Consider the following 43372-nt stretch of genomic DNA (forward strand, 5'->3'; position numbering starts at 1 on the left):
GAAGCTCGGCGCCTCGGACCGCGCCCACGCCGTCGCACTCGGCTTCCGCTGGGGCCTGGTCCGCTGACGTCGCAGGTCACCCGCCGTATCCCCGTCCCCGTCCGCGTCCTTCGCGGGGTGGACGGGGTGGGCTTGTGTCACTTCCCCGCCGGATGACGCATCCTTGAGATGTGGAGTTCCTCGGGGACGAGTCGATCGAGCGGGAGGGGAGGGCGCGGGGGATGGGTTCCGGCGCACCTGCTCATAACGCTTCGGTGCACAACTACGGACGCGGTGCCACGGACGCGGAAGCGCCGGGGCACCATGGAGCGATGCGCGACGACGAGACCGCGGGGTCCCCCATGCCTGCCGGGCAGGGGGAGATCGGCGCGCTCGTCCACCGCGCGGTCGACGGCGACGCGCAGGCCACCCACGACCTCCTCGCCCGCGTGCACCCGCTCGCCCTGCGGTACTGCCGCACCCGTCTCAACCGGCTCCCCGGCGACGCCCGCCACTTCGTCGAGGACCTCGCCCAGGAGGTCTGCGTCGCCGTCCTGATGGCGCTGCCGCGCTACAAGGACACGGGCAGGCCCTTCGAGGCCTTCGTCTTCGCCATCGCCGGACACAAGGTCGCCGACCTCCAGCGGGCCGCCATGCGGCACCCCGGGTCCACGGCCGTGCCCTCCGACGAGATGCCCGAGCGGCCCGACGACTCCCTCGGCCCCGAGGAGCGGGCACTGCTCAGCGACGACGCCGAGTGGGCCAAGAAGCTGCTCGCCAACCTCCCGGAGAACCAGCGCGAACTGCTCGTGCTCCGGGTCGCCGTCGGGCTCACCGCCGAGGAGACCGGGCAGATGCTCGGCATGTCCCCCGGCGCCGTCCGGGTCGCACAGCACCGCGCCCTCAGCCGGCTGCGCGCGCTGGCGGAGCAGTAACACCCGCGCCGCGGTCCCGACGCGTCCGGCGGTTCCGGCCGGGCGGTAAGTCCCGACGGCTCCCGTCATCCCTTTCGTCCACGTGCGAACGTCCAAAGCTGCCCGCTGATCTTGCTCGTGGAATGAGACACCGCTCCGGCCCGTTAGCATGGACATCCCGCACCGATCAAGGCCATTTGGGAAGGTGTCATGACTGCCAACGTCGACGGAGTGCCCGACAAATTCGCGACACTCGGGCTGACCTACGACGACGTGCTGCTGCTGCCGGGAGCCTCCGAGGTCCTCCCCAACGCGGTCGACACCTCGTCCCGCATCTCGCGCAACGTCCGCGTCAACATCCCGCTGCTCTCGGCGGCGATGGACAAGGTGACCGAGTCCCGCATGGCCATCGCGATGGCCCGCCTGGGCGGCGTCGGCGTGCTCCACCGCAACCTGTCCGTCGAGGACCAGGTCAACCAGGTCGACCTGGTCAAGCGCTCCGAGTCCGGCATGGTCACCGACCCGATCACCGTGCACCCGGAGGCGACCCTCGCCGAGGCGGACGCGCTCTGCGCCAAGTTCCGCATCAGCGGCGTCCCCGTCACCACCCCCGACGGCAAGCTCCTCGGCATCGTCACCAACCGCGACATGGCCTTCGAGACCGACCGCGACCGCCAGGTCCGCGAGGTCATGACGCCGATGCCGCTGGTCACCGGCAAGGTCGGCATCTCCGGCGTCGACGCCATGGAGCTGCTGCGCCGCCACAAGATCGAGAAGCTGCCGCTGGTCGACGACCAGGGCGTCCTCAAGGGCCTCATCACCGTCAAGGACTTCGTCAAGGCGGAGAAGTACCCGAACGCCGCCAAGGACGCCGAGGGCCGGCTGCTCGTCGGCGCCGCCGTGGGCGCCAGCCCCGAGGCCCTGGAGCGCGCCCAGGCGCTCGCCGCCGCCGGCGTCGACTTCCTGGTCGTGGACACCTCGCACGGCCACAACAGCAACGCCCTGAGCTGGATGGCGAAGATCAAGTCGAGCGTGGACGTCGACGTGATCGGCGGCAACGTCGCCACCCGCGACGGCGCGCAGGCCCTGATCGACGCCGGCGTCGACGGCATCAAGGTCGGCGTGGGCCCCGGCTCCATCTGCACCACCCGCGTGGTCGCCGGCATCGGCGTCCCGCAGGTCACCGCCATCTACGAGGCCTCCCTCGCGGCCCGCGCCGCCGGCGTCCCGCTGATCGGCGACGGCGGCCTGCAGTACTCCGGCGACATCGGCAAGGCGCTCGCCGCCGGCGCCGACACCGTGATGCTCGGCAGTCTCCTCGCCGGCTGCGAGGAGTCGCCCGGCGAGCTGCTCTTCATCAACGGCAAGCAGTTCAAGTCGTACCGCGGCATGGGCTCGCTCGGCGCCATGCAGTCCCGCGGCCAGGGCCGGTCCTACTCCAAGGACCGCTACTTCCAGGCCGAGGTCTCCTCCGACGACAAGCTCGTCCCCGAGGGCGTCGAGGGCCAGGTGCCCTACCGGGGCCCGCTCTCCAACGTCCTGCACCAGCTCGTCGGCGGCCTCCGCCAGACCATGGGCTACGTGGGCGCGGCCACCGTCGCGGAGATGGAGTCCAAGGGCCGCTTCGTCCGGATCACCGCGGCGGGCCTCAAGGAGAGCCACCCGCACGACATCCAGATGACGGTCGAGGCGCCGAACTACAGCAGGAAGTAACGCGCACGCGGGTGAGGGGCGGTTCCGGGATGTGGCCGGAACCGCCCCTCCCACGTGTGTCGGGGATACTGGTAGGCGCAGACGTAGAGGGAAAGGCCACACATCGTGACTGAGATCGAGATCGGGCGCGGCAAGCGCGGCCGCAGGGCGTACGCGTTCGACGACATCGCCGTCGTGCCCAGCCGGCGCACCCGGGACCCGAAGGAGGTCTCGATCGCCTGGCAGATCGACGCCTACCGGTTCGAGCTGCCGTTCCTGGCCGCTCCGATGGACTCGGTCGTCTCGCCGCAGACCGCCATCCGGATCGGCGAGCTGGGCGGCCTGGGCGTCCTGAACCTCGAAGGCCTGTGGACCCGGTACGAGGACCCGCAGCCGCTCCTGGACGAGATCGCGGAGCTGGACGAGGCCACCGCGACCCGCCGTCTGCAGGAGATCTACTCCGCCCCCATCCAGGAGGAGCTGATCGGCAGGCGCATCAAGGAGGTGCGCGACGCCGGCGTCGTCACCGCCGCCGCGCTCTCCCCGCAGCGCACCGCCCAGTTCTCCAAGGCCGTCGTCGACGCCGGGGTGGACCTCTTCGTCATCCGCGGCACCACGGTCTCCGCCGAGCACGTCTCGGGCGCGGCCGAGCCGCTGAACCTGAAGCAGTTCATCTACGAGCTGGACGTCCCGGTCATCGTCGGCGGCTGCGCCACGTACACCGCGGCCCTGCACCTGATGCGCACCGGCGCGGCGGGCGTCCTGGTCGGCTTCGGCGGCGGCGCCGCGCACACCACCCGCAACGTCCTGGGCATCCAGGTCCCGATGGCGACCGCCGTCGCGGACGTGGCCGCGGCGCGCCGCGACTACATGGACGAGTCCGGCGGCCGGTACGTGCACGTGATCGCGGACGGCGGCGTGGGCTGGTCCGGCGACCTGCCGAAGGCGATCGCCTGCGGCGCCGACGCGGTCATGATCGGCTCCCCGCTGGCCCGTGCCACGGACGCGCCCGGCAAGGGCCACCACTGGGGCATGGAGGCCGTCCACGAGGACGTGCCGCGCGGCAAGCTGGTCGACCTGGGCATCGTCGGCACCACCGAGGAGATCCTCGCGGGCCCGTCGCACACCCCGGACGGTTCGATGAACTTCTTCGGCGCCCTGCGCCGCGCGATGGCCACCACGGGCTACAGCGAGCTCAAGGAGTTCCAGCGCGTCGAGGTCACGGTCGCGGACGCGCAGCACAAGCGCTGACCTTCCGTACGTACGCGAGAGGGGCCCCGCACCGGGTGGTGCGGGGCCCCTCCCGTACGTCCGCTCAGAGGCGGTGGGCCGCGCCCGCCGGGGTGGCGCCGCGGGTGTCGAGGAGGAGCTGCGCCTTCACCGACAGGCCCTGGAGGTCGTAGGTGCGGTGGTGCTGGAGGAGGACCGTCAGGTCGGCGTGGGCGGCGGCCTCGTAGAGGGAGTCCGCGCGGGGGACGGGGAGTTCGCGGACGCGCCAGTCGGGGACGTGCGGGTCGTGGTAGCTGACGGCCGCGCCCAGGTCCATCAGGCGGCGGGCGATCTCGTCGGCGGGGGAGCCCTGCCGGTCGGGCAGGTCGGGCTTGTACGTGATGCCGAGCAGCAGGATCCTGGCCCCGCGCGCCGACTTCCCGTGCTCGTTGAGGAGGGCGGCGGCGCGCCGCACCACGTACGCGGGCATGCGCTCGTTGACCTGGCCCGCGAGTTCGACCAGGCGGAGCGGGCGGTGGGCGCCGACGGTGTCGACGGGGGCGCCGTGGCCGCCGACGCCGGGGCCGGGGCGGAAGGCCTGGAAGCCGAAGGGCTTGGTCTCGGCGCAGCGGATGACGTCCCACAGGTCGACGCCGAGTTCGTGGCAGAGGACCGCCATTTCGTTGACGAGGGCGATGTTGACGTGCCGGAAGTTGGTCTCCAGGAGCTTGACCGTCTCCGCCTCGCGGGGTCCACGCGCGCGTACCACCTTGTCGGTGAGGCGTCCGTAGAAGGTGGCGGCGGACTCGGTGCAGGCGGGGGTGAGGCCGCCGATGACCTTGGGGGTGCCGGCGTAGCCGTGGGTGCGGCTGCCGGGGTCGAGCCGGCCGGGGGAGTACGCGAGGTGGAAGTCGCGGCCCGCGCGCAGTCCCGAGCCGGTTTCGAGGACGTCGCGGAGCAGGCCTTCGGTGGTGCCCGGCGGGACGGGGGACTCCAGGACGACGGTGGTGTGGGGGCGCAGCCTGACGGCGAGGGCGCGGGCGGCGTCGGTGACGGCGGTGAGGTCGAGGGCCCGGTCGGGGCCGAGGGGGGTCGGGGGGCAGAGGACGGCGGTGCGGACCCGGCCGAGTTCGGCGGGGTCGTGGGTGGGGCGGAAGCCGCCCGCGAGCATCCGGCGGACCTCGGGGACGGTGAGCGGACCGTCGGCCGGGGAGCGCCCGGCGGCGAGTTCGGCGGCGGGCAGCGGATCGGTGTCGTAGCCGACGGTGCCGATGCCCGCGGCGGTGGCGGCCTGGGCGAGGGGGAGTCCGTGGTGGCCGAGGCCGATGACGGCGAGATCAGCGGGCATGGGGGGTGGGCCGTCCTTCCCAGTAGCCGGAGGGGGCGCGAGGTGCAAGCCCGGTGGGCGGAACGGGTCGCACGCAATGTCAGACTAGGCGTAAATATGACCGATGTGTCGCATTGAGGGCCGCAGGTCGCCGAGTGTTGTCCACAGGGCGTTGTCCACAGGGCGGGTGCGAGGCGGTGGCTGAAGTCGCCGAGGCGGGACAGAATCGAGCTGTGAGCCGGACCACACGGTCCCGGCTCGCTCGCGGGAAGGCCGTGTGCGGGAGCCAGGTGCGGGAAGGCCGTGTACGGGGGCCGGAGGCGGGAAGCCGCGGACGGGAGAGCCCGTGCGCGGGAAGGACGGGGGACGACGGGAGGCGGCAGACGTGAGGACAGCGACACTGGGACCGGCCGAGCGCGCCGAGGCGCTCGTCGCCATGGCCGGGCGCGAGCTGGACGTGCTGGTCGTCGGTGCCGGGGTGGTCGGCGCCGGGACGGCCCTCGACGCCGTCACGAGAGGACTCTCCACCGGCATCGTCGAGGCCCGCGACTGGGCCTCGGGCACCTCCAGCCGTTCCAGCAAGCTCATCCACGGCGGCCTGCGCTACCTGGAGATGCTGGACTTCGCCCTGGTCCGGGAGGCGCTCAAGGAGCGCGGTCTCCTCCTGGAGCGGCTCGCCCCCCACCTGGTGAAGCCGGTCCCCTTCCTCTATCCCCTCCAGCACAAGGGCTGGGAGCGGTTCTACGCCGGTTCCGGCGTCGCGCTGTACGACGCGATGTCGCTATCCTCCGGGCACGGCCGGGGCCTCCCCGTCCACCGGCACCTCTCCCGGCAGGGCGCCCTGCGCGTCGCCCCCTGCCTGCGGAAGGACGCCCTCGTCGGCGCCCTCCAGTACTACGACGCCCAGATGGACGACGCCCGCTTCGTCACCACCCTCGTGCGGACGGCCGCCTCCTACGGCGCGCTCGCCGCGAGCCGGGCCCGGGTCGTCGGCTTCCTGCGCGAGGGCGAGCGGGTCGTCGGCGCGCGCGTCCAGGACGTCGAGGCCGGCGCCGAGTACGAGATCCGGGCCAAGCAGGTCGTCAACGCCACCGGGGTGTGGACCGACGACACCCAGGCCCTCATCGGGGAGCGCGGCCAGTTCCACGTCCGCGCCTCCAAGGGCATCCACCTCGTCGTGCCCAAGGACCGCATCCACTCCACCACCGGCCTGATCCTGCGCACCGAGAAGTCCGTCCTCTTCGTGATCCCCTGGGGACGCCACTGGATCGTCGGCACCACCGACACCGACTGGGACCTCGACAAGGCCCACCCCGCCGCCTCCAGCGCCGACATCGACTATCTCCTGGAGCACGTGAACACGGTGCTCGCCACCCCGCTCACCCGTGACGACGTCGAGGGCGTCTACGCCGGTCTGCGCCCCCTGCTCGCCGGCGAGTCCGACGCCACCAGCAAGCTCTCGCGCGAGCACACCGTCGCCCACCCGGTCCCCGGCCTGGTCGTGGTGGCCGGCGGCAAGTACACGACGTACCGCGTGATGGCGAAGGACGCCGTGGACGAGGCGGTCCACGGCCTCGACCAGCGCGTCGCCCCCTGCGTCACCGAGGACACCCCGCTCCTCGGCGCCGAGGGCTACCGGGCCCTGTGGAACGCGCGGGCCGGGATCGCCGCCCGGCACGGGCTGCACGTCGTGCGGGTCGAGCACCTCCTCAACCGGTACGGCTCCCTGACGCAGCAGCTCCTCGACCTGATCGCCGAGGACCCCCGGCTCGGCGCGCCCCTCCCGGCGGCCGACGACTACCTGCGCGCCGAGATCGTCTACGCCGCCTCGCACGAGGGCGCGCGCCACCTGGACGACGTCCTCACCCGGCGGACCCGGATCTCCATCGAGACCTTCGACCGGGGCACGCGCAGCGCCCGCGAGTGCGCGGAGCTGATGGCCCCGGTCCTCGGCTGGGACGCCCACCAGATCGACAAGGAGGTCGAGCACTACGAGAAGCGGGTGGAGGCCGAGCGCGAGTCGCAGCGCCAGCCCGACGACCTGACGGCGGACGCCGCGCGGCTGGGGGCGCCGGACATCGTGCCCCTCTGACCGGGCCCGGACCTTCGGTCCGCGCCCCCGTGGGAGCCTCCGCTCCTGCACCTGTGGACAACTGACGGAACGTCCGTTCCGGCGGGGCGCCCGGGTCGTCCGCATACCGGTGGGAACCTGGGAGGCGCGCTGCGGCGTCGTCATCCCGGAGTACGGACCCGGGGGCGCCGCCGGTCCCGAGGTGAGGGACAATGGGCTCTCTTCCAGGGCGGGTTAACGCATCACGCGGGAAGCGGCAGACGCGGCGAAGATCAGGGATCGCAGAGGGGACGCATGTCGGAGGCGGAGCAGTCGCGGGACACGGCGAAGGACCCCGGGCGGGACGCTGCGGGGGCCGCGACCGACAGCGACCGAGGAACGGTCCCGGCCGCGCGTGAGCCGGAGCGGGACGCGAAGGACGCGCAGGTCGAGCGGGGTGCGCTGACCCCGGAGGACGGTGCGGAGCGGGAGCCGGGCGGCGGGCCCGCCGGAACGGCGGAGGAAGCCGGGGCCGCTTCCGGGGCCGTTGCGGAGGCCGAGTCCGTTCCGGGCGATGCGGGCGGGAAGTCCGCTTCGGGCGCCTCGGGCGCTTCGGGCGCCTCGGGTGCCCCGGGCGTCTCGGTCGTGAAGGGCGCCGGAGATCCGCGGTCTGACGGCGTGACGGCTTCCGGAGCCGACGACGCGGCGGCCGGATCCGGATCCGGTGCCGGTGCGGCCGCCGGGCGGCTGCGGGGGACCGAGCCGTCCACCGGACGGGCCGGGTTCGGCGCCGGGGACGGCGACGGCGGGAGCGGCCGCGGGACGCCCGCGACCGGCACGGCGCGCGGTGGCGACAGGCTCCGCAAGGCCCCCGCCGGTGAAGGACGCCTGCTCGCCGGGCGCTACCGGCTCGGCGCGGTCCTCGGACGCGGCGGCATGGGCACCGTGTGGCGCGCCGTCGACGAGACCCTCGGCCGTACCGTCGCCGTCAAGGAACTCCGCTTCCCCAGCAGCATCGACGAGGACGAGAAGCGCCGCCTCATCACCCGGACCCTGCGCGAGGCGAAGGCCATCGCCCGGATCCGCAACAACGGCGCCGTCACCGTCTACGACGTCGTGGACGAGGACGACCGCCCGTGGATCGTCATGGAGCTCATCGAGGGCAAGTCCCTCGCGGACGCCGTGCGCGAGGACGGCACGCTCACGCCCCGGCGCGCCGCCGAGGTCGGCCTCGCCATCCTCGACGTGCTGCGCTCGGCCCACCGCGAGGGCATCCTGCACCGCGACGTGAAGCCGTCCAACGTGCTGATCGCCGAGGACGGCCGGGTCGTCCTCACCGACTTCGGCATCGCCCAGGTGGAGGGCGACCCCTCGATCACCTCCACCGGCATGCTCGTCGGCGCCCCCTCGTACATCTCGCCGGAGCGCGCCCGCGGCCACAAGCCCGGCCCGGCCGCCGACATGTGGTCGCTCGGCGGCCTCATCTACGCGGCGGTCGAGGGCAGTCCGCCGTACGACAAGGGTTCCGCCATCGCCACCCTCACGGCGGTGATGACCGAGCCCGTCGACCCGCCGAAGAACGCGGGCCCCGACCTGGAGAAGGTCATCTACGGCCTCCTCGCCAAGGACCCGGCGCAGCGGCTGGACGACGCCGGCGCCCGGGTCCTGCTGCGGGCCGTGCTCGACGCCCCGGAGGCGGCGCCCCCGACCTCGCCCGAGGTCACCAGGGTCGTACCGCTGCCGCCGGTTCCCGGACGGGCGCCGACGGCCCCGGCGGCCGACCGGGGCGGGGCCTCCGACGCGGCCGCCGACCGGGTGCGGGGCGCCCTGAAGTCCGTGCGCAACGCGGCGGCCTCCGCGAAGGCCGAGCCGAGGACGAGGACCGCGCCGACGCCGGGCACCGCGCCGGTCCGGGGCGGTGGCAGGCAGGCTCCGGCCCGCGCGCCGCTGACCGACGTCGTACCGCGCCGCACCCTCGTCATCATCGCCGCGGTCGTGGTCGTCGCCCTGCTCGGCACGATCCTGGCGGTCTCCCTCGGCGGCGGAGGGAACGAGGGCAACCAGGGCAAGGAGGGCACCACGGCCTCGGCCGGCGCCTCCACGGGCGGTGACGGCGGGTCGGGCGGGTCCGGCGGCGGCAAGAACCAGACCCCGGCCGACCCCGGCCAGCAGGGCGGCGTCCAGCCCGGCGGTGAAGGCGCCGACGGTTCGGCGGGCACCGACGGCACGACGGGATCGACGGGCACGACGGGGACGACCGAGGGCGGGAACGGCGCCACGCCGTCCGGCAAGCCCGACGGCGGCACCGGCGGCCGACTGCCCGCCGGGTACGCCCTCGTCACCAGCGACCGGTTCCACTTCTCCATGGCGATGCCCGCGAACTTCAGGATGAGCACCATCCCGGGGTACTCCCTCGGCGGGATCTTCAGCGAGGACGGCGGCTTCCCGCGCGTCCAGGTCGACTACAACAACAGCCCGAAGGACAACGCCGCGAGCGCCTGGGAGCTGGCCAAGGTCGGCGTGATCGCCACCAGCAAGGACTACCGGCACTTCGGCATACGGCCCGTCTCCTACAAGGGCTACCCGACCGTCGCCGACTGGGAGTTCGAGCGCACGCAGAAGGGCGTGCGCGTCCACGTGCTCAACCGCGGGTTCAAGGTGGACTCCAAGTGGGGCTACTCCATCATGGTCAGCTGCGAGGCGGACGAGTGGAACGGCGAGGAGTGCCGGACCCTGCGGGAGACGGCGTTCGCCACGTTCAGCCCCAAGAACTGACCGGTGCCCCGTATCGTGGGGACCCGGGAGTCGTACGGAATCGAACAGAGCCGTTGGCCGCACGGCCCCTGAACGGACCGACGGGACCGACGGGACTGACGGGACCTCCGGGACTGACGGGGCCTACGGGACCGATCGGACCGACCGGAACCGGCGGACTCGCGTGATTCCGCACGATCCGGGGAATCCGAGGAGTCCCGGGAAACAGGGAACCCGAGGAATCCCGGGGGTTCGGGGAATCCGCGGGTCCACGGGGGACAGCGCGGGCGTGGGGAGGCGTCGTGGACGACTACGCGGGAAGGGTGCTCGCGGACCGCTACCGCCTGCCGCTGCCGCCGGCGGACGAGGCCGGGGACGCGCACGACCCGACGGAGACGCGCGCCTTCGACACGTACAGCGGGCAGGAGGTCCTGGTCCGCCAGGTCCCGCTGCCGGAGTTCGTGGACGCCGAGGTGCTCGACGGCGCCGGCCCCGGAGGCTCCGCAGGCCTCCACGGCGGCGCGGGGCGGGCCACCCGCAGGCCCGCCGAGCCCGTCGTGCGCCGGGCGATCGAGGCGGCCCAGGCCGCCGCCCAGATCCCCGACCACCCCTTACTGGACCAGGTCTTCGACGTCTTCGCGGAGGCCGGTTCGCTGTGGATAGTCAGCGAACGCGTGGTGGAGGCCCGGCCGCTGGCCGCGCTCCTCGCCGAGCGGCCCCTGAACCCGTACCGGGCGGCCGAGATCGGCGCCGACGTCCTCACCGCCCTGCGCGCGCTCCACGCCCACGGCTGGGTGCACCGGAACATCACCTCCCGGACCGTCCTCGTCTGCGACGACGGCCGGGTGGTCCTCTCGGGCCTCGCGGTCGGCGCGGCCGAGGAGGCCCTCTGCGGCTACGCGCCGGTGCCGGAACGGGACCGGATCGACGAGTTCGCGTACCCGCCCCCGCCGCACGAGGCGGAAGAGCCCGCTCCGGACGCGTACGAACCCGGGGTGTACGAGGCCGAGACGTACGAACCGGAGGCGGACGAACCCGGGGCGGACGGATCCGGGGCGCGCGGGTCCGGTGCGTACGCCCTTGAGACGTACGCCTCGGGTGCGTACGAGCCGGAGGTGTACGCGCCCGAGCCGTACGAGCCCGAAATGCCCGCGCCCGTCGAGGCGTACGGCGAGGAGTACGGCGAGGAGTACGGCTCCGGCCGGTACGGGTCCGGAGAGTACGGATCAGGGGTGTACGGCTCCGAGACCTACGGTTCCGAGGAGCACCGCCCCGAGGAGCACCGCCCCGAGGAGCACCGGGCCGAGACGTACCGCCCCGAGCCGTACGCGCTGGAGGCCCCGGCGGAGACCGGGCGGGACGGCGACGGGACGGACGGCGGACCGGACGGCGGGCCCGGTGCGAGTCCCGGTCCCGGTCCTGATGCCTACGGTGCCGACCCCTATGGGAAGTCCACGGCGGCCCCCGCCGGCCCGAGGCCCGCGGCCACCCCGCCGGCCGCCGACGTGCGGGCCGCGCGGGCCGGGGCCATCGCCGCCTACCGGGCCGGTGCGCGGGCCGCCGCCCGGCTCGGCGAGACGGGGGCCCTGCCCGTGCAGCGCCCCGCCCCCCCGGAGCCGGCGGGCCCGCCCCCGCCCCCGCCGACGGCCCCGGCGGCCGGTTCGCCCGAGCCGCAGTGGTGGACGCGGGTGGCGGACGACGAGGACGACGAGGACGACGGCGACGAGCCGTACGGCGGCGGCCCCCGGAACGGCCCGCCGCCGCGCGCGATGCTGACCGGAAGCTGGAGCGACGGCCCGCACGCCGCACGGGACGGCTCCGGGCCGATACCGGCCGGGGGCGGCTCGGTGCTGCCCGGTTCGGGGCGCCCGGCGCTGCCCGCCGGATACCGGGCGGCGCACCCGGACCCCGAGCGCCTCCCGGTCCACGCGGGCGTTCCGGAGCCCCGGCGGGAGGAGCCGGCGGAGGTTCCGGCCGAGTCGTACCGGGGCCCGACCACGCGCCTCGCGGCCGAGCGGGCCCGTCAGACCCGGATCGCGGTCGTCGGCGCCGTCACCGAGCGCTGGGCGCCCGAACAGGCCGGTCCCGTCCACGAGAACTGGCGCCTCGCGGCGCCCATCGGTCCCGCCACCGACCTCTGGGCGCTCGGCGCGCTCCTCTACCGGGCCGTCCAGGGCCACGCCCCCTACCCGGAGGACAGCGCGGCCGAACTCGTCCAGCTGGTCTGTGCCGAGCCGCCCGCCTTCGCCGAGGAGAGCGGGCCCCTGCGCCCGGTCGTGGAGTCGCTGCTGCGTCAGGACCCGACCGAGCGGCCCGACTTCGAGGAGCTGCGCGGCTGGCTGCGCTCCCTCGTCCGCTCGGCGCCCGAGCCGGACGCCGGTGTCGGCGTCGTACCGCTGCCGTCCTTCGACGAGGCGCGGCTGCCGATCGTGCGCCGGCGCGGCGAGCTGGTGCGCCGCCGGCGCAAGGGGGAGGGCGCGGGCCGCCGCCGGCACAAGCGCGGCAAGGACCCGCGCGCCGCCGTCCGGCACGAGCCCGAGCGCGCGCGGGGGTCCGAGTACGGGCACGTCCGCGAGCACGCGCGCGTACGGGACGATTTCCGCGAGGAGGCCGACGGCGGGTACCACGAGGAGCTGCCGCAGCGCGCCCCGCGTGCGCCCCGGGCCCCGCGCGCCTCTTCCGGTTCCTCGGGCTCCCCGCGCGCCCTGGGCCTCAAGCTCCTGCTCCTGGTCCTCCTCCTGCTGGTGGCGGCCGTCGCGTACGCCGTCCTCTTCCTGCCCCGCGAGGGGGAGGTGCCCGTTGGGCGGGGCACGCCCACGGCCGGTCCGAATCCGGGCACCACCGCGCCCGGCACGACCGGCGGCACCCCGGAACCGACCACGGGCGGCCCTTCCGCGGACAGCCCTTCCGGGAGCCGTCCTCCCGCGACCACCGGACCGGCCACGACCCGGCCCCCGGCCGACCCGTCGGCCCCCGCGCTCGCCGCCGGGTACGCCCCGCGCCAGGACCCGGAGGGGTTCCGGATCGGGGTGCCGGACGGCTGGCGGCGCACCCCGATCAACGACTCGGGGCAAGTGCGCTACACGGGCGGCGACTTCACGATGATCGTGGTCCCCGGCCGGGACAGCGTGAAGGACAATGGCTCCGACCCGCTGGTGTACCAGAACGCCAGGGAGCGCGAGCTGGAGCCGTGGCGGGTGTCCAGCTGGTCGGGCGCGGAACGGACGCTCCGGGTCGACATCGGCAGCACGGTGACGGCCACGGGGAGTTACTGGTGGCTGGACGGCACGGGACGCGAGGTGTTCGTCCGCAACCTCGCCCTGATCGACGGCGGCCGGTACCACGTCGTCCAGGTCATCGGCCCGTACACCGAACGGGACAAGGTCTCCGAGATCTACGAGGAGGCCACGAAGGCGTTCCGCCCGGGCCGCTGAACACAGGCTGCCGCGCCCGCGCCCGCACCCGTGCCCTGCCCGCGCCCGCACCCGTGCCCTGCCCGCACCCGTGCCCGTGCCCGCACCCGTGCCCGTGCCGTCCACCGTCCCCCGGTCACAGTGCTGTTCCTATGACCGCCCCGAGGTTTCGCGGTCCGTGCCCCCCTCCGTAACCTGGCGTCAGAAGGAACGGGCGGGGGCAAGTGGAACATTCACAGGACACAGGAGCGGGGTTGCTGCTCGCCGGGCGCTACCGGCTGGGCGAGACCATCGGGCGCGGCGGCATGGGCAAGGTCTGGCGCGCCCACGACGAGGTGCTGCACCGCGTGGTGGCGGTGAAGGAGCTGACGGCGGGCCGGTTCGTGGCCGAGGCCGACCGGCTCGTGCTGCACGCCCGTACGCAGAAGGAGGCGCGGGCGGCCGCGCGGATCACGCACCCGGGCGTGGTGACCGTCCACGACGTCCTGGAGCACGACGCCCGCCCGTGGATCGTCATGCAGTACGTCGACGGGCCCTCGCTCGCCGACGCCGCGAAGGAGTCGGGCACCGTCGAGCCGCGCGAGGCGGCCAGGATCGGGCTGCACGTCCTCGGCGCGCTGCGCGCCGCGCACGCGGCCGGGGTGCTGCACCGGGACGTCAAGCCGGGCAACATCCTGCTCGCGCGCGACGGGCGCGTCCTGATCACCGACTTCGGGATCGCGGCGATCGAGGGCGACTCGACGATCACCCGGACCGGTGAGATCGTCGGCTCCATCGACTACCTGGCGCCCGAGCGGGTGAAGGGCGGCGACCCCGGTCCCGCCTCCGACCTCTGGTCGCTCGGGGCCACGCTCTACACGGCGGTGGAGGGCACCTCGCCGTTCCGCCGCACCTCCCCGATCAGCACCATGCAGGCCGTGGTGACCGAGGAGCCGCCGCACCCGGAGAAGGCGGGGGCGCTGGGCCCCGTCATCGTGGCCCTGCTGCGCAAGGACCCGGTGCAGCGGCCGCGCGCGGACGAGGTCGGGCGGATGCTCCTGGAGGCGATGGAGGGGCGCGCGTCGGCGTCGGCGCAGGCGTACGTGCCGACCCAGCGGGTGGCCAAGGAGGAGCTGGACCCGGCGGAGGGCACGGACGACCGGAACGCGCCGGCGGGCGCGGTCGGCACGGCGAACACGGCGAACACGGCGAACACGGCGAGCACGGCGAGCACGGCGAACACCGCGGACCGGGAGCGGCAGGCGGACGGATCGGACCGGGCCCACCGTTCGGATCCGGAAGCGGCAGGGGCCGCGGGGGCCACAGGGACCGCAGGGGCAGTCCCGCGAGGCTCCACCGCCCAGTGGCCCCAGCCTCCCCGAACCCCCCAACAGCCCCAACAGCCCCAGCAGGCCTACCCATCCCAACAGCACCACCCCTCCCCCGCCCCCACCCCGGTACCGGGCCCCGCCCACCCCCCGTCCGGCCGGGGCGGCCGTCGCCGCACCGTCGTCCTCGCGGCCCTGCTCGCCGGAATCGTCGCGGGCGGTGCCGTCTTCGCCGCCATGCACTACGCGGGCGGCGACCGCGACGTCGACGGCACCGGGGGAACGACCACCGCCACGGCCCCGCCCGCGACCCCCTCCGCCGGGAGCGGCGGGAAGAACGGGATCCCGGACGGCTGGCACCGCGTCGAGGACCCGGAGGGCTTCAGCCTCCTCGTCCCGGACGGCTGGAAGCGCCAGACGGAGGGCGACCAGATCGACTACACCCCGGACAACGGCAACCACCGCATCCGGATCAGCATCGACCGCAGCCCCGACTTCGAGAACCCGTACATGCACGCGCTCGACCTGGAGCGCGTCCTGGCGAAGCGGATGGACTACAACCGGATCAAGCTCCTTCCGACCACCTACCGGGACCAGACCCTCTCCTGCCTGTGGGAGTTCACCTGGACGGAGAGGAAGACCTTCCCCGGGCCCCGGCGCGCGATCGACCAGATGTACTACGGCGACGACGGCACCGAGTACGCCCTCTACATGTCCTCGCCCGCGTCGAGCTGGGAGACCACCCGGGAGCAGTTCGACATCGTCCTCCGGCACTGGCGGGAATCGGGGGAGCAGGGAGGGGAGCAGACGGGCGGGTAAAGCCCGGAAAAAACTCCGCGACCGGCCCTCGGCGGCCGTGAGCCGCTGATCAGGGCTTATGTGCCAGTGATCGCTGGCGCGATGTGCGCCCCCGGTGAAAACGCGTTACCGACGGGTACCCAAAGGGCGGACGGCGGCTTACGCTCGCCCTCATGACGGACTCGCAGGCCCCCGCCGCCCCTTCGGCTCCCGACGCCACCGCCACCGCCGCCACCTCCGCGGTGCAGACCGGGACCGCCCCCGCGGGGGCGACCAACCCGGTCGCGCCCGTACCCGCCGGCGTCCGGACCGCCGCCGACGTCGTGACGCCCGACCTGGTCGCCCGGCTCTCCCGGGGCGTGGTCGGCTCCGGCCGGACCGCCAACCACACCCCCTTCACCGGGGAGAAGCTGGCGGACCTGCCCGAGTCCGCCCCCGAGGACGTCGCCGAGGCCTTCGACCGCGCCCGCGCCGCCCAGCCGGTCTGGGCCGCGACGCCGGTGCGGACCCGCGCCGCCGTGCTCCTCCGCTTCCACGACCTGGTCCTCGAACGGCAGGCGGAGGTCCTCGACCTCATCCAGCTGGAGACGGGCAAGGCGCGCCTGCACGCCCACGAGGAGGTCATGGCGGTGGCCGTCGCCGCCCGCCACTACGGCCGCAAGGCCTCCTCGTACCTGCGTCCCCGCCGCCACACCGGCGTCGTGCCGACCCTCACCAAGGTCACCGAACTGCGCCAGCCGCGCGGGGTCGTCGGCCAGATCGCCCCCTGGAACTACCCGCTCGAACTCTCCGTCGGCGACGCCCTGCCCGCCTTCGTCTCGGGCAACGCCGTCGTCATGAAGCCCGACACCGAGACCGCGCTCACCGCGCTGTGGGCCCGTGACCTGCTCATCGAGGCCGGTCTGCCGGCCGAGGTCTTCCAGGTCGTCCTCGGCGAGGGCCCGGTCGTCGGCCCCGAGGTCGTCCGGCACGCCGACTACGTCTCCTTCACCGGCTCCACCCGCACCGGCCGCGAGGTCGCGCAGGGCGCCGCCGCCCGCCTCGTCGGCGTCTCCCTCGAACTCGGCGGCAAGAACGCCATGCTCGTCCTGGAGGACGCCGACGTGGAGAAGGCCGCCGCCGGCGCCGTCCGCGCCTGCTTCTCCTCCGCCGGACAGCTCTGCATCTCCATCGAGCGCCTGTACGTGCACGAGTCCGTCGCCGACGACTTCGTCGCCCGGTTCGCCGCCCGTACGAAGGCGATGCGGCTCGGCACCTCCCTCGCGTACGGGGCGGACATGGGCTCCCTCGTCGGCGAGCGGCAGCTGGAGACCGTCAAGCGGCACGTCGAGGAGGCCGTCGCCAAGGGCGCCAGGCTGGTCGCGGGTGGCGTCGCCCGCCCCGACGTCGGCCCCCTCTTCTACGAGCCGACCATCCTCGACGGCGTCGAGGCCCCGATGACCGTCTGCAACGAGGAGACCTTCGGCCCCGTCGTCTCGATCTACCGCTTCACGGACGAGGACGAGGTGATCGAGCTCGCCAACGCCACCCCGTACGGCCTCAACTCCTCCGTCTGGACGAAGGACTCGCGCCGCGGCCACGCCGTCGCGGCCCGGCTGCGGACCGGCACCGTCAACATCAACGAGGGGTACGCGCCCGCGTACGGCAGCGTGCAGTCCCCGATGGGCGGCATGAAGGACTCCGGGCTCGGCCGCCGCCACGGCTCCGAGGGCATCCTCAAGTACACCGAGGCCCAGACCGTCGCCCAGCAGCGGCTGGTCCCGCTCGCGCCCTCCTTCGGGATGGACGACGAGAAGTACGCCGCGTTCATGAGCCTGTCCCTGAAGGCGATGAAGGCCCTGCGCCTGCGCTGAGACCTCCCGGGCCCCGTCGACGGCGGGGCCCGGGCGCTCCCTCTTTTCCACCCCTTTTTCCGTACTCCGTACGAGGAGAGCCATGACCGCGGTACCCCCTACCCAAAATCAGGAGCAGGTGGAGGACGGCGCGTACGACTACGACGTCCTCGTCGTCGGCTCCGGCTTCGGCGGTTCGGTCACGGCCCTCCGCCTCACCGAGAAGGGCTACCGGGTCGGCGTCCTGGAGGCCGGGCGCCGCTTCACCCGCGAGACCCTGCCGAAGAACTCCTGGGACCTGAAGAACTTCCTGTGGGCCCCCGCCCTCGGCCTCTACGGCCTCCAGCGCATCCACCTGCTCGGCAACGTCATGGTGCTCGCGGGCGCCGGTGTGGGCGGCGGCTCCCTCAACTACGCCAACACCCTCTACGTACCGCTCAAGGCGTTCTTCGACGACCCGCAGTGGAAGGACATCACGGACTGGGAGGACGAGCTGCGGCCGTACTACGACCAGGCCAAGCGGATGCTCGGCGTACGGCTCAACCCGACGATGACCCCCTCCGACGTGCACCTGAAGTCGGCCGCCGAGGCGATGGGCATCGGCGACACCTTCCACATGGCGCCGGTCGGCGTCTTCTTCGGCGACGGCGAGGACGCCGACGGGAAGGCCAGGGCGAAGCCCGGCGGCGAGGTCCCCGACCCGTACTTCGGCGGCGCGGGCCCCTCCCGGCGCGCCTGCGCCGAGTGCGGCGAGTGCATGACCGGCTGCCGCCACGGCGCCAAGAACACCCTCAACGAGAACTACCTGTACCTCGCGGAGAAGGCGGGCGCGACCGTCCACCCCATGACGACCGTCGTCACCGTCACCGAGGACTCGCGCGGCGGCTTCGCGGTGAAGACCCTGCCCACCGACAACCGCAAGAAGGGGAGGGGCCGCACGTTCACCGCCCGCCGGGTCGTCATCGCGGCCGGCACGTACGGCACGCAGACCCTGCTGCACCGGATGAAGGACACCGGCCTGCTGCCCCGGATCTCGGACCGGCTCGGGGAGCTGACCCGCACCAACTCCGAGGGCCTGGTCGGCGCGCAGACCACCGACCGCCGCTACCGGAGGAAGCACGGCAAGGAGAAGGCCGACTTCACCCGGGGCGTCGCCATCACCTCCTCCGTCCACCCCGACGAGAACACCCACATCGAGCCGGTGCGGTACGGCAGGGGCTCCAACTCGATGGGCAGCCTCACCGTCCTCCAGGTGCCCTACGGCGCCCACCGGGTGCGCAACTGGTTCCTCAACCTGCTCCGGCACCCGGCGCTCGCCGCCCGCTCGCTCTCCAACCGGAAGTGGTCGGAGCGGACCATCATCGGCCTGGTCATGCAGTCCCTCGACAACTCCCTGACCACCTACCGCAAGCCCGGCGGCATCGGAAAGGGCCTGCTCACGGCCCGCCAGGGGCACGGCGCGCCGAACCCGGTCCAGATCCCGGAGGCCACCCGGGCCGCCTCCCTCCTCGCCGAGGAGATCAACGGCTTCGCCGGCTCCAACGTCGGCGAGCTGATGGGCACCCCGCTCACCGCCCACTTCCTGGGCGGCTGCCCGATCGGCGCCGACGCCGCGTCCGGCGTCATCGACCCGTACCACCGGCTCTACGGCCACCCGGGGATCTCCGTCGTGGACGGGGCGGCCGTCTCCGCCAACCTCGGCGTGAACCCGTCCCTGACGATCACCGCCCAGGCGGAGCGGGCCATGTCCTTCTGGCCGAACAAGGGCGAGGAGGACCCGCGCCCGGCGCAGGGCGAGGGGTACGCGCGGCTCGCGGCGATCGAGCCGAAGTCGCCCGCGGTCCCGGCCGAGGCCTTCGGCGCGCTGCGCCTGCCGTTCCTGGGGATGCCGAAGGTCCGGCCGGAGGCCCCGCCGGACGCTCAGCGGGCCGTTTCGTCGGAGATCCCCCCGGAGGTTCCACTGGAGATCCCGTCGGAGGCCCCGGCAGGGATCCCGGCGGAGGTTCCGGCAGAGGTTCCGTCGAAGCGGGAGTGACCGGGGCCGGAACGGCGGACACGGAAAGGGCGCTGCATCCCCCTCCGAATGCAGCGCCCTTCCGGCTTCTGGTGTTGCTGCATGGTTGACCCGCGACCCCGGCGATTGGTTGTAGCGGTTGCACGGGATCGTCGTGTGACGCGCGTCACGTCGTACGGGGAGGGGGTGCGGGCGAGGGCCCCGCGCCGCGATTCCGGTCGCGGCACGGGGCCCTCGGGGCCGGCACCGGCGTCAGGGCAGCTGCGGTGCCGAGCGGGGCGGCGCCGGGGGGCTGCGCCGCTGGGGAGGGGAACGGGGTGGGGGGACGAGGGGACGGGGTCTTCGCAACGGTGCTGGGGCCGCGGGGTGCGGCCGGGGGAGCCGGTTGCGGTCGGCCCCGGGCGTCCCCGGGGCCGACCGCCCTTTCTGGGTGACCGGGCCGCTGTCCCCTGCTGCCCGGTCACACGCGCTGGTGCGAGGTCCCACGGCGCACCGGAGAGGTACGCCACACGCCCCAGCGAAGCCACGCGTGGTTTTTCTTCGGGCCCGCCCCTGGCTGGCACGGACAACCGGACCAACGAAGCCGGTACGGAGCCGGTCACGCGCCGTACGGGTGAGAGCGGGCCCGAACTCGGGTGCGGGCGCCCACTCGGATGCGCCCCGGCGCGGCTCTCGGACGCCTCCTCGGCGCAGCTCTCAGATGCGCCCCCGGCACAGCTCCAGCATCGTCATCGCGAGCGCCGTGCCCGGCTTGCCGAGCGCGTCCCTGTAGTGGCCGAGGACCTCCATCTCGCGGTTCAGGTTCACCCGGCGGCCGCCGGAGGAGATCCGGGCCTCCTGGATGACGGCCGAGACGGCCATCCGTTCCTGGATGAGACCGATGATCCGGTCGTCCAGCGCGTCGATGCGTCCACGGGCGTCGCCGATCAGCGCCGCCGCCTCGTCGGTGCGGGCGCCGGTCTTCTCGGTGGTGGCGGTGTGCGTCGTCATGGCAGGGCTCCTGTGAGGTCGGACGCCCTGGAGCCGCATGGCCCGGAGGCAAGCAGAACGCCCCGGGCCGTGTGGCCCGGGGCGCCTGGGAAGTCGCTTGTCAGTTGCTCAAGCAGCACGACCATGGCAGCCGGTGGGCCGGATGCCATAGGTAAAGACGAAGGTCGAGTGCTCGCGCATGGCGACAGTATGGACCCCGCCCCGGAGCCGGGGCCAACCCGGGTTCGGATGGTGAGACGAATAGTCCGACCGGCGCGCCGGTAGAATCGACAAATAGCACCCCTTTCGAGGGACCCCCTCCTACCGCCGGAAGGCCGCCGTAGTGTCATCAGCGACCCCCGCTGCCGCGCCCGACGTCACCAACCCGGACGTAGTCCTCGTTGTCGACTTCGGCGCCCAGTACGCCCAGCTCATCGCCCGCCGCGTCCGTGAGGCCCGGGTCTACAGCGAGATCGTCCCGTCCACCATGCCGGTGGCCGAGATGCTGGCCAGGAACCCGAAGGCGATCATCCTCTCCGGCGGCCCGTCCTCCGTGTACGCGGAGGGCGCCCCCCGCCTCGACCGCGCGCTCTTCGAGGCGGGCGTCCCCGTCTTCGGCATGTGCTACGGCTTCCAGCTGATGGCGACGACCCTCGGCGGCACCGTCGACAACACCGGCGCCCGCGAGTACGGCCGCACCCCGCTGCACGTCTCCAAGGCCGGCTCCACCCTCTTCGAGGGCACCCCGGTCGAGCAGTCGGTGTGGATGTCGCACGGCGACGCCTGCTCCGCCGCCCCCGAGGGCTTCGCCGTCACCGCCTCCACGGACGTCGTGCCGGTCGCCGCCTTCGAGAACGACGAGAAGAAGCTGTACGGCGTCCAGTACCACCCCGAGGTGCTGCACTCCACGCACGGCCAGCAGATCCTGGAGCACTTCCTCTACCGGGGCGCCGGCATCGAGCCGAACTGGACCACCGGCAACGTGATCGAGGATCAGGTCGCGGCCATCCGCGCCCAGGTCGGCACCAAGCGCGCGATCTGCGGCCTCTCCGGCGGCGTCGACTCCGCCGTGGCCGCCGCCCTCGTGCAGAAGGCCATCGGCTCCCAGCTCACCTGCGTGTACGTCGACCACGGCCTGATGCGCAAGAACGAGACCGAGCAGGTCGAGAAGGACTTCGTGGCCGCCACCGGCGTCCAGCTGAAGGTCGTCGACGCGCAGGAGCGCTTCCTCACCGCCCTCGCCGGAGTCTCCGACCCGGAGACCAAGCGGAAGATCATCGGCCGCGAGTTCATCCGCGTCTTCGAGCAGGCCCAGGCCGAGATCATCGCCGAGGGCGCCGCCGACGGCGAGGAGGTCGCCTTCCTCGTCCAGGGCACGCTCTACCCGGACATCGTCGAGTCCGGCGGCGGCACCGGCACCGCCAACATCAAGTCCCACCACAACGTGGGCGGCCTCCCCGAGGACCTGGAGTTCGAGCTCGTCGAGCCGCTGCGCCAGCTCTTCAAGGACGAGGTCCGCATGGTCGGCCAGGAGCTCGGCCTGCCCGACGAGATCGTCCAGCGCCAGCCCTTCCCCGGCCCCGGCCTCGGCATCCGCATCGTCGGCGAGGTCACCAAGGAGCGCCTGGACCTGCTCCGCGAGGCCGACGCCATCGCCCGCGAGGAGCTGACCGCCGCCGGTCTCGACCGCGACATCTGGCAGTGCCCGGTCGTGCTCCTCGCCGACGTGCGCTCCGTGGGCGTCCAGGGCGACGGCCGCACCTACGGCCACCCGATCGTGCTGCGCCCCGTCTCCTCCGAGGACGCCATGACGGCCGACTGGTCGCGCCTGCCCTACGAAGTGCTCGCCAAGATCTCGACCCGCATCACCAACGAGGTCGCCGACGTCAACCGCGTCGTCCTCGACGTCACCAGCAAGCCGCCGGGCACCATCGAGTGGGAGTGACCCCTCCCACCCGCCCGTGAAGCCGCCGTCCCGGACGACCGGGGCGGCGGCTTCGCCGTTCCCCGCACCCTTCCGTACGCCAATCCTTCCGTACGCCAATCCTTCCGTACGTCAATCAGGCGACTCGACAATCACTCCTGAGCGGGGTGCGCACGGCACCCCGGTGAGCCTCCAGTACGGCACAATTCCGTGGAACCAACGGCACGTTGGCCCTCCACGGCACACCGGAACGCACCAGAACGCACCGGCCCGAGCTGTCGTGGAGCGAGCTCGGGAAGTGAGCACCGTGGCGGTTCAAGAGGCGAGACGGTACGGCGAGCACGCGACCGGCTGCGCCGGCTGCGCCCACTGCGGGCGGGCCGGCCACCGGCGCGCGGTCGCCGCCTTCCTCGCCCGCCGCGACGAACTCGCCGCCGGACACGGCGTCCCCGCCGCCGTCGCCCACTCCCCGGTCGCCGCCCGCCAGTGGGTCTCCGACGAGCTCGCCCAGTCCGCCCGCGCGGTCACCGCGCACGGCCGGGAGGCCGGGCCCGCCCGGCTCGACCTGGTCCGGCGCGGCACCCTCCGCACCGTCTGGGGCGCCGTCCTCGCCCTCCTCCTCGCCCAGGCCCTCACCGCCGTCGAGGCCGGCTGGACCGGCGCCCGCACGGCCGGCCTCTGCACCGCCCTGGCCCTCGCCGCCCTCCTCAGCGCCGCCGCCCACGCCCACCGGGCCCGCGGCGGCCTCCTCGCGCCCCTGACCGGCGAGGACAACCGGCTCTCCACCACCCGCGCCGTCGCCGCCGCCTGGCTCCTGCTCCCCTCCTTCTCCCTCGTCCTCCTGGCCGCCCGTTTCCCGGCCCCCGGGCCACCGGCCCCGGCCGCGACCGCCTTCGACCCGGCCCGGGACGCCGGCCTGCTCACCGCCCTGGCCCTGGTCGCGGCCGTCACCGTCACCGCCCGCCTCGTCGTCACCGCCGGCATCACGGCGGGCCGCCTCCAGAAGGTGCGGGCCGACCGCCCGCGCGCCGCCGACCTCCTCTGCGACGACAGCGGCCGGGCCTGCCTCGCCGACGTCCAGTACCTCCTCGTCTCCGGAGCCGTCCTCGTCCTCACGGCCGCCGGACTCGCCCACGACCCCGACCGGCTCCCCGGGGTCCCCTGGTCCCTGGTGCTCCTCCTCGGCGTCTCGGCCGCCTGGCACCTCGCCGCGAAGTGCGCCGAGGGCGTCCGCCCCACGATCCACTCCGTGGTCCGGTCCCGGGAGGCGGGCGACCTCGACGCCCCGATCCGCACGGGCGACGACATCGAGATCCGCGGCCGCGGCTTCGTCCCGCCGGGCGCGGACGCCCCCGACCCGCTGACCCGCCTCGTCGTCCGCATCGGCGCCGTCCACGCCCACGTCCCCCTGGTCCCGGTCCCGGGCGGCTTCGCCAACCCCACCGACACCGCCCTGACCGTCCCCCTCCCGGCGGACGTGGAACCGGGCCGGGTGGAGGTCTCGGTCGTGACGGCGGCGGGCACGGAGACCAACCGGGTCACGATCGACGTCGTGGACTGACCGTCCGGCCCCTTCCCCGCGCCCCCGGGGCGCCGCTCGGAGGAGAATCGTTCCGCGAGCAGCCGTACGGGGCGTGAGAGGTGACCGACGATGACGGGACAGACGGACCGGACGGGCCGGGGGGACGACGGGACCCCGGACCGGCACGACGACACCGGCGGTGGTGACGGCGGTCCCGGTGAGGGTGACGGGACCGGTGCCTGGAAGGCCCTCGCCTCCCGCCACGCCCTCCTTCCCCTGCGGATCTTCCTCGGGATCACGTTCGTCTACGCCGGGCTCGACAAGCTCACGGACTCCTCCTTCCTCGCCGGCACCGGCAGCGGATCCATCGGCGAGACGATGCGCGGCGTCCGGGACGTCTCCGCGATCCCCGCGCTCGTCGACCTCGCCCTCAAGAGCCCCGCCGGCTTCGGGTACGCCCTCGCCTTCGGAGAGCTCGCCGTCGGGCTCGGAACCCTCTTCGGCCTCTTCGCCCGCGTGGCGGCGCTCGGGGGCGCGCTGATCTCGCTGAGCCTCTGGCTGACCGTGAGCTGGCAGGTGTCGCCGTACTACCTCGGCAACGACCTCGTCTATCTGATGGCCTGGCTGCCGCTGCTGCTCGCCGGGGCCCCGGTGCTCTCGCTGGACCGGCTCCTCGCCGAACGGCGCCGTACTCGATAGGCGACCCAGGTCGCGAGGGCGGCCGTGCCCAGGCCGCCGCAGAGCACCGGCACCACCGCGTACCAGGGGGTCGTCCAGGCCCCGGCGAGGTCGCCCGCGTACAGGGCGGCCAGGGCGAGGGCGGTGAGGCCGGCGAGGAGCCGGCCGGGACGGAACTCATGAAGCAGCACGGATGACCTCCACCTGTCCGAGCGCGACCTCCAGGGAGAGGTCCAGGATGCCCGCCGGGGCGGTCCCGGCCGGCGGCGCGAGCGTGCGGGCCTCCTCGCGGTCCGGCGCGACGTCGACGTCGTTCGGCGGCTGCCCCGGCAGGCGCAGGTCGCCCAGCGACACCTTGGCGCGCAGCTTCACGACCGCGTCCTTCGGGACGATCACTTCGAGCCGGCCGGCCCCCACCTCGGCACCGGTGGTGACCGTCGTGCCCGCGGGGAGCGGGAGCCGTGCCAGATCGAGCGTGCCGACCCCCGTGCCCAGCTCGTAGCGCGGCTGCACGGCGGCGGCCGACGCGGGCGCCCACGTCTCGCGGACCCAGTCCGTGGTGATCCGGTCGGGCAGCGTCGTGGCCAGGGCGAGCAGGCCCGCCGTCACCACGGTCAGGAAGACCGTGCCGAACCCGGTCCGCCCGAGGAAGCTGCTGACGACGAGCCCCAGGCCGAACACCCCGAGGGCGGCGACCAGACCGGTCTGCAGGCTGGTGCCGAGCGGCTCGGTCTCCCAGGTCAGGCCCGTGCCGAGACCGGCCGCCACCATCGCGAGCAGGAGGACGAGGCCGCTGATGGAGAGCGGGCTCTTCCGGACGGAGGGCGTCGGACGCCCGGGCGCCGGGTCCGGGGCGCCCCACCGGCCGCCGGGCTTCGGCACCTCGCCGTTCACCCTGCCGTCCCCGTCCACCACGCCGTGCGGACCCCACAGGTAGCCGACGGCCACCTTGCCCGTCGAGCCGTCCTTGACGATCGGGTCCTTCCACCAGGAGGTGTGCTCGATCAGAGGCGGGGCCTTCGTCTCGGGCGGGGCCTCGGCGACCGCGAGTGCCGCCGCCGTGTCCGTCCTGCCCTCGGTCTCCACCGCGCCGGTCTGCCTCCGCCGCGACCAGACCGCCGCCCCGCACGCCGTGAACGCCACCAGCAGCGAGGAACCCAGCATCGATCCGCTGCGCAGCATCGACAGGAGGACCCCGCAGCCGATCAGCGCCATCAGCAGGGCCGCGAGGGAGGAACCGGAGACGCGGCCGGTCAGCAGCCTGCGCCCCTCGTTCTCCTCCTCGCCCGCGAGCGGGATCAGCAGCCACGCGAAGCCGTAGAAGAGCAGCCCGAAGCCACCCGTCACCGCCAGGACGCCGATCACGACGCGGAAGACCACCGGGTCGAGGTCGAAGTACCGGCCGAGACCGCCGCAGACACCGCCCACGACCTTGCTCCCGCGCGAGCGCCGCAGCGGCGCGGCGGAAGCGGCCTCCGCCGGCGGCGGGGCCTCGTGCTGCGAAGACACCGAACTCCTCATGCCACCATGGTGACGGCCCGTGACGCCGTGCGGCACCGGGGACGACCCTGGCCCGACCCTGATATTCGGAGGGCCCCCGTCCCCGAGGCCGTACCGGGGGAGATCTCAGGGCCGACCCTGATGTCCCGGGCGGGTCGGACGTGTGACGATCGGTGCATGTCCGCATCCGCTCGCGTCGCCGACACCGACGAACCGTCCCTGCGCAGGCTCTACCGGAGCGCCGACGGACGGTGGCTCGGCGGCGTCGCACGCGGTCTCGCGGGACACCTCGGACTGCCGGTCGTCTGGGTGCGCACGGCGTTCGCGGTCCTCGCCATGGCCGACGGCCTCGGCGCCGTGCTCTACGCCGTCTTCTGGATCGTCGTCCCGCTCGGCGTCGGCGGACGGACCGCCCCGCGCCCCGTCTTCGAGACCGCTCCGGACGGGCGCCGCAAGCTGCGCAAGCCCGACCGCGGCCAGGTCTTCGCCCTGGCCGCGCTCGCCGTGAGCCTCGCGGTCGTCGCCGGGAACGCCAGCTTCGACGGCGAGACGGGACGGTACGTCTGGCCCGTCCTCCTCACCGGCATCGGGCTCGCCGTCTTCTGGCGCCAGGCGGACAACGCCCGCCGTGCCAGCTGGACCGAGCCCGGCCGGCACAGACGCGCGTTCCAGCTCGCCCGCGGGCTCGTCGGCGTCGCCCTGGTCGGCACGGGCCTCGCGGTCTTCGTGGTGGTCCGCGGCTCCGTGGCCCAGCTCGGCACGGCCCTCACCGCGGCCGTCGCCGTCCTCACCGGCATGGTCCTGCTCGCCGGCCCCTGGCTGGTGCGCATGTCGCAGGACCTCACGGAGGAGCGGACCATGCGCATCCGCGCCCAGGAGCGGGCCGAGGTCGCGGCCCACGTCCACGACTCGGTGCTGCACACCCTCACCCTGATCCAGCGCAACGCCGACGACCCGGGCGAGGTGCGCCGGCTCGCCCGCGCCCAGGAGCGGGAGCTGCGGAACTGGCTCTACAGACCGGAGGGCACCGGCCGGGACGAGGAGCCGGAGACCCTCGCGGAGGCGGTGAAGAGGGCCGCGGCCGAGGTCGAGGACAAGCACGGCGTCCCGCTGGAGGTGGTCGTCGTCGGGGACTGCCCCCTCGACGAGGGGCTGGTCGCGCAGATGCAGGCCGCGCGCGAGGCGATGGTCAACGCCGCCAAGTACGGTGGCGAGGGAGGGGCGGTGCAGGTGTTCGCGGAGGTGGACGGCCGCACGGTCTTCGTCTCGGTGCGGGACCGGGGGCCGGGCTTCGACCTGGACGACGTGCCCGAGGACCGGATGGGCGTACGAGAATCGATCATCGGCCGGATGCGGCGCAACGGCGGTACGGCCCGGCTGCGGTCACCGCAGGGCGGCGGCACCGAAGTGGAGCTCGAGATGGAGAGGGCGGACGGATGAGCGACGGGACCGGGGCAGCGACCGGGAGCGGGGCGGACGCGAACGCGGACACGGGGACCGACGCGGGCGCGGCGCCGGGTGTGGGCAGGCGGGTGCGGGTGGTGCTCGTCGACGACCACCGGATGTTCCGCACCGGGGTGCAGGCCGAGATCGGCCGGACCGAGGTCACCGGCGTCGAGGTGGTCGGCGAGGCGGCCGACGTCGACCAGGCGGTCACGGTCATCACCGCGACCCGGCCCGAGGTCGTCCTGCTCGACGTGCACCTGCCGGGCGGCGGCGGGGTCGAGGTGCTGAGGCGCTGCGCGAGCCTGCTCGGCGCGCCCGAGGACCCGGTCCGCTTCCTGGCGCTCTCGGTGTCGGACGCGGCCGAGGACGTGATCGGGGTGATCCGGGGCGGCGCCCGCGGCTACGTCACCAAGACGATCACCGGTACCGACCTGGTCGACTCGATCTTCCGGGTCCAGGAGGGCGACGCCGTCTTCTCCCCCCGGCTCGCCGGCTTCGTCCTGGACGCCTTCGCCTCGACGGACGCGCCCCCGGTGGACGAGGACCTGGACCGGCTCACCCAGCGGGAGCGGGAGGTGCTGCGGCTGATCGCCCGCGGCTACGCGTACAAGGAGATCGCCAAGCAGCTCTACATCTCGGTGAAGACGGTCGAGTCGCACGTCTCGGCGGTGCTGCGGAAGCTCCAGCTCTCCAACCGCCACGAGCTGACCCGCTGGGCCACCGCCCGCCGTCTGGTCTGAACCCGCGGCCCGCACCTGGGGCGCGGTGGGTCCGGGGCCCGGGACCGTGCCCTGCCGGGGTGGTGGACGGGCGTGCGGCGGGCCGGGCCCGGGCGTCAGCCCACGCGGGTCGCTCCGGCGAAGGGCATCTCGTCGATCGGGGCGACCCGGATCGGGGCGCCGGGCCGGGGGGCGTGGATCATCTGGCCGCCGCCGACGTAGAGCCCGACGTGGCTGATCCCGGAGTAGAAGAAGACCAGGTCACCGGGGGCGAGCTGGGAGCGGGAGACCCGCTTGCCGGCGTTGATCTGGGTGTACGTCGTGCGGGGCAGGGAGACGCCGGCCGCGCGCCAGGCCGCCTGGGTGAGGCCCGAACAGTCGTACCCGGAAGGGCCCGTCGCCCCCCACACGTACGGCTTGCCGAGCTGGGCGCGGGCGAAGGTGATGGCCTGGGCGGCGCGGGAGTCCGGGGCGCTCACCGGTCCGCGCGCGCCACCGGAGGAGCGGTCGGCCCGCGCGGGGGCCGAGGTGTCGGCCGGGTTCGTCCCGGCCGTCCGGTCCGAGGGGCCGGAGACGTTCCGGGCGGCGGTGGCGGCCTCGTACCGGGCCCGTTCCTCCGCGGTGAGCCGGGCGAGCAGGGTCCTGGCCGACCCCAGCCTGCCGAGGACGGCCGCCTTCTGCCGTCGCAGCTCGGCCTCGTGTCCGCGCAGGGCGGTCAGCCGTTCCGCCGACTCGCCGCGCAGCTGCCCGATCGCGCCGAGCTCGCGCCGTACGGCCCGGATCGCGGCCGCCTGCCGGTCGCCGGCCTTCTCGGCGAGCGCGGCCCGCGCCAGGTACTGGTCCGGGTCGGAGGTGAGGACGAGCCGCACCGTCGGGTCGAGCCCCCCGGAGCGGTACTGGGCGGCGGCCACGGCCCCGAGGGCGTCCCGCGCGTCGTTGAGGCGCCGGGTCCTGCGGGCGGCCTCGTCGCGCAGCCGGTCGAAGGCGGCGCGCGCCTCGTCCGCCTTCTCCTTCGCCCCGTTGTACCGCTCGGTCGCGGCCCCGGCCTCCTCGTAGAGCCGGTCGACCTGCGCCCTGACCTGGGCGGCGGTGGGCCGGGGGTCCGCGTGGCCGGACCCTTCGAAGAGCGTCGCCGTCGCAGCCGAGGCGAGGGCGAGGGTGGCGGCGGTGCGGACCGCCCGGCCACCGAGGAGGGACTGTGCGGACTTTCGGTGTGCTGCCACGAGGGCGGGTCACATCCTCTTCCCTGGGGGACGGGGTGCGCCGGGCCGGCGGCGGTCCGCACAGGGGGACGGGCCGCCGCCGGTTTTCTCGGCGGGGGTGACCGACGACCGCCGACCTGCCGGCGGGGTGGGGAGCCGGTCACCTGGTGGAGGACGCTAGGCGCGGGGTCACGCCCGGATGACGGATTGACCGCTATTGGCGACAGTTGACGTGTGGGGACCGAACTCTTTCGCCGGGTGACGGGACAGGGCCCTTCCGGCGGACGTACGGGCATGTGGTCGGGTAGCGGAACGGGGAGAGGCCTGGGGGTCGGCCCGGGTGCCGGAGAGCGGTGGACCCACCCGGAAGGGGGTCCGGAGGCCCGGTTAGGCTCCGCCCCATGGACGTACTCATCAATGTCTTCGTCGCCCTGCACGTCATCGGCATCGCCTCCCTCCTCGGCGGCTTCCTGACCCAGATGAAGGCGATGGGCGCCGGTACGGCCCGTTTCAGCCCCGCGATGCTGCACGGCGCGCTGACCATGCTGGTCACGGGCGTCGCGCTCGTCGGCCTGAACCAGGCCGACGACCAGACCGTGAACAACCTCAAGATCGGCATCAAGCTCGCGATCCTCGTCGTGATCCTCGGCCTGGTCTACGTGAAGCGGGACGACGAGAAGGTCGACAAGAGCCTCTTCGCGGCCGTCGGCGGCCTGACCACGGCGAACATCTTCATCGCGACCCTCTGGACCTGAGCCGCACCCGCGACCCGCGCCCCCGGTGTGACCCGTTCCGCACCCCGGCCGCACGGACCGCCCCCCGAAGCGGACCCGGATGTCGGCCCGGCGTCCTAGACTCGTGAGGCGATGAGCAGCCTCTTTGACGACAGCTTCCTGGCCGGTCTCCAGAACTCCTCGGAGGAGCCCCCGCCCCACCCCGAGGACGACGAGCAGGGCTCCCCGGCCCCGGAGGAGGTCCCGCACGACCTCTTCGGGGAGCACTTCGACGCGCCCCCGCCCCGGGACGCGTACTACCGCGACGGCGCCCCGCGCCCCGTCGTGGACCCCGCCGCGCTCCTGGAGGGGCTGAACGAACAGCAGCGCGCCGCCGTCGTGCACACCGGCACCCCGCTGCTCATCGTCGCGGGCGCCGGCTCCGGCAAGACCCGGGTGCTCACCCACCGCATCGCCCACCTCCTGGGCACGCGGCACGTCCACCCCGGCCAGATACTGGCGATCACCTTCACCAACAAGGCCGCCGGCGAGATGAAGGAGCGCGTCGAGCAGCTCGTCGGCCCGCGCGCCAACGCCATGTGGGTCATGACCTTCCACAGCGCGTGCGTCCGGATCCTGCGCCGCGAGTCGAAGCGGCTCGGCTTCACCTCCTCCTTCTCGATCTACGACGCCGCCGACTCCAAGCGCCTGATGGCCCTGGTCTGCCGCGACCTGGACCTCGACCCGAAGAAGTTCCCGCCGAAGTCGTTCAGCGCCAAGATCTCGAACCTCAAGAACGAGCTGATCGACGAGGAGACCTTCGCCGACCAGGCGCAGGACGGCTTCGAGAAGACGCTCGCCGAGGCCTACCGGATGTACCAGGCGCGGCTGCGCGAGGCCAACGCCCTGGACTTCGACGACATCATCATGACGACGGTCCACCTGCTCCAGGCGTTCCCCGACGTCGCCGAGCACTACCGCCGCCGCTTCCGCCACGTCCTCGTCGACGAGTACCAGGACACCAACCACGCCCAGTACACCCTGGTGCGCGAGCTGGTCGGCACCGGCTACGACGACCTCGGCCCGGCCGAGCTGTGCGTGGTGGGCGACGCCGACCAGTCGATCTACGCCTTCCGCGGCGCCACCATCCGCAACATCCTCCAGTTCGAGGAGGACTACCCGGACGCGACCACGATCCTCCTGGAGCAGAACTACCGCTCCACGCAGACGATCCTGTCGGCCGCCAACGCCGTCATCGAGCGCAACGAGTCCCGCCGCCCCAAGAACCTGTGGACCAACGCGGGCGAGGGCGCGCGGATCACCGGCTACGTCGCGGACACCGAGCACGACGAGGCCCAGTTCGTCGCCGACGAGATCGACCGGCTCACGGACGCGGGCGAGGCCAGGGCCGGGGACGTCGCCGTCTTCTACCGGACCAACGCCCAGTCCCGCGTCTTCGAGGAGATCTTCATCCGCGTCGGCCTGCCCTACAAGGTCGTCGGCGGCGTGCGCTTCTACGAGCGCAAGGAGGTCCGGGACGTCCTCGCGTACCTGCGCGTCCTCGCCAACCCCGAGGACAACGTCCCGCTGCGCCGCATCCTCAACGTCCCCAAGCGGGGCATCGGAGAGCGCGCCGAGGCGATGATCGACGCCCTCTCGCTCCGCGAGAGGATCACCTTCCCGCAGGCCCTCAAGCGGGTGGACGAGGCGTACGGCATGGCAGCGCGCTCCGCGAACGCCGTCAAGCGCTTCAACGCGCTCATGGACGAGCTGCGCACCGTCGTCGAGTCCGGCGCCGGACCCGCCGTCGTCCTGGAGGCCGTCCTGGAGCGGACCGGCTACCTGGCCGAACTCCAGGCCTCGACCGATCCGCAGGACGAGACCCGGATCGAGAACCTCCAGGAACTCGCCTCCGTCGCCCTGGAGTTCGAGCAGGAGCGGGGCGAGGAGCCCGCGACCCTCGCCGAGTTCCTGGAGCAGGTCGCCCTCGTCGCCGACTCCGACCAGATCCCCGACGAGGACGAGGAGGGCCGGGGCGTCATCACCCTCATGACGCTGCACACCGCCAAGGGCCTCGAATTCCCGGTGGTGTTCCTGACCGGCATGGAGGACGGCGTCTTCCCGCACATGCGCGCCCTCGGCCAGACGAAGGAGCTGGAGGAGGAGCGGCGCCTCGCGTACGTGGGCATCACGCGCGCGCGTGAGCGGCTGTACCTCACCCGCTCGGCGATGCGCAGCGCCTGGGGCCAGCCCTCGTACAACCCGGCCTCGCGCTTCCTGGAGGAGATCCCGCCCACGCACCTGGAGTGGAAGCGGACCGGTCCGATGGCGAAGCCCGCCGGGCCGACCTCGGGCATCACCTCCTCGTTCTCCTCCTCCCGCGCCCGCTCCGGCCCCTCCGGGTTCGCCACGCGGCGGGCCGGCGAGAAGCCGGTGATCTCGCTCCAGGTGGGCGACCGGGTCACGCACGACCAGTTCGGCCTCGGCACGGTCACCGCCGTGACCGGCACGGGCGCCGACGCCCAGGCGACGATCGACTTCGGTGACGACAAGCCGAAGCGGCTGCTGCTGCGGTACGCGCCGGTCGAGAAGCTGTAGGGCGGACGAGCGCACACGGGAAGAGGGCCCCGACTCCGGTCGGGGCCCTCTTCCCGTGAGCAGGGGTCAGCCGGTCGGATCCAGGCCGTGGCTGCGCAGCCACGCCAGCGGGTCGATCGCGTAACCGCCGCCCGGCCGGACCTCGAAGTGCAGGTGCGGGCCGGTGGAGTTGCCGGAGTCGCCGGAGTACGCGATGACCTCGCCGGCCTTCACGTAACCGGAGCGGATCTTGGCGCTGCTGAGGTGGCAGTACCAGGTCTCGGTGCCGTCCGGGGCGGTCACGATCACCATGTTGCCGTACGCGCTGTTCAGCTGGGTGCGGACGGTGCCGTCCGTCGCGGCCATCACGGGCGTGCCGCTGAACACGGGGAAGTCGATGCCGGTGTGCACGGACATCCAGTTGACGCCCGACTGGCCGAAGCGCGCGCTGAGCCGGTGGAGCTTCACCGGCAGCGCGAACTTGGGGCGCATCGCCTCCTTGCGGGCCGCCTCCTCCTCGCGCTTCTTCTTCTCGGCCGCCTGGCGGACCTTGAGGTCGATGCGCTCCTGGGTGCGGCTGACGCGGCTGCCGAAGTCGCGGGCGTCGGTGTCGAGGGCGTCGAGCTGGGTGTTGAAGGCGTTGTTGGCGACGACCGGCTTGACGGCGTCCGGGGCGGCGGCGAGCGCGGTCGTGTTGTCCTTCTTCTCGCCCCCGGTGCCGGTGCCGGGGAGCCCGCCGACGGACGCGGCGGCGATGCCGGCGACCCCCATGACGCAGGCGGAGGGGACGGCGACGGTCAGCAGCGCGGACCGCTTGGCGGGGGTACGGCGACGGCCGCGACCGCCGCCGGAGGAACGGCGTACGGGGCGGCCGGCGGGGGAGTCGGTGCGGATCTCGACGACGGGCTCGCCGTGGGGTTCCTCGTCGGCGTCGTGGGTCTCGCCGTCTTCGCGCCCTTCGAACCCTTCGAGCGCTTCGGCGTCGTCGAGGCCGTCTTCGGCACCGGTGTCGGCGAACCCGCCCGGCTCCGTACCGGAAGGGTGTTCGGAGGGGTAGTCGAAGGAGAACTCGGCGGTGTGCTCGGCGAGTTGCTCCGTCTCCGGGGTGTACTGGTGGGGGACGACCGGCTCGGGCTCCGGGGCCGGGTGGTTCCACGCGGTCGCGTCGTAGGCGCCGGTCTCCGTCGCGAAGCCGGGGGCGGCCCACTGGCCGGTGGCGTCGTAGGCCTCGTAGCCGTACGCGCCCTGGGCGGCGTACGCGCCGGCGTGGGCGGTCTCGTACGGGCCGGCGTGCCGGGCCTCGGTCCAGGCGGAGGCGTCCCACTGACCGGTGGTGTCGTACCGGCCCGTCGTGTCGTACTGGCCGGTGGTGTCGTACTGGCCGGTCGTGTCGTACTGCGCCGCGCCGGTCTCGTGGGCCTCGTACCCCTCGTGGGAACCGGTGGTCCCGTAGGCGGGGGTCCCGACGTTCCACTGACCGGTGGTGTCGTACTGCCCGGTGGTGCCGTACGGGCCGAGGTCCCACTGGCCGCTGTGGTCGGCCTGACCACCGGGATACGTGCCGAACAGCGGGTCTGCGGCGAAACTGCCAGTGGTGTGGGCGTCGTCTCCGACGTACCCGGCGTGGGGGTGCTGGTCGTTCACCAACGTCTCTCTCGCCTCGGCAGCAGGACCAGTCCGGGGCGGGCCCGACGAGGGGTGTCCCGGGGGTAAGCAGTGGCGCGACTGTACCCGGCGGTATGCGCGGCGGACAATCTTCGGCGGGATCCGCGGACGCAGGAAACGGGCAATCGGTCGTGTTTCGCCAGCTCACGGAGAGAGCTTTGGCCTTGTGTTCGAGAAGCGTTCGAACAGGGGTGTCGCACGGTCGGGCGAAGGGGTGTCGACACCGTCGATGCCCTGTGAACGGGCGGCCACGGTGTGTCCACGGAACGTCTACGCGACGTCGGCGAGGCGTTGGCGAGGCGTTGGCGAGGCGTCCGCGCGGCGGCTTCCGGTCAGGCCACGGAGGAGGCGCCCGGCTCCTCTCCCCGGCCGGTCGGGACTCCGGGGGCCTCGGCATCGAGCGCCTCGCGGACCCCGGCGGCCACCGTGGGGTGCACGGGCAGCGCGAGATGGCCGATGCCGCTCACCCGTACGTTGTGCACCACCAGGTCGGGATGGTCGAGGCGGGCGGTCTCCACCGGCACCATCACCTGGTCCAGATCGCTCCAGAAGCTCACGAACCTGGTCCGGCAGCCGCGCGCGGGGCCCGCCAGCTCCCGCAGCACCTCGGAACCGGGCCGCATCTGCCGCACCAGCGGGTGGGCGGCGGCGAGCCGGGCCATAGTCGTGCCCGCGTGCGGGGTGCCGAGCATGACCAGGGTCCGCACCCGCGCGTCACCGCCGAGGCACTGCACGTAATAGCGGGCGATCAGCCCGCCGAGGCTGTGGCCGACGATGTCGACCTCGGCGTGACCCGTACGGGCGCGGATCTCGTCCACCCGGCGGCCGAGGAGTTCGGCGGCGGCCCGCAGGTCGCAGGTGAGCGGTGAGTAGTTGAGCGACTCGATCCCGTTACGGCCGTGCCGTGCGAGGGAGCGGCGCAGCAGGACGAAGACGGAGCGGTTGTCGACGAAACCGTGCAGGAGCAGGACGGGACGCCTGCCCCGGGCGGGTCCCCCGGCCGGCGCGTCGGGCGGAGCGGGCGCGAGGCGCTCGGCCGCGATCCCGGTGGGGTAGAGGGCGAGATGGCCGGTGAGGATCGCGAGCTCGAGCGCGGTGGCCTTCATCAGGGTGGTGACCTTGGCGAACTCCATGGCCGGCCTCCGAACGGCGTGCGGGGCCGGACGGTGTGGCCGGTGCGCCGCGCCCCCGCGCCGCACGGACGGCGGCACGGAGGCGCGGCGACCACGTCGCGGCTCCTTTCGCAACCGGTCCCGCCTGCGGCTGGTGGGCCCAGGAGGAGGGCCCGGAAGCGGGATCGGCGCGGAGCGAACATGTCCCACGTGTGATTTCCCCCTCGGTGGCTGCCGCGAAACGGCCGCTTGCGGGATGCTGGGGATAACGTTCGTTCACCTCCCCGGCAAAGAGGCGCGGGGGTCGCATGTGGAGGCAGTGATGGGTGTGACCGGTCCGATCCGCGTGGTGGTGGCCAAGCCGGGTCTCGACGGCCACGATCGCGGGGCCAAGGTGATCGCGCGAGCGCTGCGGGACGCCGGCATGGAGGTCATCTACACGGGGCTCCACCAGACGCCCGAGCAGATCGTCGACACCGCGATCCAGGAGGACGCCGACGCGATCGGCCTCTCCATCCTCTCGGGCGCGCACAACACCCTCTTCGTGAAGGTCCTGGAGCTCCTCAAGGACCGTGACGCGGAGGACATCAAGGTCTTCGGCGGCGGCATCATCCCGGAGGCGGACATCGCGCCGCTGAAGGAGAAGGGCGTGGCGGAGATCTTCACCCCGGGCGCGACGACGGCGTCCATCGTCGACTGGGTGAACGCGAACGTCCGCGTGGCCGCGTAGGACGCGGTCCGCGCGTCCGGAGACCTGGTCCGCGCGTCCGGGACCCGGTTGGTTCGGGTGGTCGTGTACCCGGTCCGTTCACGCGGGTACGCGGGAGGCGGTCCGCGCCCGGACGCCTGGCGCCCGGCCGTTCGCGCGGCCGCGCAGTACCCCGGCCCGTGCGCGTCGCGCCCCCTCGCCGTCCAGGGCCCTCCCCCGCGGGAGGGCCCTTCGCCGTCTCCGTACGGACCCTCAGGCGGGCGGCGCGAGTTCGGCGCGTATCGCGGCGCGCAGGCGGAGTGTGGAGACCAGGCGCCGGAAGGCCTCCGACCAGTAGCCGCCCGCTCCCGGGACGATGTCCTCCGCCTCGTCCGGACGGGCCGCCAGGGGTTCGAGGTGCCCGGCCGCCTCCGGGGCGAGGCAGCGCTCGGCGAGGCCCATCACCCCGCTGAAGCTCCACGGGTAACCGCCCGCCTCCCGCGCGACGTCCAGGGCGTCGGTCACCGCCTCGCCGAGCGGCTCCGCCCACGGCACGGCGCAGACGCCGAGGAGCTGGAACGCCTCCGACAGGCCGTGGGCCGCGACGAACCGGGCGACCCAGCCCGCCCGTTCCTCCGGGGGCAGCATCGACAGGAGCCTGGCCCGCTCGGCGAGCGACGAGGTGCCGGGCCCGGTCGCGGGCGGGACCGCGGGCGGACCGAGCAGCGCGCGCGACCAGTCCGCGTCCCGCTGCCGCACGGCCGCCCTGCACCAGGCCGCGTGCAGCTCGTCCCGCCACCCGTCGGCGACCGGCAGGGCCACGATCTCCTCCGGGGAGCGCCCCCCGAACCTGGCCGGCCAGCAGGAGAGCGGGGCGGACTCGACGATCCTGCCCAGCCACCAGGAGCGCTCGCCCCGACCCGCCGGGGGGACCGCCACGACGCCGTCCCGCTGCATCGCCGCGTCGCACTCGTGCGGGGCCTCGACGCCGATCGTCGGCACGTCGGCCGTCCGGTCGAGGCCGACGCAGGTCAGGGCCCTGGCCGCCATCCGGCCCGCGAGGGCGGAGGCGGGAAGCGCGGAGAGGAGTTCGGCGGCGGTGGCGCGGACGTTCCGGCTGCGGTCGCCGAGGGCCTCCTCCAGGAACTCCTCGTCCGCGTCGGACAGTCCGGCCCGCAGCGAGTCGAGGAACATCAACCGGTCCTCCGCCCGCTCCGTGGCCCAGGTGGAGGCGAGGAGGGCGAGGCCGGCGGCCGGATCGTCGTTCCGTACGGCGGTGAGCAGGGCGACCCGTTCGGCGAACAGGCCCTCGTCCCACAGGGCCCGCACCCCCTCCGCGTCCCGGGGGGACGGGAGGGCACCGGCCGCCCCCGTACCGCGGAGGGCGAACCTCCACTCGGGGTTGAGCCGGGCCAGCCACAGTCCGCGCGGTCCCGCGAACCGGAGGGCCGAGGGGCGCAGATCGGTGCGGGCCCTGGCCGCGTCCAGGAGCGCGGGCAGGGCGGCGGCGGGCGCCTTGTAGCCGTGCTCCTCGGCGAGGGCCAGCCACTGGGGGAGCAGTTCGGCGAGGTCGGGCGCGGCTCCGCGCCGCCCGGCGGGCGAGGGCGCGGTCCGGCCCGCGAGCAGCTGGTCGAGGCGCCGCCGGGCCGCCTCGGGCAGCGGCACGCGCGGGTCCTCCGGTGCGGGCTCCGGCAGGGGCGCGGCGGGCCCGGGGCGCAGTCCCGCCCTGCGCCGCACGGTGTGCAGCGCGGCGGCGTCGAGCAGCGCGCCCGCCGCGTCGCCACCCGCTGCGGCACCAGCCGCCGTGCCGTGATCCGCCGCGTCACCGCCTGTCGCGCCGGGGTCCGTCGTGTCACCGTCCGTCGCGCCGGGGCCCGTCGCTTCACCGCCTGTGGCGCCGGGGTCCGTCGTGTCGGCTTCCCTCCTGTCGCCGCCCGCCGAACGCACGGGCCCGAGGGGTGTCCGCCGGTCCGTTCCGAGCAGCGCCGAGGTGACGAGTTCCTCCCAGGGGCGGTCGGGGGCGGTGGTGTCCATCGGGCTCCTCCGAGCGGTCGGTGATCGGTGATCGGCTGCGGTGGGCGGTGGGCGGTGGGTCGTGGGCGGTGGGCCGTGGGGCCACGGGCTCATGCGAGGGGCACCGTCTCCACCGGCGCCTCCGGTGACCAGGCGGCGAGCGGGGTGAACCCCCGGTGCCCGCACTCCCCGAAGACGGTCACCGGGGCGCCGCCGGACAGGGCGACGAGCCGCCAGAGGCCCGGGCGGGACTGGGCGTCGGACGTCAGGGGCAGGGCCTCGCGCCCGTCCGCGTCGGCGAGCTGCCAGCCGTACTCCGCCCGCGCCGGCACGACCCCGTCCAGCGTCACGGGCCACGCGTCCAGCCACGGGTCCTCGCGCAGCGCGCGCCCGTACGCGTCGAGGGCCGCGCCGACCGGGCCGCCCGGCGGCGGGGCGGCGGGGCCGGAGACCGGGACGAAGCGCTCGCCCGGCTCCGCCCGCAGCTGCCCGGAGCCGGTGTGCAGGGTCAGCTCGCCGTCGAGCACCGCGCCCACCGGGAGGGACAGCCGGGGCGCCCGGCCCGCCGCCCCGTACGAGAGGACGAGCGCCGTGCGCCCGCCGGCCGTCCCGTACAGCCAGACGCGCCGGGTGGTCAGCCGGGTGTCGCCCGTGTCGTACTGCGCGAGGACGAGCCAGTGGTCGCGCACCGGGGCTCCGGCAACCGGGGCGGGGAGGCCGACCCGGGTCCGCACGGTCGTCGCGAAGGGGGCGGGCAGCCGGTCGGCGGCCAGCCAGGCCCGGTCGAGGAGGTGGGTCAGCGCGCACTCCTCCAGGAGCCGCACGGGCCAGCCGGGCCCCGATCCCGGTATCGCCCCCAACTCCCGCACCCGGCCGGCCAGTCCCGGCGCCTGGGCGTCGACCATGCGGGCCGCCGTCTCCTCCCACAGGCCGTGGCCGGACTGCCCGGCCGCCGCCAGGCCGCCGCGCAGCAGATCGGTGAGCCGCTGCTCCAACTCCCGCGCCCCCGAGGTGATCCGGGCCGCCCTCCGCTCGGCCCTGCGGCGTGCCGCCTCGGGGTCGGCCACGCCCCCGCCCCCGTCCCCGTCCGACACCCGACGCACCCCCATGCCATTCATGTCCACGACGGTAGAGGCCACCACTGACAACGCCTCCGGCCTGCGGTTTCGCCGCGGAACGGGGGAGTTGACGAGGAGTCGGGAAGGGGGCGGGGAGCGGCGGGGGGCGAGTCGGGAGGATTTGACTTTACCCTTCCTTTACGATTCTCTGCGCGGGATCCAGGATCGACTCCAGACACCAGGGGGAACCCGCATGAAGCGCACCGCTCGTACCGTCCGCACCGCCGTCTCGGCCCTCGCCGTCACCGGCCTCGCCCTCGGCCTCGGCGCCTGTTCGGAGGCCGCGGAGAAGGCCGTCGACCAGGTCGACAAGTCCGTCAACGAGACCTACGAGGTCACGTACGAGGTCACCGGCAGCGCGATCGAGACCATCGAGTACCACGCCGGCGGCGGCACCGCGATGGAGCCGAAGGTCGAGTCGGAGAAGAAGCCCACCACCCCGTGGAAGAAGACGGTCACGCTGAAGGGGATCATGCCGCCGGCCGTCATGCCGGTCTCGCTCAACCCCTCCGACCTCACCTGCAAGATCACCCACAACGGCAAGGTCATCAAGGAGGCCAAGGCCGAGCAGGCGATGGCGGGCGGCTGCGTCGCCGTCTCCCCGGTCGTCGGCTGACCCGCGCCGGGACCGGAGGGCGCGTCAGCCCCTCCGACCGCCCCTGACCAGCCGTGACATCGGATTGTCAGTGGCATGGTGCACGGTGGATCGCACAGCAGGTCGAACGATCTGGAGGGGGATCCATGCCCGTGCCCGAAACCATCGCGAAGCCCGGTGACGGCGCCGAGACGGACACCGCACCGGACCGGCCGCAGACCTCCGCCGAGGTCCTGCGGCCGCACGCCGAGCACGCCTTCGCCGCCGAACTCGCGGCGCTCGCCGCGGCCGACGACCGGCCGCGGCCCGCCCGCTGGCGCCTCTCGCCCTGGGCCGTCGCCACCTACCTCCTCGGCGGCACGCTCCCCGACGGGACCGTGATCACGCCCAAGTACGTCGGTCCGCGCCGCATCGTGGAAGTCGCCGTCACCACCCTCGCCACCGACCGGGCGCTGCTCCTCCTCGGCGTCCCCGGCACCGCCAAGACCTGGGTCTCCGAGCACCTGGCCGCCGCCGTCAGCGGCGACTCCACCCTCCTCGTCCAGGGCACCGCCGGCACCCCCGAGGAGGCGATCCGGTACGGCTGGAACTACGCCCGGCTCCTCGCCCACGGCCCCGACCGGGAAGCGCTCGTGCCGAGCCCCGTCATGCGCGCCATGACCCGGGGCGCGACGGTCCGCGTCGAGGAACTCACCCGCATCCCCGCCGACGTGCAGGACACCCTCATCACGATCCTGTCCGAGAAGACCCTGCCCGTCCCCGAACTGGGGGAGGAGGTGCAGGCCGTCCCCGGCTTCAACCTCGTCGCCACGGCCAACGACCGCGACCGGGGCGTCAACGAGCTGTCCAGCGCGCTGCGCCGCCGGTTCAACACGGTCGTGCTGCCGCTGCCCGCGACCCCCGAGGACGAGGTCGCCATCGTCGCCCGGCGCGTCGAGCAGCTGGGCCGCTCCCTGGAACTGCCGGTCCCGCCGGACGGGGCGGCCGAGATCCGCCGGGTCGTCACCGTCTTCCGCGAACTGCGGGACGGGGTCACCGCCGACGGGCGCACGAAGGTCAAGTCCCCCTCGGGGACGCTCTCCACGGCCGAGGCCATCTCCGTCGTCACGGGCGGCCTCGCCCTCGCCGCCCACTTCGGCGACGGCGTCCTGCGCCCGGCCGACGTCGCCGCCGGCCTCCTCGGCGCCGTCGTCCGCGATCCGGCCGCCGACCGGATCGTCTGGCAGGAGTACCTGGAGACGGTCGTCCGGGAGAGAGACGGCTGGAAGGACCTCTACCGCGCCTGCCGCGAGGTGAGCGCATGACTCCGCCCACGGCCTTCTCCTCGTCCGCCGTCGCGCCCCCGCCCGCCACCACGGCCCCGTCCGTCCCCCGGTGCCCGCGCGTGGACCCCGGTGGGCCCCTGCTGCTCGGGGTGCGGCACCACGGGCCCGGGTCCGCGCGGGGGGTGCGGGCCGTCCTGGAGGCGGAGCGGCCCGCCGCGGTGCTGATCGAGGGGCCCGCCGAGGCCGACGCGCTGGTGGAGCTCGCGGCGGACCCGGACATGCGGCCGCCCGTCGCGCTGCTCGCCCACGCCGTGGACGACCCCGGCCGGGCCGCGTTCTGGCCGATGGCCGAGTTCTCGCCCGAATGGGTCGCGATCCGCTGGGCCCTGGACCGGGGCGCCGCCGTCCGCTTCTTCGACCTGCCCGCCGCGCACACCCTCGCCGCCGACCCCACCTGGGACGACGGCGAGGAGGGCGTCGCCGGGGACGGGGCGCGGATCGATCCCGTCGCGGAACTCGCCGGGGCCGCCGGGTACGAGGACGCCGAGCGCTGGTGGGAGGACGTCGTCGAGCTGCGCGGCGACGGCGACCCCGCCGCCCCGTTCCGGGCCCTCGCCGAGGCCATGGGCGCCCTGCGCGAGGCGTACGGGCACGGCGGCCACCCCCGCGACCTCGTCCGCGAGGCGTACATGAGGCTCCGGCTGCGCGCGGCGCGCAAGGAGTTCGGGGACTCCGTCGCCGTCGTCTGCGGCGCCTGGCACGTCCCCGCGCTCACCCTGCGCACCACCGTCGCCGCCGACCGGGCCCTCCTCAAGGGCCTGCCCAAGGTGCGGACCGGGACGACCTGGGTCCCCTGGACCCACCGCAGGCTCGCCCGCCGCTCCGGCTACGGCGCCGGCATCGACGCCCCCGGCTGGTACGCGCACCTCTTCACCGCCCCCGACCGGCCCGTCGAGCGCTGGATGACCGAGGTCGCCGGCCTCCTCAGGGCCGAGGACCACCCCGTCTCGCCCGCGCACGTCATCGAGGCCGTCCGGCTCGCCGGGACCCTCGCCGCCCTGCGCGGCCGCCCGCGCCCCGGTCTCGACGAGACGACCGACGCCGTCCGCGCCGTCCTCTGCGAGGGCTCCGACGCGCCGCTCGCCCTCGTCCGGGACCGCCTCGTCGTCGGGGACGTCCTCGGCGCGGTGCCCGAGGGCGCCCCCGCCGTCCCCCTCCAGCGCGACCTGACCCGGCGACAGCGCTCCCTGCGCCTCAGGCCCGAGGCGCAGGACCGCGAACTCGCACTCGACCTGCGCAAGGAGACGGACGCCGACCGCAGCCGCCTGCTGCACCGGCTGCGGCTCCTCGGCGTCCACTGGGGCGCCCCGGCCCCCGGCCGGGCCGGCACCGGCACCTTCCGCGAGACCTGGCGGCTGCGCTGGGAGCCCGAGCTGCACGTCCGGGTCGCCGAGGCCGGCGTCTGGGGCACCACCGTCGAGGCCGCCGCCACCGCCAGGGCCGAGGCCCGGGCGGTGGCCGCCACCACGCTCACCGACATCACCGCCCTCGCCGAGGACTGCCTCCTCGCCGGGCTCGCCGGCGCGCTCCCCGGCGTCATGCGGGCCCTCGCCGACCGGGCCGCCCTCGACACCGACGTCACCCACCTCGCCCGCGCCCTCCCGGCCCTCGCCCGCGCCCTGCGCTACGGCGACGTCCGGGGCACCGGCACCGCCGCCCTCGGCGAGGTCGCCGCCGGGCTCGCCGAGCGGATCTGCGTCGGCCTTCCGCCCGCCTGCGCCGGGCTCGACGCCGGCGCCGCCGCACCCCTGCGCGAGCGGATCGAGGAGGTCCACCAGGCCCTCGGCCTGCTGCCCGACGTCGGGGGGACGCGCGAGCGCTGGACCGGCGTCCTGCACCGGCTCGCCACCCACGACCGGGTGCCCGGCCTCCTCCGGGGCCGGGCCGCCCGGCTCCTCCTGGACGAGGGACGGATCCCCGACGACGGGGCCGCCCTCCTCATGGGCCGCGCCCTCTCGCCCGGCGCCCGGCCGCCCGACGCCGCCGCCTGGATCGAGGGCTTCGCCGGCGCCGCCTCCGGCGGCGGACTGCTCCTCGTCCACGACGAGCGCCTCCGCGGCCTCGTCGACGCCTGGCTCGCCTCCGTACCGGCCGAGGCGTTCACCGACGTCCTGCCCCTGCTGCGCCGCACCTTCGCGGCGTACGAGCCGGGGGTGCGGCGCGCCCTCGGCGAGCTGGCCGCCCGGGGCCCCGGGGCCTCCGCGCCCGGCGTGCCCGGCTTCGCCCCCGACCCCGACCGGGAGCGCGCGGACGCCGTCCTCCCCCTCCTCCACCTCGTTCTCGGCACAGAGGTCCCCGCATGACCCCCACGACCCGC

Annotated in this window: 29 protein-coding genes and 1 pseudogene (1 of these 30 only partly in view); 21 read left to right on the top strand and 9 right to left on the bottom strand. The window is 74.2% G+C overall.

The genetic code is table 11. The features are described 5' to 3' along the window. The 4 genes from OO47_RS08800 to OO47_RS08815 all read left to right on the top strand — a co-directional run. Window positions 1–67 carry the 3' portion of a response regulator transcription factor gene (locus OO47_RS08800; protein WP_003948568.1) on the top strand. It extends 545 nt beyond the left edge of the window, so 67 of the gene's 612 nt are visible here — the last part of the coding sequence; its start codon lies off the left edge, out of view; it ends in the stop codon at window positions 65–67. Window positions 68–311: 244 nt separating this feature from the next. Beyond that, window positions 312–914, top strand: coding sequence for a sigma-70 family RNA polymerase sigma factor (locus OO47_RS08805; RefSeq protein WP_030209129.1), 603 nt, complete (start codon window positions 312–314; stop codon window positions 912–914). A gap of 189 nt (window positions 915–1103) precedes the next feature. Continuing rightward, window positions 1104–2606, top strand: a complete 1503-nt coding sequence (gene guaB, locus OO47_RS08810) for an IMP dehydrogenase (RefSeq protein ID WP_030209131.1) — start codon at window positions 1104–1106, stop codon at window positions 2604–2606. 105 nt (window positions 2607–2711) lie between these two features. Continuing rightward, the gene (locus OO47_RS08815; protein WP_030209137.1) at window positions 2712–3836 is read left to right on the top strand and encodes a GuaB3 family IMP dehydrogenase-related protein; all 1125 of its coding nucleotides are present in this window, start codon (window positions 2712–2714) and stop codon (window positions 3834–3836) included. 64 nt (window positions 3837–3900) lie between these two features. On the opposite strand, the gene OO47_RS08820 is transcribed toward OO47_RS08815, so the two are convergent. After that, the gene (locus tag OO47_RS08820) at window positions 3901–5142 is read right to left on the bottom strand and encodes a nucleotide sugar dehydrogenase (RefSeq protein ID WP_030209138.1); all 1242 of its coding nucleotides are present in this window, start codon (window positions 5140–5142) and stop codon (window positions 3901–3903) included. A gap of 364 nt (window positions 5143–5506) precedes the next feature. On the opposite strand from OO47_RS08820, the gene OO47_RS08825 reads away from it, so the two are divergent. From OO47_RS08825 to OO47_RS08850, 6 genes are all read left to right on the top strand, one after another. Further along, entirely contained in the window at window positions 5507–7213 is a 1707-nt protein-coding gene (locus tag OO47_RS08825) for a glycerol-3-phosphate dehydrogenase/oxidase (RefSeq protein WP_030209141.1), read from the top strand. A 636-nt stretch (window positions 7214–7849) separates the two neighbouring features. Beyond that, window positions 7850–9946 carry a serine/threonine-protein kinase gene (locus tag OO47_RS08830; RefSeq protein ID WP_407696288.1) on the top strand — a complete coding sequence of 699 codons (2097 nt, stop codon included), beginning with the start codon at window positions 7850–7852 and terminating at the stop codon, window positions 9944–9946. 281 nt (window positions 9947–10227) lie between these two features. Then, a complete protein-coding gene (locus tag OO47_RS08835) occupies window positions 10228–13359 on the top strand; it encodes a protein kinase family protein (protein WP_030209145.1) in 3132 nt (1043 codons plus the stop codon). Between the two features lie 203 nt (window positions 13360–13562). After that, window positions 13563–15464: a serine/threonine-protein kinase gene (locus OO47_RS08840; protein WP_030209148.1), complete on the top strand. Its 1902-nt coding sequence runs from the start codon at window positions 13563–13565 to the stop codon at window positions 15462–15464. Window positions 15465–15616: 152 nt separating this feature from the next. Next, entirely contained in the window at window positions 15617–17296 is a 1680-nt protein-coding gene (locus tag OO47_RS08845) for a succinic semialdehyde dehydrogenase (protein WP_078489536.1), read from the top strand. A gap of 82 nt (window positions 17297–17378) precedes the next feature. Next, complete coding sequence (locus OO47_RS08850; protein ID WP_078489537.1) at window positions 17379–19310, top strand: GMC oxidoreductase; 1932 nt, start codon at window positions 17379–17381, stop codon at window positions 19308–19310. A 675-nt stretch (window positions 19311–19985) separates the two neighbouring features. On the opposite strand, the gene OO47_RS08855 is transcribed toward OO47_RS08850, so the two are convergent. Further along, window positions 19986–20279 carry a chorismate mutase gene (locus tag OO47_RS08855; RefSeq protein ID WP_030209156.1) on the bottom strand — a complete coding sequence of 98 codons (294 nt, stop codon included), beginning with the start codon at window positions 20277–20279 and terminating at the stop codon, window positions 19986–19988. 322 nt (window positions 20280–20601) lie between these two features. Between OO47_RS08855 and guaA the strand changes: the two genes are divergently transcribed. The 3 genes from guaA (at window position 20602) to OO47_RS08870 (ending at window position 24403) form a co-directional block, all read left to right on the top strand. Further along, window positions 20602–22203: a glutamine-hydrolyzing GMP synthase gene (gene guaA / locus OO47_RS08860; protein WP_030209159.1), complete on the top strand. Its 1602-nt coding sequence runs from the start codon at window positions 20602–20604 to the stop codon at window positions 22201–22203. A gap of 286 nt (window positions 22204–22489) precedes the next feature. Continuing rightward, complete coding sequence (locus OO47_RS08865) at window positions 22490–23743, top strand: hypothetical protein (protein WP_030209162.1); 1254 nt, start codon at window positions 22490–22492, stop codon at window positions 23741–23743. 90 nt (window positions 23744–23833) lie between these two features. Continuing rightward, window positions 23834–24403, top strand: coding sequence for a DoxX family protein (locus OO47_RS08870; protein WP_078489538.1), 570 nt, complete (start codon window positions 23834–23836; stop codon window positions 24401–24403). Here OO47_RS08870 and OO47_RS34805 read toward each other — a convergent pair. Further along, the gene (locus OO47_RS34805; protein WP_078489539.1) at window positions 24313–24573 is read right to left on the bottom strand and encodes a hypothetical protein; all 261 of its coding nucleotides are present in this window, start codon (window positions 24571–24573) and stop codon (window positions 24313–24315) included. The two genes, OO47_RS08870 and OO47_RS34805, sit on opposite strands and share 91 nt — an antisense overlap. Beyond that, window positions 24560–25903, bottom strand: a complete 1344-nt coding sequence (locus OO47_RS08875) for a PspC domain-containing protein (RefSeq protein WP_030209167.1) — start codon at window positions 25901–25903, stop codon at window positions 24560–24562. The genes OO47_RS34805 and OO47_RS08875 overlap by 14 nt, the downstream gene beginning before the upstream one ends. Before the next feature lie 156 nt (window positions 25904–26059). Here OO47_RS08875 and OO47_RS08880 point away from each other — a divergent pair, with 156 nt between their 5' ends. Together OO47_RS08880 and OO47_RS08885 are read left to right on the top strand one after the other, a co-directional pair. Next, window positions 26060–27322 carry an ATP-binding protein gene (locus OO47_RS08880; protein ID WP_030209170.1) on the top strand — a complete coding sequence of 421 codons (1263 nt, stop codon included), beginning with the start codon at window positions 26060–26062 and terminating at the stop codon, window positions 27320–27322. Next, window positions 27319–28068 (top strand): LuxR C-terminal-related transcriptional regulator, encoded by a 750-nt coding sequence (locus tag OO47_RS08885; protein ID WP_030209173.1) that lies wholly within the window; start codon window positions 27319–27321, stop codon window positions 28066–28068. The genes OO47_RS08880 and OO47_RS08885 overlap by 4 nt, the downstream gene beginning before the upstream one ends. A gap of 95 nt (window positions 28069–28163) precedes the next feature. Here the strand turns inward: OO47_RS08885 and OO47_RS08890 are convergent, their stop codons facing one another. Continuing rightward, the gene (locus tag OO47_RS08890) at window positions 28164–29270 is read right to left on the bottom strand and encodes a C40 family peptidase (RefSeq protein WP_030209180.1); all 1107 of its coding nucleotides are present in this window, start codon (window positions 29268–29270) and stop codon (window positions 28164–28166) included. 380 nt (window positions 29271–29650) lie between these two features. Between OO47_RS08890 and OO47_RS08895 the strand changes: the two genes are divergently transcribed. Beyond that, window positions 29651–30004, top strand: a complete 354-nt coding sequence (locus OO47_RS08895) for a hypothetical protein (RefSeq protein WP_030209182.1) — start codon at window positions 29651–29653, stop codon at window positions 30002–30004. A gap of 111 nt (window positions 30005–30115) precedes the next feature. Next, window positions 30116–32560, top strand: a complete 2445-nt coding sequence (gene pcrA, locus OO47_RS08900; protein WP_030209184.1) for a DNA helicase PcrA — start codon at window positions 30116–30118, stop codon at window positions 32558–32560. A gap of 66 nt (window positions 32561–32626) precedes the next feature. On the opposite strand, the gene OO47_RS08905 is transcribed toward pcrA, so the two are convergent. Then, window positions 32627–34183, bottom strand: coding sequence for a M23 family metallopeptidase (locus OO47_RS08905; RefSeq protein WP_030209186.1), 1557 nt, complete (start codon window positions 34181–34183; stop codon window positions 32627–32629). A 353-nt stretch (window positions 34184–34536) separates the two neighbouring features. Beyond that, a complete protein-coding gene (locus tag OO47_RS08910) occupies window positions 34537–35337 on the bottom strand; it encodes a lipase family alpha/beta hydrolase (protein WP_030209188.1) in 801 nt (266 codons plus the stop codon). 301 nt (window positions 35338–35638) lie between these two features. On the opposite strand from OO47_RS08910, the gene OO47_RS08915 reads away from it, so the two are divergent. Next, window positions 35639–36046, top strand: coding sequence for a cobalamin B12-binding domain-containing protein (locus OO47_RS08915; protein WP_030209190.1), 408 nt, complete (start codon window positions 35639–35641; stop codon window positions 36044–36046). A 231-nt stretch (window positions 36047–36277) separates the two neighbouring features. Here OO47_RS08915 and OO47_RS08920 read toward each other — a convergent pair whose 3' ends face one another. Further along, window positions 36278–38038, bottom strand: coding sequence for a DUF5691 domain-containing protein (locus tag OO47_RS08920; protein ID WP_030209192.1), 1761 nt, complete (start codon window positions 38036–38038; stop codon window positions 36278–36280). A gap of 89 nt (window positions 38039–38127) precedes the next feature. Next, window positions 38128–39096 (bottom strand): annotated as a pseudogene (locus tag OO47_RS08925) (SWIM zinc finger family protein); the annotation flags it as partial. Between the two features lie 232 nt (window positions 39097–39328). On the opposite strand from OO47_RS08925, the gene OO47_RS08930 reads away from it, so the two are divergent. The 3 genes from OO47_RS08930 (at window position 39329) to OO47_RS08940 (ending at window position 43358) form a co-directional block, all read left to right on the top strand. Continuing rightward, complete coding sequence (locus tag OO47_RS08930) at window positions 39329–39751, top strand: MmpS family transport accessory protein (protein ID WP_030209196.1); 423 nt, start codon at window positions 39329–39331, stop codon at window positions 39749–39751. 125 nt (window positions 39752–39876) lie between these two features. After that, complete coding sequence (locus OO47_RS08935) at window positions 39877–41034, top strand: ATP-binding protein (protein WP_033208457.1); 1158 nt, start codon at window positions 39877–39879, stop codon at window positions 41032–41034. Continuing rightward, window positions 41031–43358 carry a DUF5682 family protein gene (locus OO47_RS08940; protein ID WP_030209201.1) on the top strand — a complete coding sequence of 776 codons (2328 nt, stop codon included), beginning with the start codon at window positions 41031–41033 and terminating at the stop codon, window positions 43356–43358. The genes OO47_RS08935 and OO47_RS08940 overlap by 4 nt, the downstream gene beginning before the upstream one ends. Window positions 43359–43372 lie beyond the last annotated feature (14 nt).

This window comes from Streptomyces bikiniensis (genome assembly GCF_000716625.1).
Taxonomy (GTDB): domain Bacteria; phylum Actinomycetota; class Actinomycetes; order Streptomycetales; family Streptomycetaceae; genus Streptomyces; species Streptomyces bikiniensis.

Excerpts from the sequence above, each read along its gene's own strand:
- OO47_RS08855 (WP_030209156.1), bottom strand. The coding sequence starts at position 20,279 with ATGACGACGCACACCGCCACCACCGAGAAGACCGGCGCCCGCACCGAC.
- OO47_RS08895 (WP_030209182.1), top strand. The coding sequence starts at position 29,651 with ATGGACGTACTCATCAATGTCTTCGTCGCCCTGCACGTCATCGGCATC.
- OO47_RS08845 (WP_078489536.1), top strand. The coding sequence starts at position 15,617 with ATGACGGACTCGCAGGCCCCCGCCGCCCCTTCGGCTCCCGACGCCACC.
- OO47_RS08910 (WP_030209188.1), bottom strand. The coding sequence starts at position 35,337 with ATGGAGTTCGCCAAGGTCACCACCCTGATGAAGGCCACCGCGCTCGAG.
- OO47_RS08940 (WP_030209201.1), top strand. The coding sequence starts at position 41,031 with ATGACTCCGCCCACGGCCTTCTCCTCGTCCGCCGTCGCGCCCCCGCCC.
- OO47_RS08850 (WP_078489537.1), top strand. The coding sequence starts at position 17,379 with ATGACCGCGGTACCCCCTACCCAAAATCAGGAGCAGGTGGAGGACGGC.
- pcrA (WP_030209184.1), top strand. The coding sequence starts at position 30,116 with ATGAGCAGCCTCTTTGACGACAGCTTCCTGGCCGGTCTCCAGAACTCC.
- OO47_RS08805 (WP_030209129.1), top strand. The coding sequence starts at position 312 with ATGCGCGACGACGAGACCGCGGGGTCCCCCATGCCTGCCGGGCAGGGG.
- OO47_RS08915 (WP_030209190.1), top strand. The coding sequence starts at position 35,639 with ATGGGTGTGACCGGTCCGATCCGCGTGGTGGTGGCCAAGCCGGGTCTC.
- OO47_RS08870 (WP_078489538.1), top strand. The coding sequence starts at position 23,834 with ATGACGGGACAGACGGACCGGACGGGCCGGGGGGACGACGGGACCCCG.
- guaB (WP_030209131.1), top strand. The coding sequence starts at position 1,104 with ATGACTGCCAACGTCGACGGAGTGCCCGACAAATTCGCGACACTCGGG.
- OO47_RS08820 (WP_030209138.1), bottom strand. The coding sequence starts at position 5,142 with ATGCCCGCTGATCTCGCCGTCATCGGCCTCGGCCACCACGGACTCCCC.
- OO47_RS08930 (WP_030209196.1), top strand. The coding sequence starts at position 39,329 with ATGAAGCGCACCGCTCGTACCGTCCGCACCGCCGTCTCGGCCCTCGCC.
- OO47_RS08935 (WP_033208457.1), top strand. The coding sequence starts at position 39,877 with ATGCCCGTGCCCGAAACCATCGCGAAGCCCGGTGACGGCGCCGAGACG.
- OO47_RS08885 (WP_030209173.1), top strand. The coding sequence starts at position 27,319 with ATGAGCGACGGGACCGGGGCAGCGACCGGGAGCGGGGCGGACGCGAAC.
- OO47_RS08920 (WP_030209192.1), bottom strand. The coding sequence starts at position 38,038 with ATGGACACCACCGCCCCCGACCGCCCCTGGGAGGAACTCGTCACCTCG.
- OO47_RS08875 (WP_030209167.1), bottom strand. The coding sequence starts at position 25,903 with ATGAGGAGTTCGGTGTCTTCGCAGCACGAGGCCCCGCCGCCGGCGGAG.
- OO47_RS08880 (WP_030209170.1), top strand. The coding sequence starts at position 26,060 with ATGTCCGCATCCGCTCGCGTCGCCGACACCGACGAACCGTCCCTGCGC.